The sequence below is a fragment of the Labilibaculum sp. genome (genome assembly GCF_041595635.1).
GTDB lineage: Bacteria > Bacteroidota > Bacteroidia > Bacteroidales > Marinifilaceae > Labilibaculum.
Genome location: NZ_JBFHJW010000006.1, coordinates 57,672 through 109,831, shown reverse-complemented (window position 1 = coordinate 109,831; position 52,160 = coordinate 57,672). Strand labels below are relative to the sequence as shown.

At 35.3% G+C, this 52,160-nt stretch carries 42 protein-coding genes (1 of these 42 only partly in view); 28 read left to right on the top strand and 14 right to left on the bottom strand.

The features are described 5' to 3' along the window. Positions 1–234: hypothetical protein (locus tag ABYT26_RS03465; RefSeq protein WP_372751503.1), on the top strand; the 234-nt coding region annotated here is incomplete at its 5' end. Here ABYT26_RS03465 and ABYT26_RS03460 read toward each other — a convergent pair. The 3 genes from ABYT26_RS03460 to ABYT26_RS03450 all read right to left on the bottom strand — a co-directional run bounded on the left by ABYT26_RS03460 (position 218) and on the right by ABYT26_RS03450 (position 3,560). Then, positions 218–538, bottom strand: coding sequence for a hypothetical protein (locus ABYT26_RS03460; RefSeq protein WP_372751502.1), 321 nt, complete (start codon positions 536–538; stop codon positions 218–220). The two genes, ABYT26_RS03465 and ABYT26_RS03460, sit on opposite strands and share 17 nt — an antisense overlap. 388 nt (positions 539–926) lie before the next feature. Further along, positions 927–3,077, bottom strand: a complete 2,151-nt coding sequence (gene ldhH, locus ABYT26_RS03455; protein WP_372751501.1) for an L-lactate dehydrogenase (quinone) large subunit LdhH — start codon at positions 3,075–3,077, stop codon at positions 927–929. 9 nt (positions 3,078–3,086) lie between these two features. Then, positions 3,087–3,560 carry a lactate utilization protein C gene (locus ABYT26_RS03450; protein ID WP_372751500.1) on the bottom strand — a complete coding sequence of 158 codons (474 nt, stop codon included), beginning with the start codon at positions 3,558–3,560 and terminating at the stop codon, positions 3,087–3,089. Between the two features lie 769 nt (positions 3,561–4,329). Here ABYT26_RS03450 and ABYT26_RS03445 point away from each other — a divergent pair. The 12 genes from ABYT26_RS03445 to ABYT26_RS03390 all read left to right on the top strand — a co-directional run bounded on the left by ABYT26_RS03445 (position 4,330) and on the right by ABYT26_RS03390 (position 25,425). After that, entirely contained in the window at positions 4,330–5,544 is a 1,215-nt protein-coding gene (locus ABYT26_RS03445; protein WP_372751499.1) for an aminopeptidase C, read from the top strand. Between the two features lie 188 nt (positions 5,545–5,732). Further along, positions 5,733–6,317: a porin family protein gene (locus ABYT26_RS03440; protein WP_372751498.1), complete on the top strand. Its 585-nt coding sequence runs from the start codon at positions 5,733–5,735 to the stop codon at positions 6,315–6,317. Between the two features lie 123 nt (positions 6,318–6,440). After that, positions 6,441–7,613 (top strand): ATP-binding protein, encoded by a 1,173-nt coding sequence (locus tag ABYT26_RS03435; protein WP_372751497.1) that lies wholly within the window; start codon positions 6,441–6,443, stop codon positions 7,611–7,613. A 101-nt stretch (positions 7,614–7,714) separates the two neighbouring features. Continuing rightward, complete coding sequence (locus ABYT26_RS03430) at positions 7,715–10,114, top strand: ABC transporter substrate binding protein (protein WP_372751496.1); 2,400 nt, start codon at positions 7,715–7,717, stop codon at positions 10,112–10,114. Positions 10,115–10,187: 73 nt separating this feature from the next. Then, entirely contained in the window at positions 10,188–11,633 is a 1,446-nt protein-coding gene (locus tag ABYT26_RS03425; protein WP_372751495.1) for a sigma-54-dependent transcriptional regulator, read from the top strand. Between the two features lie 294 nt (positions 11,634–11,927). Continuing rightward, on the top strand, positions 11,928–12,443 hold the full coding sequence (locus tag ABYT26_RS03420) for an LUD domain-containing protein (RefSeq protein ID WP_372751494.1): 516 nt from the start codon (positions 11,928–11,930) through the stop codon (positions 12,441–12,443). A gap of 282 nt (positions 12,444–12,725) precedes the next feature. Then, a complete protein-coding gene (locus ABYT26_RS03415; RefSeq protein WP_372751493.1) occupies positions 12,726–14,606 on the top strand; it encodes a helix-turn-helix domain-containing protein in 1,881 nt (626 codons plus the stop codon). 315 nt (positions 14,607–14,921) lie between these two features. Then, on the top strand, positions 14,922–15,623 hold the full coding sequence (locus tag ABYT26_RS03410) for a TonB family protein (protein ID WP_372751492.1): 702 nt from the start codon (positions 14,922–14,924) through the stop codon (positions 15,621–15,623). A gap of 765 nt (positions 15,624–16,388) precedes the next feature. Continuing rightward, entirely contained in the window at positions 16,389–18,047 is a 1,659-nt protein-coding gene (locus tag ABYT26_RS03405; RefSeq protein WP_372751491.1) for an L-lactate permease, read from the top strand. 150 nt (positions 18,048–18,197) lie between these two features. Beyond that, a complete protein-coding gene (locus tag ABYT26_RS03400; protein ID WP_372751490.1) occupies positions 18,198–21,083 on the top strand; it encodes an FAD-binding and (Fe-S)-binding domain-containing protein in 2,886 nt (961 codons plus the stop codon). Between the two features lie 155 nt (positions 21,084–21,238). Continuing rightward, positions 21,239–24,064 (top strand): FAD-binding and (Fe-S)-binding domain-containing protein, encoded by a 2,826-nt coding sequence (locus ABYT26_RS03395; RefSeq protein ID WP_372751489.1) that lies wholly within the window; start codon positions 21,239–21,241, stop codon positions 24,062–24,064. Between the two features lie 122 nt (positions 24,065–24,186). Next, positions 24,187–25,425 (top strand): hypothetical protein, encoded by a 1,239-nt coding sequence (locus ABYT26_RS03390; RefSeq protein WP_372751488.1) that lies wholly within the window; start codon positions 24,187–24,189, stop codon positions 25,423–25,425. 548 nt (positions 25,426–25,973) lie between these two features. Here the strand turns inward: ABYT26_RS03390 and ABYT26_RS03385 are convergent. Then, positions 25,974–29,465 (bottom strand): hypothetical protein, encoded by a 3,492-nt coding sequence (locus ABYT26_RS03385; protein WP_372751487.1) that lies wholly within the window; start codon positions 29,463–29,465, stop codon positions 25,974–25,976. 411 nt (positions 29,466–29,876) lie between these two features. Between ABYT26_RS03385 and ABYT26_RS03380 the strand changes: the two genes are divergently transcribed. Next, entirely contained in the window at positions 29,877–30,800 is a 924-nt protein-coding gene (locus tag ABYT26_RS03380; protein WP_372751486.1) for a PfkB family carbohydrate kinase, read from the top strand. 185 nt (positions 30,801–30,985) lie between these two features. On the opposite strand, the gene pdxH is transcribed toward ABYT26_RS03380, so the two are convergent. From pdxH to ABYT26_RS03365, 3 genes are all read right to left on the bottom strand, one after another. Further along, the gene (gene pdxH, locus ABYT26_RS03375; protein WP_372751485.1) at positions 30,986–31,624 is read right to left on the bottom strand and encodes a pyridoxamine 5'-phosphate oxidase; all 639 of its coding nucleotides are present in this window, start codon (positions 31,622–31,624) and stop codon (positions 30,986–30,988) included. Between the two features lie 32 nt (positions 31,625–31,656). Beyond that, the gene (locus tag ABYT26_RS03370) at positions 31,657–32,037 is read right to left on the bottom strand and encodes a hypothetical protein (protein WP_372751484.1); all 381 of its coding nucleotides are present in this window, start codon (positions 32,035–32,037) and stop codon (positions 31,657–31,659) included. A gap of 83 nt (positions 32,038–32,120) precedes the next feature. After that, positions 32,121–33,626, bottom strand: coding sequence for a NapC/NirT family cytochrome c (locus ABYT26_RS03365; protein WP_372751483.1), 1,506 nt, complete (start codon positions 33,624–33,626; stop codon positions 32,121–32,123). Positions 33,627–34,019: 393 nt separating this feature from the next. On the opposite strand from ABYT26_RS03365, the gene ABYT26_RS03360 reads away from it, so the two are divergent. Together ABYT26_RS03360 and ABYT26_RS03355 are read left to right on the top strand one after the other, a co-directional pair. Then, positions 34,020–35,180 (top strand): adenylate kinase, encoded by a 1,161-nt coding sequence (locus tag ABYT26_RS03360; RefSeq protein WP_372751482.1) that lies wholly within the window; start codon positions 34,020–34,022, stop codon positions 35,178–35,180. Positions 35,181–35,248: 68 nt separating this feature from the next. After that, positions 35,249–36,619 (top strand): PAS domain-containing sensor histidine kinase, encoded by a 1,371-nt coding sequence (locus ABYT26_RS03355; RefSeq protein ID WP_372751481.1) that lies wholly within the window; start codon positions 35,249–35,251, stop codon positions 36,617–36,619. Between the two features lie 50 nt (positions 36,620–36,669). Here the strand turns inward: ABYT26_RS03355 and ABYT26_RS03350 are convergent, their stop codons facing one another. The 4 genes from ABYT26_RS03350 to ABYT26_RS03335 form a co-directional block, all read right to left on the bottom strand. Then, complete coding sequence (locus ABYT26_RS03350; RefSeq protein ID WP_372751480.1) at positions 36,670–37,041, bottom strand: DUF3795 domain-containing protein; 372 nt, start codon at positions 37,039–37,041, stop codon at positions 36,670–36,672. A gap of 198 nt (positions 37,042–37,239) precedes the next feature. Then, on the bottom strand, positions 37,240–37,452 hold the full coding sequence (locus ABYT26_RS03345; RefSeq protein WP_372751479.1) for a DUF2892 domain-containing protein: 213 nt from the start codon (positions 37,450–37,452) through the stop codon (positions 37,240–37,242). 11 nt (positions 37,453–37,463) lie between these two features. After that, a complete protein-coding gene (locus ABYT26_RS03340) occupies positions 37,464–38,021 on the bottom strand; it encodes an SRPBCC family protein (RefSeq protein WP_372751478.1) in 558 nt (185 codons plus the stop codon). Between the two features lie 4 nt (positions 38,022–38,025). Continuing rightward, a complete protein-coding gene (locus ABYT26_RS03335; RefSeq protein WP_372751477.1) occupies positions 38,026–38,550 on the bottom strand; it encodes an SRPBCC family protein in 525 nt (174 codons plus the stop codon). Positions 38,551–38,893: 343 nt separating this feature from the next. On the opposite strand from ABYT26_RS03335, the gene ABYT26_RS03330 reads away from it, so the two are divergent. The 5 genes from ABYT26_RS03330 to menB all read left to right on the top strand — a co-directional run bounded on the left by ABYT26_RS03330 (position 38,894) and on the right by menB (position 43,411). Next, positions 38,894–39,085 (top strand): cold-shock protein, encoded by a 192-nt coding sequence (locus ABYT26_RS03330; protein WP_372751476.1) that lies wholly within the window; start codon positions 38,894–38,896, stop codon positions 39,083–39,085. A gap of 131 nt (positions 39,086–39,216) precedes the next feature. Further along, positions 39,217–39,633 carry a PaaI family thioesterase gene (locus tag ABYT26_RS03325; RefSeq protein WP_372751475.1) on the top strand — a complete coding sequence of 139 codons (417 nt, stop codon included), beginning with the start codon at positions 39,217–39,219 and terminating at the stop codon, positions 39,631–39,633. A gap of 1 nt (position 39,634) precedes the next feature. Next, positions 39,635–40,756, top strand: coding sequence for a chorismate-binding protein (locus ABYT26_RS03320; RefSeq protein WP_372751474.1), 1,122 nt, complete (start codon positions 39,635–39,637; stop codon positions 40,754–40,756). Between the two features lie 136 nt (positions 40,757–40,892). Continuing rightward, positions 40,893–42,590, top strand: coding sequence for a 2-succinyl-5-enolpyruvyl-6-hydroxy-3-cyclohexene-1-carboxylic-acid synthase (gene menD, locus ABYT26_RS03315; RefSeq protein ID WP_372751473.1), 1,698 nt, complete (start codon positions 40,893–40,895; stop codon positions 42,588–42,590). Continuing rightward, positions 42,587–43,411 (top strand): 1,4-dihydroxy-2-naphthoyl-CoA synthase, encoded by an 825-nt coding sequence (gene menB, locus ABYT26_RS03310; protein ID WP_372751472.1) that lies wholly within the window; start codon positions 42,587–42,589, stop codon positions 43,409–43,411. The genes menD and menB overlap by 4 nt, the downstream gene beginning before the upstream one ends. A gap of 184 nt (positions 43,412–43,595) precedes the next feature. Here menB and ABYT26_RS03305 read toward each other — a convergent pair whose 3' ends face one another. The 3 genes from ABYT26_RS03305 to ABYT26_RS03295 form a co-directional block, all read right to left on the bottom strand. Next, positions 43,596–44,135 (bottom strand): hypothetical protein, encoded by a 540-nt coding sequence (locus ABYT26_RS03305; RefSeq protein ID WP_372751471.1) that lies wholly within the window; start codon positions 44,133–44,135, stop codon positions 43,596–43,598. A gap of 249 nt (positions 44,136–44,384) precedes the next feature. Beyond that, positions 44,385–45,146 (bottom strand): helix-turn-helix domain-containing protein, encoded by a 762-nt coding sequence (locus ABYT26_RS03300; protein ID WP_372751470.1) that lies wholly within the window; start codon positions 45,144–45,146, stop codon positions 44,385–44,387. A gap of 34 nt (positions 45,147–45,180) precedes the next feature. After that, positions 45,181–46,332 carry an MFS transporter gene (locus ABYT26_RS03295; protein ID WP_372751469.1) on the bottom strand — a complete coding sequence of 384 codons (1,152 nt, stop codon included), beginning with the start codon at positions 46,330–46,332 and terminating at the stop codon, positions 45,181–45,183. Between the two features lie 332 nt (positions 46,333–46,664). Here ABYT26_RS03295 and ABYT26_RS03290 point away from each other — a divergent pair, with 332 nt between their 5' ends. The 7 genes from ABYT26_RS03290 to ABYT26_RS03260 form a co-directional block, all read left to right on the top strand. After that, positions 46,665–47,153, top strand: coding sequence for an HD domain-containing protein (locus ABYT26_RS03290; RefSeq protein WP_372751468.1), 489 nt, complete (start codon positions 46,665–46,667; stop codon positions 47,151–47,153). Between the two features lie 439 nt (positions 47,154–47,592). After that, positions 47,593–48,090 carry an N-acetyltransferase family protein gene (locus tag ABYT26_RS03285; protein WP_372751467.1) on the top strand — a complete coding sequence of 166 codons (498 nt, stop codon included), beginning with the start codon at positions 47,593–47,595 and terminating at the stop codon, positions 48,088–48,090. A 132-nt stretch (positions 48,091–48,222) separates the two neighbouring features. Continuing rightward, positions 48,223–48,765, top strand: a complete 543-nt coding sequence (locus tag ABYT26_RS03280; protein WP_372751466.1) for a DUF4269 domain-containing protein — start codon at positions 48,223–48,225, stop codon at positions 48,763–48,765. A gap of 136 nt (positions 48,766–48,901) precedes the next feature. Next, a complete protein-coding gene (locus ABYT26_RS03275; protein WP_372751465.1) occupies positions 48,902–49,444 on the top strand; it encodes a DUF4269 domain-containing protein in 543 nt (180 codons plus the stop codon). 56 nt (positions 49,445–49,500) lie between these two features. Then, positions 49,501–49,785, top strand: coding sequence for a hypothetical protein (locus tag ABYT26_RS03270; RefSeq protein WP_372751464.1), 285 nt, complete (start codon positions 49,501–49,503; stop codon positions 49,783–49,785). 24 nt (positions 49,786–49,809) lie between these two features. Beyond that, entirely contained in the window at positions 49,810–50,175 is a 366-nt protein-coding gene (locus ABYT26_RS03265; protein ID WP_372751463.1) for a DUF2200 domain-containing protein, read from the top strand. Positions 50,176–51,138: 963 nt separating this feature from the next. Then, positions 51,139–52,160: the 5' portion of a DUF819 domain-containing protein gene (locus tag ABYT26_RS03260; RefSeq protein WP_372751462.1), read on the top strand. 238 nt of this gene lie beyond the right edge of the window; 1,022 of the gene's 1,260 nt are visible here — the first part of the coding sequence; it begins with the start codon at positions 51,139–51,141; the stop codon falls past the right edge of the window.

Here is a 52,160-nt window from a genome sequence, read left to right as displayed (position 1 = left end):
TTAACAACATCACCCCAATTTAAAAACAGACCCAAAGGAATTAAATTTAAACCAGCATATATATTGGCGGATGGTGATTTTGTTTACATGCAAAATCGGAAAAAGTTGCCCGGTAAAAAGGTCCTGATTCAGCATACTTTCCGACTCAATGAGGATGGAAAAATTGATGAACATTGGTCAACAAGTACGGTTGTAGATCCTGAAAAGAGCAAGAATCCTAAAGCTTTGTATTAGCGAATAAAAAGTAAAAAAATATAGTATTATCATTCTTCGCATTCTTCGCATTCTTCGCATTCTTTATTTCGTATGATTCGTAGTCAACGATATGCTGTCCCAAACCTTCCTCTACAAATAAAATCTCATAATAATCATGTCGATGTGGAATTCCGGTTTGCGATTCATTATCCATGATGCCAAATCGAGTCATTGCAAAGGGGAAGTTCGGATCAAGAGAAAGAACGGGGTGACCGTCCATTATATTTACTTTCTTGTAGGTATCCGTATAATGGTGAAATGGGAGATCTTCTTTGTCGTTCATAGTTAAAAGATTTCTTTCTAATAATTCAAATCTAAAGGAAAAAGTCTAGTTTATAAAATTCATTAATTTATGAACCTTTAAATTTTTAATGGTATTTTGCAATTTTAAGAAAAACAAAATTAAGAGTCTTTCTATTTGTAACTACAATAAGTAATTGTGAAAAAAACACTATTACTGAGAAATAAAAGCTGCTTTGTGTTTTCGTTTTCTTGCTTGTAATGAGCGCTTTATAAAGTTCTATCTATAAAAAAAGCTGCCTTTATGCATATAAAGACAGCTCTCAATTATTTTAACTAAAACAGGATGAAATGTGAAGATCAATAAGCTTTTGTTTTAAATCTTCCAATTTCTTATTGTTATCATTATAAAAGTCCCTAATTTTCAGTTGTTATTTTTCAATTCGTTCTAAATAATTTTCAATGAATTCAGACAAGTGAAGTACTTTTACAGGTACATTTTTGTGCATCAATCCACCATTAATTTGCATCACACAACCTGGACAATCTGTAACCAATATCTCGGCCTTACTTGCCACTATATTTTCTATTTTTTTATCTAAAATTCCATTCGATATGGTTGCAAAGTCGAGAGAATAGGTTCCACCAAATCCACAACACACATTACTATCGGTTAATGGAATAAACTGTTTTCCAATTAATTTTGAAAGGAATGATTCTGCTGAATAACCTAATGATCTGGTATCATGACAAGGAGTATGATAGGTTACCTTCATATTCCCTTTTACCTTAAATTGGATGTTGTTATCTTCTAAAAATTTTCCAATGGGTGTTACCATATCTCCCAATTGAGTAGCCTTCTTATATCGGTTAGGATCTTCTTTGGTAAAATCTAAAAATTCGTGCTTAATGGCTCCTCCACAGGTAGGACACGATACCAATAAAGCCTCATAATTTTTTGGATCTTCTAAGTTGTCCAGCGTATTGTAAATCATGGTTTTGGCATTTTCTGGATCACCTGATGCTATTGCAGGAATACCACAACATGCCGCTTTTGTAGGAATATCAACCTGAAAACCAGACTTCTGAAGAAGTTTAACCATTGCTAATCCCATGTTTGGATAAAAATATTCAGTAGCACATCCAGGGTAAAAGAATACTTTTTTGTCAGAAGTAAACTCATCGTATCCCTCTTTATGGAAACGCTTGCTAAAAGTTTTGGAAGCCAAGGCTGGAAATTTTCTAAAATCCATCTCTTTAGGTAGCATTGGAACCTTTGAAATTATTTTTTCGTCATTTAATTTATTGGTTTTCGTCAGAGGAAATTGAAAGTTAGCTCCCAAATTCAAGACTGCTTTCATTCTGTCGGGCTTAGCAACCAAGCCTTTAAAAACTTTTTTCTTTATTGGATTGATTCCATATTTTTTGCCCACAACCAATTTCAATTCTGAAATTAAAGATTGTAAATCAATGCCTGCAGGGCAATTAAAAGAGCAGGCACGACAACCAATACACATTTTTAAAATGTCTTTGGCAGCTTCATCGCCTTGATAAAGTGCAGTTAGTATCAATCCTATAGAACCTATATAACGATCACCATAAACGTGACCTCCAACCATTTCGTAAGCAGGACAAATATTGGCACAACTACCACAACGAATACACTTTAATGCTTCCTTAAATTTGGGGTGTTCTAAAAAAGCTAAACGACCATTATCTAAAAATACATAATGAGTTTCTTTGATGCCGTCTTCACTTTTATGAGCGGGCACTCTACCTTTAATCCAGGTAGTATAGGAAGTAATAATTTGTCCAGTAGCACTTTTCGGCAACACTCGAACAATATCTAAAGCTTGATTAAAATTGTCACACAATTTCTCATATCCAACTAAAACAATATGCACAGGAGGTACTGTTGAGGTTAAACGAGCATTTCCTTCGTTCGTTACTAAGCCAATAGTACCAGTACTGGCTACAGCAACATTAGCTCCGGTCATTCCAACACCAGCTTTAAAATAAGATTCGCGAAGAAATCGACGAGCAATTTCAACCATTGCATTAATATTATCAGGGTCTACGGCTTCTCCGGTATAATCACTAAAGATTTTTGCAACCTGCTGTCTGGTTTTGTGAATGGCTGGCATTACCATGTGCGATGGATGCTCATTGGCCAATTGAAGAATCCATTCTCCCAAATCAGTTTCAATCGGGTGTAGGCCTTCTTTCTCTAAATAATGGTTCAGTAGAATCTCTTCAGAAGTCATCGATTTACTTTTTACCATGTATTTAACATTGTGCTTTTTCATTACACCAGCAATGTACTTGCATGCATCTTCACTCGTTTTTGCCTGAAAAACAGAGCAGCCGTGCTTTTCTACATTTGCTTTAAACAAGTGGAATTGTTCCATTATCTTGTTTAGGTCTCTGTCTTTTATATCATGAACCTTGGTTCGTAGGGCTTCAAAATCCAATCCTTTGTAGGCATTTTCTTTCGAAGCTTTATATGCTTTTGCAAAACTTTTTAAGTTGTTGTGCAAAACTTCATCGTTTATTTTTTCTTGTATTTTATCTTGAATTTCCATAGTTTCTTCTTATAAATCGTTCACAACAATAACTGTCATTTCTTTTGGTCCGTGTACTCCAACAGTTAAAACACGCTCAATATCTGCTGTTCTACTAGCACCGGTAATAAAAGCAACATAACCACCCATGTCTGAAGTTCTTTCTTCCAGAAAATCGGCTACATCATTTAAACGGGAAACCAGTTTACTTTGCGGCATCACAACAAATAACTTTTCTGCCAGGCAAGTTGCCAAACGTTTATTTTCATTCAAACTATCAATCACAACCGTTCCGGTCTCTGCAATGGCATAATCGAGTTCTACGAGCGCATTCTTAAAGCCTGCTTCTCCAGCTTGTATATCTTTTAATTGATTAAAACTTGGAACATTTACATATTCGAATTTCTCCTCTATTAAAAAGTTGGAGAATTCAGTAGAGGACAAAATCTGATTGTTGTTGCCAACCAGTTTCGATTTATCCAGAAAAAAATCTAGTTCACTCATATCTTATTGTGTTTTTGGGTTATTGCATAACGTTTATGTTATTCTGCATAAAATTCATTATTCAATAAAAATGCCAAAAATTGGCTCAAACTTCTATTTATAATCATTATAACAGCTTATTTGCATGTAGCCAGCAACTTACTTTTCGAAAAGGTTTTCGTAAACTATTTTTAAAATGGCTCCTTATCTGTTCATTAATGAACGATTGTGTTATTTGTATGTGCTTTTATGAACAAATGTGCAATATTGTGCAGTAAATACTCATTATGAAATGAGTAAAAACCGCCATTATTCCAAAACGAAAAAACTTGGTAAGCACTATTTTTCTCTTTTCTAAAGAAGGAAAACATTGAATTTAATCCACTTGTTATTTCTTCTGCGATTGTTTTTTTGATTCAAAACAGAACTTGAATTAAAAATAGAGTAAATGGTATTTGTAATCAGTGAAAATTCCACTCATAAAATCCAAACGCATAAGAAGTTTTGTTTAGCAGAATTGTATTGGATAATTAGTGGTTCTACAAAGAAAAATTGCAAGTTTCTAAAAGTAAGATGAAGTTGTTTCTATTGCCAAATGGAATTAAAGGAGGTTGTACTAATTGAGTACTATTCTCTTTTTTTCACTTTCTTTTTGTGATTTATTTGCATACAAGGACTCAGAAGTGGGTTTCATCGAAAAAATGAATGAAAATAGTCGCTTCACTCGATTCTAAAGCTGTTTTTAGTACATTTACAACCGTTTGAAATGAAAATCTTAAAGTAAAATTATATGAAAATTAAATTCCTTAGTGTAATGCTTTTGGCAATGGGGATACTAGTATCAACTTCAGTTAAAGCAGAAAAGAAAGATAAAAAAGACAAGAAAGAATCTTACGTTTTTACAGACATTAAAAGATTGCCAACCACATCAGTAAAAGATCAACACAGATCGGGTACATGCTGGTCTTTTTCGGGTCTTTCTTTTATCGAATCGGAAATGATGAGAATGGGAAAACCAGAAGTTGATTTGTCGGAAATGTTCGTGGTTTATAACTGTTATTCAGACAAATCGGTGATAGATGTGAGAATGCATGGTAAATTTAATTTTGGTGGCGGAGGAGCTTTTCACGATGTGACTTACGTGATGAAAAATTATGGAATAGTACCTGAGCAAGTTTATCAAGGTTTAAATTACGGTGAAGAAGGGCATACTCATGGAGAATTAGACGTTGTTTTGGATGACTATGTTGATGCAGTAATTAAAAATAAGAACAGAAAACTTACGCCAGTTTGGCACGATGGTTTCGATGGAATTTTAGATTCTTACCTTGGCGAGCTTCCTAAAACCTTCGATTATGAAGGAAAAGAATATACTCCCAAAACATTTGCTGAAGATTTTGTAGGGCTTAATCCTGATGATTACATTGAGATTTCTTCATATACTCATCATCCTTTTTACGAGAAATTTATTATTGAAGTACCTGATAACTGGTTGTGGGATCAGGTTTATAATGTTCCATTGAATGAAATGATGGACATTATGGAAGGTGCTATTAACAAGGGATACACAATCGGATGGGCTTCGGATGTGAGTGAAAAAGGCTTTGCCTACCGAAAAGGAGTTGCAATTGTACCTTCTAAGGATACGAAAAATATGAGTGATTCTGAGATTTCGAAATGGGAAAATCTTTCGGATACCGAGAAAAATGAAAAATTATTTTCTTTTGAAAAACCTGGTGATGAGAAAGTAATTACCCAGCAAATGCGTCAGGAAGCTTTCGATAATTACGAAACAACCGATGATCACGGAATGCATATTGTTGGAATTGCAAAAGATCAAAAAGATCACAAATATTTTATAGTGAAAAATTCTTGGGGAACAGACAATAATCCTTATGATGGTTATTTTTATGCTTCTTTTCCCTTTGTTGCCTATAAAACAATGTCTTTTATGATTCATAAAGACGCATTGTCGAAAGAAATGAAAGAAAAATTGGGTTTGTAAGCTCTTAAAAATAGATCAAAAAAACCCGGCCAATAGGTCGGGTTTTTTTGATCTATTTTATTTTAATGTGCAAATTGTTTTATCTGAATGGTAAGAATATATATATTAGTCTTCGTTTAACTAAGACAAAAGTAGTTTACTCCTACTTTTTTACGTTGATAATAATATGAATTAAAAAAATACTAACTATGAAAAAAATTATTTTAGTTGCAGTAATCTGCATGTTATCAAGTACCTTATTTGCACAATTGTCTTCTCCTATAAGCTTTGGATTACACACTGGTTTGGTAAGTACAAAAATGGATTACAAAGATGCTGATGCTAGTAGTATTAAAGAAGAAAGTAAAAATGGAATGATGCTTGGTGCTTTTCTTCGCGTAAATTTAAACAAATGGTACTTGCAACCAGAATTGAATTACGTTTCCCGAAAAAGTGAAGTTGTGGTAGATGGAAATAGCTACGATATAAAAACCAAGAGCCTTGATATTCCTATGTTATTAGGTTATAAGATTGTGAAGCTTCCCCTCTTTAAACTAAGAGCTTTTGCAGGTCCTGTGGCGTCTTTTAATATTGATGATAGTTTTAAGAGTACACTAGAAAGTGTAGATGAGGATTTTGAAGGTGCTGTTTGGAATGCAAAAGTAGGTGCAGGTGTTGACGTATGGAAATTAACTTTAGATGTTGATTATGAATTTGGTTTATCTGATGTGTCTTCTGAATTTTTGAAAAAGAATAAAATGTATAATGTTACATTAGGATTTAAATTCTTCTAAAAATTTTGATTGTAGAAGGTAGGACTGTTGATTTTGATCAGCAGTCTTTTTTTTGTTCTGAAAAGTTTTTGTAAATGATTATATTTGCAAATCTTCTAATTCTTTTGTAAATAAATTATAATCATGTCACTAAATCTTGATAAAAGATTAATGCTTCTGCAAACGCTCGATTTCCTTAAAGATCAGGATATTGCTGCCTGTGAATTTTTAAGTGAAATTGTGGAAGAAAAGGAGGTGGCAAAAGGAGAAGTAATATTTTCGAAAGGAGATTCCGGAGGTGCAGTCTATATTATTGAAAAAGGATGTGTTGAAATTCATGATGAAGATCATGTATTTATTGAGCTGAGTGATGGAAAAAGCTTTGGAGAATATGCCCTTATAAAAGCAGAGACTCGTTCTGCTTCGGCCAGAGCAAAAAGCAATAGCCTTCTTTTAAAGTGCACTGATGATCATATTCATAGTCTCGAAAAAAAATTTAACATTCGAATTATTGACACCGTTTTGAATCCATTACGAAAAATTCGAAAAAGAATGGTGATTAAAGATCTTTTAGAGGAAGAGCTAACTCAGCAAACCATTACCATCGAAAAGCAACGGAAAGAATTGGAAAGTGTGAATGCCACAAAAGACAAATTTTTTTCCATAATTGCTCACGATCTGAAAAACCCTTTTGCCTCCCTGATTGGAGCCTCCGACATATTGGTTGAGGGCAGTGAGGAATTGTCTAAGGAACAGGTCAAAACTTTTTCGGGAATTATTAATAAATCTGCACGACAGGCCTACAGATTACTCGAGAACCTCTTAACCTGGTCGCGGATGCAAACGGGCTCTATTGCCTGGCAACCCAAAGAAATTGATTTGTGGGATTTAGTGAATGAGGTAGTGATTTTGCACACTGGAAGTGCTGAGAGTAAAGAGATCGAAATAAAGGCAAATATTGATGAAGACCTCAAGATAATGGCCGATCCGAACATGATTAATACTGTTGTTCGTAATTTAGTTTCTAATGCTATAAAATTTACTCCTCGTGGTGGAGAGATAAGCGTTTCTTCGCATTTGAATGGAAAATATGTTGAAATTTGGGTTGTCGATTCGGGAATTGGAATTGATTCCGAAGATCAGAAAAAGTTATTTAGAATTGATGAACAAGTAACCAATAACGGAACTGAGAATGAAACTGGAACCGGATTGGGTCTACTTTTGTGTAAAGAATTTGTAGAAAGGCACAAGGGAAAAATTTGGGTAGAAAGTTGTCTGGGAAAAGGCAGCGCGTTTAAGTTTTCGCTTCCTTTATAGAAATCTTCTTAAACATTTCATGTAACATCTCATTATATGCTTAAATTGGGACGTATTATGCTATTTTAGTGCATTCTTATTTAATTATTAAAGATTCTTGTATGAGATATCTAAAATACATCATATTCGTATTTTTTGTATTCTGTTCTATTTATGTGTATTCGGCTGAAAGAAAGAAGGTTCTTGTTCTGCATTCTTATCATCAAGGTTTAAAATGGACAGATAATTTAAATCAAGGAATTCGAGAGGTGATGGATTCTTTAGGGAATAAGCTTGAATTGGATTACGAGTATTTAGATACCAAAAGAAATCCTTCCGTTGAGTATCTGAATAAAATCATTGAACTTTACGATTTAAAATTACAGGAAGAAAAGTACAATGCTATTATTGTGTGCGATAATAACGCTTTGTCTTTTGTGAAAAATCATGGACGAAAATACTTCCACAATACTCCTATTGTATTTTGCGGTATTAATCACTATAGTGATGATTTAATTGATGGACTTACTAATATTACTGGTATTTCGGAGGAAATAGACTGGGATGGTGCTATCGATTTGATTCTTCGTACTCAACCCAATACAAAGCACTTGGTGGTGATTAACGATAACAAAACAACAACTGCCAAGTTGAATAAAGTAATCATGCTTTCTTTGGAAGAGAAATACAAATCGAAACTGCAATTCTCTTATATCGAAGATCAGGATGTAGCCGATATCGTTACAAATCTTAAAGCCATAAAAGGTGATACTTGTGTTTTGCTACTCACTTTTAATAAGGATAAATCAGGCAAATTTGTGAGTTCGCAGGATAATCTCGATTTGTTTGTACCTGAATGTAAGGTTCCTGTTTTTACTACTTGGACTTTTTTGCTTAGCGATGGTGTTTTGGGGGGAAAAGCAGTAAGTGGTCGTTTGCATGGGAAAATGGTAGCTGAAATGGTTACTAAAATTATTTCTGGTATTCCTGCTGATTCTATTCCAATTTATTTCGAACCACTAGATAGTTATGTGGTGAATTATAATGAAGTAGTGCGATTTAATATCGATAAAAAAGTTCTACCAAAAGGCACTCTTTTATTGAATTCACCAAAATCTTACTACAGTGAAAACAAAGATTGGATTCATTTATTGGGTGGAACTCTACTTTTTTCGGGTATTATTATCATTGTTCTGTCAAGAGCAATTATTCGTCGAATTAGAGCAGAAAAAGCTTTGCTTGTGGAGCAGAATCGTTTGAAAATATCAGTAAGACATGAGCGATTACTGGGTTTGATAGGGCGATTGTTGAATGCATCGGAAGATTTTAAAAACGTTTTGGATGATGTGCTCAAGTTGATGACGGATGAGTTGAATGTGGCAAAAATTAGTTTGTATTCCTTAACAGATTCAACAAAAGAAGCGATTAGAATTAATAGCCGGGTTTCCTTGAAAGGGAAGAATATCGAAGATATTGATCAGGTTTATTTTTCACAAATCGATCAGATTATTTCGAGAGTAAAGATGAATAAAAGTATCGTTTCCCGAGATCTATCCAATTTAAGCTCTAAGGAGCAGGAATACTATCGAAAAAGAAATATTGGTGCGATTGTTGTCTTGCCAGTAATGGTAGAAAACGAGGTGGTTGGAATGATGGGCTTTTCTCAACAAAAAGCTCATTTCTGGACTCGTGATGAAATCAGTGTCTTTTTTTCAACAGTGAATATGATTGCCAACACTTGGGAGCGTAATTCCTTAATGATTGATCGAATTGAGGCCGAACAAAAAAATGTAGAGGCTTTGCGTATGTTAGAGGAGTCTTCTCGCTTGGCATCCATTGGTGTAATGGCAGCAGGAATTACTCATGAAATTAATCAGCCATTAAATTCTATCAAAATTACGGCCGATAGTGTATTATTTTGGCAGAAAAGAAATCCAGGACAACTTCCTGAAATGTTTACTCGTAAAATTCAAACCATATCCGAAGGAACGACCCGAATCGACTCTATTATTAAGCACATGAGAACTTTTTGGGAGAAACCTCATGTAACCGAAGAAGAGGTTGTTGATATGATAGAAGGCGTGACTCGATCTTTATCATTGGTAAAACGACAGGTTTATGATCATAGCATCGAAATAGTTGATAGTTTGCCAGATAAACCTGTAAATGTGCGTGCAAATTACATTCAATTCGAACAGATCGTAGTCAATTTAATCGTGAATGCTATCCATTCGCTGGATAAGGTGCACAAAGAGAATAAAAAGATTGAATTAAATGTTTATCAGGATTCCAAGCACGGGGTTTTGGAAATTCATGATAATGGAACGGGGATTGAAGATAATATCCGTGAAAAAATTTACGATCCCTTATTTACTACAAGAGCCCATGAGAGTGGCAGTGGACTGGGAATGGCGATAGTAAAAACATTTATTGATCGTTTTCAGGGCGAAATTTCGGATTATAATAACGATGAAGGAGGAGCAAGTTTTGTTTTGCGCTTTAAGTTGAGCGAAAATGAGTAAAAATACCTTGTGTCAAAAGAAATTGCTTGGCTCAAACAAAAAATAATATTGGGAATTAATACAGAAATTAAAAATGAAAATTCTTATTGTTGACGATGACATTTCGAGTGGAACTGCAGTTGCTGAGTTTATAGAAGAGCAATTGTCTTACTCCATTCATTTGTGTCATAATGGTGAAGAAGCATATAATGTGCTGAAAAATGAAGATTTTCAAATGGTAATTTCAGATATGAGAATGCCAGGAATTTCTGGTTTGGATCTGCTGAAGAAAATAAAACTTTTGCCCAATGGCAATCAGATAGAGGTGGTGATTATGACAGGCTTTGGCGATATGGAAAGTTCTATTGAAGCCTTGCGTGGAGGAGCCTATGACTACCTTCTAAAACCTGTTAATATTGAAGAATTAGCCATATTAATTGAGCGTGTGGCTGAAAAAATAAAAATAAAAGAAGAAAATAAAGACCTCAAAGAGAATTTTGCGCAAGCAATTTCTCATGCTAAAAAAGGAGAGGTAGAACGAATTCAATATTACGAAACAACCATACGCGAAATTACTAGCGTAGGCAAAATAGGAGTTTTCTCGGATGTGATGCGTGGAGTAGTACGAATGGCTGAGCAGTTTCACGAGGATCGTTCTGTTCCGGTTCTAATCGAAGGAGAAACGGGTACAGGAAAAGAAGTAATGGCACGCTTGGTGCATTTTGGCAAATCAAATGACATTACCAAACCATTTATTTCGATTAACTGTTCGGCAATTTCTCCCACTTTGTTTGAAAGTGAATTATTTGGTTACGATGAAGGAGCTTTTACAGGAGCTCGCAAGGATGGAAAACCTGGAAAGTTAGAGCTGGCGCAAGGTGGGACTTTATTTCTGGATGAGATTGGCGAGATGCCGCTGGATATGCAACCTAAATTGCTTCGGGTGTTGCAGCAGCGTGAAATGTATCGAGTAGGAGGAAGTAAACCCATCGATTTGGATGTGAGAGTGATTTTTGCAACCAATAGGAATTTGAAAGCCATGGTAGCCGAAAAAACATTTCGTAGCGATTTATATTATCGCTTGAATACAGGTCGTCTTTTTATTCCTCCTTTACGCGAGAGGAAAGAGGCAATTCTGTCTTTTTCTCAAATCTTCTTAGATCAATATTCGAAAAAACGAAATCGTAAATTTCGCTTTATTAGCAAGAACGCAAAAAAAATGCTGCAGGATTATTCCTGGCCAGGAAATATTCGGGAATTAAAAAATACCATTGAAAGGGCAACTTTACTTTTTAACGATTTAGAATTAAAAACAGAACATTTGAAGTTTCTACAAACTGATGATACAGAGATTGATGTCAGCGAAAAGGCAATTGTTTTAGGTCGTATTGTTTTGCCAGATAATGAATTGAATATTGAAAGTTTAGAGTTAGAAATCGTTCGCAAAGCTCTCAAAAAATTCCATGATAATAAATCGAAAACAGCTGAATATCTCGGTATTACTCGAAGTGCCCTTCGTAGCAGAATGAATAAACTGTAGAAGTTCTGTAAGTGCTTTATTATGTGTCTTTTTTCCCCAATTGGGGATTCATTTTCCACAATTTATATCGCTTTAAATGCTTGAAAATGAACAATTGTGCATTTTTGAAATCGTTTTCGAAGATTTTGTTCAGAATTGAACATTTATTCCATTTTTTCTTGATTTTTTAAATGTTGCATACTTGTCTGATAATTAGTTGTTTGTGGTGTATTTTAAGATGGCCACTTATTTTCTCTTTTTTTTGGCATTCCTTTTGTTTTTTAAGTACTAGTTTTTCATTTAAATCAATAGGGTATGGAGCTTACAACTTACACAAAAGAAAGAAATTTAGTAGTGACAGAGAATAAAAGTGAACTTTTAGATTCATTTTTAACAAATTCACATCGTTTAGGAAACGAAACTTTAAAAGTAGAGAAGGATCTATTTGTTGAAGCTGCGAACAATGAGAATATTCAGTTTGAATTGATTCGAATGAAAAATTGTCAGCTCAATAGAGTATCTAAGAATATTAGTAATGCTAAAAATGCTTTAATAGAAGCCGATTTTGCTATTGCTGATAGTGGATTCCTTGTTGTAGATACTCAAGATAAGGATGTATTACTTAGTATTTACATGGCAGAGATATTGCATTTGGTAGTTCCGGCAAGTAAAATTCTTCACTCTATGGACGATTTTGAACTGATAAAAGAAAAATCGGCTGTTGTTTTAGGTAGGGGCATAGCAAGTGATTCTGTTTCTTCTTTGAGCAAGGAACTATATTTTGCCAAAAATATAGTAAAAACCATGGTGTATGTGCTGGAGGATTTATAAAAATAACTTTACATAAATATACCTCTTTCTACTTGGAAAGAGGTTTTTTTTATTCAACAGTTTGGTTTTTAGGAAGTAAAATAGACCTTGTAGGTTGAATTGGTAAGGATTATAAATATTGGTGTTCTAGATATTTAAGTTTGTGTTTATTCTTTTTTGACAATTGATTTTTTTGTAACTTATAATTTAGCTGCGTGCTGTTGTCTAATTTGTTTTTATGAATTTGTATAGGCGAGCAAATTAAGAAATTTATGTTGGGGATTATTGTTGAAATATAAAGTTATGACTGAGGAAAAATCTATGGATGAGGTCTTTCTGAAGAGGTTGCATTTAATCGTAGAAAAGAACCTGAAAAATGAACAATTTGGGGTGCAAAAATTGGCTGAGGAGATGGGTATGAGTAGATCTCAAATACACAGAAAGCTGCAAAAACTCACGCACCAATCTATCAGTAGGTTCATACGCAAAATTCGATTGAAAAAGGCGATGCTACTCTTGCAAAAAAATGTGGCAACGGTTTCAGAAATTTCCTATGAGGTTGGTTTTCGAAGTCCTACCTATTTTAATAAATGCTTTCATGAGTTCTATGGTTTTCCTCCAGGAGAGGTAAAAAAAAGAGGTTTTGAGTCTTCACTGGAAGAAAAGCAGTCAAAAACAGTAAAAACTTCAATCGTAAGCAATAAAAGAACATTGCTTCTTTTTTCTGCTATCCTTATTTTGTTTGGTTTTTCTTATTTTTTTCTTTCCCAGATGAGCGATAGTGCAAGTTGGTTCAGAAAAGCTGAATTGGAAAAATCCATTGCCATTTTACCTTTTAAAAATTTAAGCGCCGATCAGTCTAATGTTTACTTTACGGATGGTATTATGGAAGATATTCTTAATCGTTTGTCTTTGGTAAATGATCTTAAGGTAATTTCTCGAGCGTCTTCGAATTATTACAGAGAAAGTACTAAAACCTTAGCCGAAATTGGAAAGGAATTAGGCGTTTCTTATCTTGTAACGGGGAGCATTCAAAAGAGTGATGAAAATGTGCGTATTTTTGTGAAGCTTATTGTTGCCAAAGAAGACAATCTTATATGGTCGGGAAAGTACGACGCGAACTTTAAAAATTTGTTTACTCTGCAAAGCGATCTGGCGAAACAAATTGCCTCTGAATTAAAAACGGTGCTTTCTCCAAAGGAAATACAACAAATAGAAATAAAACCACCCAAAAATCAGGAAGCCTATCATAATTACTTAAAAGGACGTTTTTTTTGGAACAAACGTACCGAAATAGATGTGGAAAAAAGTTTGAACTATTTTGAACGGTCCATTGAGCAGGATTCTACCTATGCACTGGCTTATGCTGGGGTGGCCGATGCGTATTTAGTTCTTGCATGGTGGAAATGGTATCCCAAGGAGGACGGATATGCAAAATCCAAAGAATTCGCATTAAAAGCTCTTGCCCTTGATCCAAGTCTCGCAGAGCCGCATGCTACTCTTGCCGTAATTGCTGAAAATAGTTGGAAATGGGCAGAAGCAGAGAGAGGATTTAAACGAGCTATCGAACTAAACAAAAATTACGCAACAGCCCATTATTATTATGCTGAGTTTTTGGGGGCAGTAGGGAAGATTAATCAGGCAGTTGAAGAAATTAATATAGCTATCGAACTGGATCCATTAATTGCAATCTTGTATAATTTTGGGGGCGTTTATCATTATCAGGCTGGATTGGATCATCAGGCTCTGAATTTGCATCAGACAGCTCTCGATTTAGGCCCTGAACTTAGATTTTCACACATTGATATTTTCTACATTTATTTACAGCAAGGAAAAAATGCGGAGGCTTGCGAAGAATTAAAAAAGTACTTGGCCAAAAATCCACAGGATAAATTAGAAATTCCATCCCTAGAGTCTGCTTTTAAAAGATTAGGTAGAAAGGGAATGCTTCAATGTTTAATTAATATACAAGAGAAGAAGAAAGTACCAGAGGCTTATTTTATTGCTGAACTATATGCAAAGTTAGACAATAAGGAAAAAGCCTTGGAATGGTTAGAAAAGGCTTTTGCCACGAAAGAAGGTATACTGTTTATTCGAATTAAAAACGATAGGAATCTTAAAAATCTTCACAATGAGCCTCGTTATCGTTCCATCTTGCAAAAAATTGGCTTGGATAAGGTATAGCTTTGCCAAAATAGTAAAATCAGGATTGCCCTTTTTTAGAAATATATTGGAGAGGAACAACAGTAATTTTTTATTTTCGGCTTTCACTATTTTTGTGCAAATAGCTTTATTTTTTTTCAGATTCATCATAGTGATAAGTTTTTGCAACAGAGGTTTAAGAATGCAACCAAATTGCTATTACATTGAGAAAAGATTTCAAATCTGATCAACATAGTCGTTATGTGCTTATTTCTATTCTGGTTTAACTTTGTGCATAGAGTAGATCATGATTTATTGGTCTTGTAAATTGAGAAGTTTTACTTAAAACATGAAGTTATGAAAGCGGTAGCGATAACAATTCTGTTCATGTTTATGGCATTTTTAGTAAGTGGACAAGAATTGGTGAAAAGTAAAATGTTAGGAGATGTAGAAGTTAAACCCCCATTTTTTATGGGAGTAGAGAAAGCAGAGGTGGATCTGGCGAAATCAACCTCTATTATTGATTATCTGGCACATGTGGTTGAATATCCCGACGAGGATGAGCAATGGTATCGAGAAGGTTGCGTAGTAGTTCAGTTTACAGTATTAACGAATGGAAATTTAGATAATTTCATAGTTATTAATAGTGTATCCAATAATATAGATGAAGAAGTACTTGAGGCCTTGAAAATGACTGATGGTATGTGGAAACCAGGGCAGAATAATGGGATTGCTGTTGGAATGGAAAAAGAGGTAGCTGTAACTTTTCAGATGGAAAATTCTAATCATAGGAAAATAGCACAGAGTTTTTTTATTAAAGGATGCAAGAAATTTTTGAAAGACAAACACAAAAGAGCATTGCAACTGTTCGATCATGCCCTTGTTTATCAGCCATACGATGAGTCAATTTTATTAAGACATGGATTAACACAATTAGCTATGGGAAATAAGGATGGAGCCTGTAAAGATTTGAACCGTATAAAATCATTAGGCGGTGATTTAGGCAGTGATTATTTGGAAAATTATTGTAATGCAAAAGAATATGCAATAAAGAAGTAGTGTGAATCAATAGAGCATACGACAATAAGCTTGTAATAAAATTTCACCCCAAAACTAATATTAGTTTTGGGGTGAAATTTTGCTGTAAAATGAGATGATTTGTAAAAATAGGTTTACATGTATTGTTATTTTTTAATGGATAATGTCAGAATTACCTTCCTTTTTTTTTCAAAAATAATGGCGGGAACTACTCATTTTTGAGTGGGTATTTACTGTTCGAATTTGCGCAATTGTTCAGGATTGCATACGGCAACTAATAGCATGTTCAAAAATGAACAGTGGCGGAAACGATATAAATTGTTCCTTGCGAAAACCTTTCCGTAAGCTAAAATACTGATGTCTAAAGCCTAAAATAGTAGAATAATTCTAAATAGCCTAAGGTGCGAATTTTTGGCATTGCTATTGGTTAGTCAGATATCGAAAATGCACACTTGCCAAGCAATTTTGTGGCTACAAATACGAAGAGTGTATGATAGGTGTAATTTTTCGAGAGCATAGATATGCTGGTCTGATAAGAGAATCAGTTTTTATTTTTTAAGAATTATAAAAGTGAGAATTATGAATTTTACCAATGACAAAATTGAGACGAAAAAGAACATGGAAGAATTAGGGCATAAATTGCGCGCTTTGAATGTACTGATGCAAACGAATGCATTACAGGGGTCATTTAAAAATTCAAACAATACAATTATCGAAAACTATTGTAGATCTAACCCATTTGCAAATGACAATAACAAATTTTAAACTAAACCTAAATTATTTTTTATGGACGCATTATTAGCTTTTTCACCTATTTTATTAACCATTGTATTGATGGTAGGCTTCAACTGGGGAGCAAAAAAGGCCTTGCCATTATCGTTATTACTATCGGTGATCGTTGCTTATGGAGTTTGGCAAATTGATTTATTCCACATCATGGGCTATTCAGTTTTTGGATTTTTAAAAGCATTGGATATACTAATTATCATTTTTGGGGCTATTCTTATTTTAAATACATTGAAGTTGTCGGGGGCTATGACAACCATAAACAATGGATTTAGTGGGATAACAACCGATCGACGGATTCAGGCAATTATCATTGGTTTCATGTTTGGAGCATTTATTGAAGGTGCTGCAGGTTTCGGAACTCCTGCCGCTTTGGCTGGACCACTTTTAGTGGGGCTTGGTTTTCCTCCTTTGGCTGCGGCTATGGTTGCTTTAATTTTTAACTCGGTACCTGTACCTTACGGAGCAGTAGGAACACCAATTAGTGGTGGTGCTATGGTTACTTTGGAGCAGAATCTTTCACAAATTGGGGCGAATCCCGAAGTTTTTAAAATGGCACTGACAAAATGGATTGCTATTCCAAATGCATTGGTAGGTATTTTTATTCCTTTATTGGGAATCATGATTATGACCAGATTCTTTGGAAAAGAAAAATCGATTAAACCTGCATTAGCGGCAGCACCATTTGCAATTTTTGCTGGTTTAGCCTTTGCAGTACCTTACGTTGTTATTGCTTCTACATTAGGCCCAGACCTTCCTTCTTTATTAGGTGCATTTATTGGCCTTGGAATTATTATTGTAGCTGCAAAGAATGGTTTTCTTATGCCTAAGAAATCATGGGATTTTCCTCCAAAATCAGAATGGGCCGCTAATTGGAAATCAAACGACTCTACTGGTGATACTGGAGAAGCTAAAATGGGCTTGGTTAAAGCTTGGATGCCATATGTACTAATTGCAATAATTCTTGTAGTTACTCGTATCCCTTCTTTAGGTTTAAAAGGATGGTTGGCTTCTCAAACAATAACTCTTCCTAATATTTTTGGTATTGATGGACTAACTTATGTGTTGAAATGGGCTTACTTACCAGGAACAATACCATTTATTTTGGTTGCAGTAATTACCAACTTTATGCATAAAATGAGTGGCAAGCAGGTAATTGCTTCCTGGAAAACAACTTTTAAACAAATTAGTGGAGCAGCTATTGCACTATTTGCAGGTGTTGCTATGGTTCAGTTGATGCTAAAATCAGGAACCAATGGTGCCGGTATGGATAGTATGCTTACTACTATGGCAACATCAATTGCTGACTTGTCTGGAAATGCTTATCCTATTATTGCACCAATTGTTGGTGTATTAGGCTCATTTATGTCGGGATCGGCGACCGTTTCTAATTTATTGTTTTCATCTTTACAGTTCGAAACAGCTACTATCTTGGGTATTCCTCAGGTATTGATTGTTGCGGTTCAAACTATTGGTGCTGCATTGGGAAATATGATTTGTGTTAATAATGTGGTTGCAGTTTGTGCCACAGTGGGTTGTATTGGTGCCGAAGGTACTATTATCCGACGAAATTCAATTCCAGCATTTATCTACTATTTAATGGTAATGGTAATTGTTGTGGTGTTAATTTCATCAGGTTTTAACCCTCTTCCTTTGTAAGAAATATTCGAGCCAAATATTTGGGTCAGCCGAATATTTGGTTCTTTTTAAAAACAGAAATATTTACTTGTTTTTACAGGTTACCAAACGATGCTTTTGATGCAAAAAGCATCTCAGTGATAACTTATAATGACTCAAAATTTTATTAAGATGCTAACAGGAAATTATAAGAAATTTTATGATGAAATTAAATCGACGATAGAGAAGTCTCGATTGTACACTGATGAAGTTAGAAACTTAGCTTACGGTACCGATGCTGGTTTTTATCGCTTAATCCCTCAAATTATCATCAGAGCAAATGATGAGAAGGAAGTTCAAAAAGCATTGCTTTTGGCCAATAAATACAATTTGCCAGTTACTTTTCGTGCTGCTGGTACTAGTTTGGCAGGTCAGGCAATTACCGATTCTATTCTAATTGTTGCAGGAAAACATTGGGAGGATTTCGATATTCTTAAAAACGGGGAAGCAATTCGCATGCAACCAGGTTTAATTGGAAGTCGAGTGAACGCAGTATTGGCTCCTTACGGTCGAAAGTTGGGACCAGATCCTGCATCGATTAATTCCGCAATGATTGGGGGAATTGTAATGAATAACGCCTCTGGGATGAATTGTGGAACTCATGAAAATTCTTATAAAACAATTCTGTCAGCTCGTTTGATTTTTGCCGATGGTACCATTGTTGATACTGGAGACGAAAAGAGTAGAGAAGAATTTAAAAAGACTCATGGCGATTTTATTCGTCAAATCGAGGAGATGCGCGATAAGGTGCGTTCTAACAAAAAATTGGCTGAGTTAATTCGTTATAAATACAGCATTAAGAATACAACCGGTTTAAGCATCAATCCTTTTATCGATTACGAAGATCCTTTTCAGATTATCGTAAACTTGATGGTTGGATCAGAGGGAACTCTAGCTTTTGTATCTGAGTTGACTATGAAAACGGTAGTAAATCACAAATTTAAGGCTAGTGCCATGATTTACTTTAACGATATTGTTACTGCTTGTCAATCGGTAGTAACCATGAAACCAGGACCGGTACATGGAGCAGAAATGCTCGATCGTGTAGCACTTCGTTCTGTTGAAAATGCCGATGGTATTCCACCATTTATTAAAGATTTTCCTGATGGAGTAACCGCTATCTTGGTAGAAACTTTGGCAAATAGTCAAGAAGAATTAGATAATAACATCAAAGAAATTAAATCTCTTTTATCGGCCTACGAAACCGTTCGACCTATCGAATTTACCGATAAAGCAGAGGAATATTCAAAATATTGGGACATCCGTAAAGGTGTTTTCCCAGCTGTAGGTGGATTACGTGAAACAGGTACAACTTGTATTATTGAAGATGTAGCTTTTCATATTGAAGATTTACCGAAGGCAACTTTAGATTTGCAGAATCTGATTGCTAAATATGAATACAAAGATGGTGTGATTTATGGTCATGCTTTGGAAGGAAATTTCCACTTTATCTTCAACCAAAATTTCGATAAGCCAGAAGAATTAGAGCAGTATAAAAGCTTTATGCATGAAGTGGATCAGTTGGTAGTAGATAAATACAATGGTTCGTTAAAAGCAGAGCACGGAACAGGAAGAAATATGGCTCCTTTTGTGAAGCATGAGTGGGGCGAAGAGGCTTACGAACTAATGAAAGAGGTAAAGCAACTTTTCGATCCTAAAACGCTGTTAAATCCTGGTGTAATTATTAATAATGACCCTGAGTGTTATACCAAAAACTTTAAAACACTTGCTCCTGTTCACGATTTGGTAGACAAATGTATCGAATGTGGTTTTTGTGAGGTGAATTGCTTAACAGCTGGATTTACTATTTCGGCTCGTCAGCGTACTGTTATTCAACGTGAAATTAAGCGTTTGGAAATGACTGGAGAAGATCCAGAACGATTGGAAGTGTTGAAAAAAGGATTTGTTTACCTAGGACAAGAAACTTGTGCAGGTGATGGTTTGTGTGCAACATCTTGTCCTGTAGGCATAGATACGGGTAAGTATATTAAGTATTTGAGATCACTAAATATGGCTAGTGATAAAGCTCAAAAATACAGTAAAATGGCTGCCGATAATTTATATAAAATCGGTCCTATGATTCGTGGAGGTCTTACCTTTGTGAATGGTGTTCATACTGTAATGGGTACAACCTTATTGGGAGCTATTGCTGGTGGATTTAGAACCTTGAGTGGTAATAACATTCCATTGTGGACTGCATCTATGCCTAAAGGAGCTAAAAAACCAGTTCAGCACCCTATTAACAAGGAAAATCCAATGAAAATGGTTTATTTCCCTTCTTGTATTGCCCAAACAATGGGACCTGCAAAAGGAGATCCTTACAAGAAACCTTTACATGTGGTTACTCAAGAATTATTGGAAAAAGCTGGTTACGAGGTGATTTTCCCAGATGGAATGAGCAATTTGTGCTGTGGAACTCCATGGGAGAGCAAGGGATTAGTCAAACATGCTAATCAAAAATCATCGGAGTTAGAGGCTGCTTTACTAAAAGCTTCTGAGAATGGGAAATACCCAGTTCTTTGTGATACATCTCCATGTTTGTACCGTATGCGTAATGTTATGGATAAGACATTGAAACTTTATGAGCCTGTTGAATTTATTCATGAATTTTTAATGGATAAACTAAACTTTAAAAAGGTAGACGAAGTAGTTGCTATTCATTCGACTTGTACGACAACAAAAATGGGATTAACTCCTGCATTGAAAGCGGTTGCTGAGGCTTGTGCTACACATGTTGTTTTACCTGCAGAAGTGGGTTGTTGTGGTTTTGCTGGTGATAGAGGTTTTAATTTTCCTGAAGTTAACAAATATGCTTTGCGTAAACTTCATCCTGTAATTTCGAAAGAAAAAGTGGTTGCGGGTTACTCTAACAGTAGAACTTGTGAAATTGGTTTAAGTCATAATGGTGGTGTTCCTTATCAGTCTATTATCTATTTGGTTGATAGAGTAACAACCAAAAAGGCAGCTCAGCCAAACTATAAGAAAAAGAAAGTAGAAAAAAAGGCAGTTGCTATTTAAGCAATCTGATTTTTTAAGAAATAGAGAGTGGTAAATTTCCTTACAGATTGGGGTATTCTGCTGACTAAAGCAGCTGTATTATTCTTCAGTTTGTAAGGAATTTATTAAGGGGAAATTGTTTTGCTTCCGAGTAAGAAACTTAAAACAAGGGAAAGATGCTGACAGGAGAATACAAAGTATTACACGAACGATTACTGAAAAAAATTGATAAGAATAGGATGTTTCACGATCCATTGCATACACTTGCATGGGGAACTGATGCCAGTTTTTATCGTTTGATACCTAAATTGGTCATCAAATCGAAAAGTGAAGTTGAGGTAAGTGAGATAATGCGCGAATGTGATGATTTAAATATTCCTGTTACCTATCGTGCGGCCGGAACTAGTTTGTCGGGTCAAGCACTTAGTGATTCTGTTTTGGTGATTGCTGGGGATTTTTGGAAGAAACACAGCATACTTGAAAAGGGTGCAAAAATTAGACTTCAGCCCGGAATAACTGGAGCTCGAGCAAATGCATTATTGGCTCCTTATGGGAAAAAAATTGGACCCGATCCTGCTTCTATCAATGCAGCTATGATTGGTGGTATTGCTGCCAACAATGCTTCGGGAATGTGTTGTGGAACCTCAGAGAACTCCTACAAAACAATTGATTCTATTCGTGTTATTTTACACGATGGAACCATTTTAGATACCTCGAGTAAGGAAAGTGTGGCTTCCTTTAAAAACACACATTTACAACTATTACAGGACATCAGTCAGTTGGCTAAAGATGTTCGCGAGAATAAAATTTTAGAGGCTCGTATTCGTGAGAAATTCAAGATGAAGAATACCACGGGTTATAGTTTGAATGCTCTTGTTGATTATAAAGATCCTATTGACATTTTAACTCATCTCATGATTGGTTCGGAAGGAACTCTTGGTTTTATTTCTGAACTGGTTTATAGAACAGTAGTAGAGCATAAATTTAAGGCTAGTTCCTTAATGATTTTTCCTGATATCGAAAAAGCTTGTCGAGCGGTTTCTCGTTTAAAATCGGAGCCTGTTGCTGCGGTTGAATTAATGGACAGAGCTGCTTTACGTTCTGTAGAAAATGATGTTGGAGTGCCTGCTTACCTAAAAACTCTCTCGGAAGGAGCATCTGCAATTTTGGTAGAAAGTCGTGCCGAGGATGCCAATCAGTTACAAGAACAAATTGCAATCATAACAAAGGCAATTAGCGAGATTCCAGTCGAAATTCCTGTTGAATTTACCAATGTGCCTGCCGAATTTGCTATGCTTTGGAAAATCCGAAAAGGTTTGCTTCCAACGGTTGGAGGGATGCGGAAAGTAGGAACAACAGTAATCATTGAAGATGTTTGTTTCCCTGTGCCTAAATTGGCCGAGGCAACTCTGGATCTTCAGAAACTATTTAAAAAATATCATTACTCCGAAGCGGTGATTTTTGGTCATGCATTGGAAGGAAACTTGCATTTTGTATTCACACAAGATTTTGGGAGTCAGTCGGAGATTGATCGCTACGCTAAATTCATGGATGAATTAGCCGAATTGGTTGTAGCGCGTTACGATGGTGCTCTAAAAGCTGAACATGGTACTGGACGAAATATGGCTCCTTATGTTGAAATGGAGTGGGGAACCGATGCCTACAATTTGATGAAACAAATTAAGGCTATTTTCGACCCACGCTTTCTCATTAATCCAGGAGTAATTTTGAATGCAGATAAGCAAGCACATTTAAAAGATCTGAAACCTCTTCCTGCTGCTCACGAGAAAATCGATCAGTGCATGGAATGTGGTTTTTGTGAACCTGCTTGTGTTTCTCATAATTTAACATTGAGTCCTCGCCAAAGAATTGCGACCTATCGTGAAATTACTCGTTTAAAAGCAAGTGGAGAGAAGCCTCATGAGTTGGCCAGCATGATTAAACAATTCGATTACGAGGCCTTGCAATTATGTGCTACAGATGGTTTATGTGCTCTTAGTTGTCCCGTGAAAATCGACACGGGAAAATTGGTAAAGGAGCTTCGCGCCGATGATGCTTCACCTAAGGCAAAAAAATATGCCATGTGGTGTGCCGATAATATGGATAAGGTTCAGTCCTATGCCAAAATGGGCTTGAATACGGTTAATTTCTTTCATTCCATTCTTGGATCAGGCCTTATGGGGGGTATTTCTGGAGGAATGAGAACCTTATCGGGAAATGCGATTCCTCGATGGACGAAAGCTTTTCCAAAAGGAGCACCTAAAATAGTGGCTCCTGCTGTGAACAAGAAGAATCCTAAGAAGGTAGTTTATTTTCCTTCTTGTATTAACAGAAGCATGGGAACTTCAAAAGATTACGACGAAAAAGTAGCTCTAACTCATAAAATGGAGCAACTGATAAAAAAAGCCGGATACGAAATTATCTATCCCGAGGATTTGAGCAATCAATGTTGCGGAATGGCTTTTTTAAGCAAAGGCTTTAAAGAAGCAGGGATGAAAAAATCAAATAATTTAGAAGCTGCATTAAGTAAGGCAAGTGAAAACGGGAAATACCCAATTTTATGCGATATGAGTCCTTGTTTGTATACCATGAAAGAGAATATGGAACCTCGTTTGAAATTATATGAACCCATTGAGTTCATTATGGAGTATTTAAAAGATAATCTACACTTTACGCCTGTTGACGAAACAGTTTCGGTATTTGCAGTATGCTCGGCAAAGAAAATGGGTGTTGAAGATCAACTCGTTGAGTTAGCTCAATTGTGTGCAAAAAAGGTGGTGAAACCAGATACAAATTGTTGTGGTTTTGCTGGGGATAGAGGATTCACGCATCCCGATTTAAACGATCATGGATTGCGAGACCTTAGAATTCAGCATCCTACAGAAGTAAAACATGGTTACTCAACAAGCAGAACCTGCGAAATAGGTTTAACATTAAACAGTGGGGTTTCTTATCAATCAATTGCATACTTGGTTGATCGGGCCACAACATCTAAAACTTAAAAATCCAATAACTAATTATTCTAATATTTACGGGTGGAGAACTAGTTGTGATTTTTATCTGATTTTGCATCTTGCTATAAAAATTATGACTTGTTCCTAACCTATAATAAACCCAAACTAAAATGAAGAAAGTATTTTTAATGTTCTTAGGACTTCTGCCTTTTGTGGGCATGGCGCAAAAAGCTGATGAAGTAAAAGTAAAATTAAGCGGTCTTGTAACTGGTGAAGCAATATACGATAGTCGTGTGTCGGTTACTGCTCGTGAAGGGGATGTTTTATTGTATCCTAAAAATGAAGATCTTGATATTTATGGTGATGATTTAAACGATCGTTCTGAATTGTATATGACTACTATACATTCTCGAATAAATATTGGGGTTTCGGGTTTTGAAGCTTTCGGGGCAAAAGGGACTGCTTGTGTTCAAGGAGATTTTGCTAGTACAGCAAATGACTATACTGGTTTATTCCGTTTAAGACACGCCTATGTTAAGCTAGATTGGGGGAAAGATGAACTGCTACTCGGTAAGTATTGGCATCCTATGTTTGTAACCTCATGTTATCCTGATGTATTGGCTTGGAATGCTGGAATTCCTTTCAACGTTTTGGCAAGAGCTCCCCAGATAAAATATACTCGCGATTTAGGCGATAAAGGTTATGTTTTTATTGCTGCATTATCCGAAATGGATGCTAAATCTACGGGGCCTAACGGTGCTAGTGTTGAGTATGTTCAGCAAGCAGGTATTCCTGAATTTTCGGGACAAATCAAATACGATTTTGCAAAAGGATTTACTTTAGGAGCAACTGCTGGCTATAAATTTTTAAAACCATTGACTGAAAACTCATTGGGTGCTAAAACAGATGAATTGCTTTCTTGTTATCAGATGAATGCTTGGATGACTTTAAAATCTGATAAAGTAGTATGGAACTTGCAGACAATTTACGGTCAGAACATGTATAATTTTGTAATGTTAGGTGGTTATGGTGTTAAAAATGTAAAAGGTAATGGCGATTATGAATATACCAATATCAAAACATCTTCAATTTGGTCGGATGTGCATACAACTACTGGTAATATTCATTATGGTCTATTTGCAGGTTATACAAAAAATTTAGGTGCTGATGATGATTTGGCAACTGATACAGATGGTGATTTTGTAGGTCTGTATAGTCGTGGTGGTGATATTGATTACGTTTATCAGTTTGGACCACGTATTGAGATCTATTCTGGTAAATGTATGGTTGGTGCTCAAGTATTATATACTGCTGCTGCTTATGGAGATACTAAAGTTGATGGTACAGTAGCTAATTCAGAAGAATTTTCAAGTACAAGAAGCTCAATTTATTTAAGATATTCTTTTTAATTTAAAGTGAAATATTTCTGTTTTCAATTTTAATACAATCAAGGAACTGAATTCTTAAGTGAATACATTCCTTACACTACAATGAGCTCCGATTATTATTGGAGCTCATTTTTTAACATGTCTCTTTTATAGTCATAATAAAATAAATTATGAATAATACGTGATTTTATATTTATACATTAAAGTAATTTTAGAAACCACGAACAAATGATTATGATTGATCAGAATGAATTAGATACATTCAGAATTTACTTGGAATGGGTATAAAAGATAGGGGGTGGTGTGATAAATTTCATTTTTTTTTCTATCTTAGTATCGAATTCTTACTCAAAGTAGGAAATCTATTAAAAAAATCAACCATTTGGTTGGTAGGTTAATTAACCCTTTAGAATTGTTGCCCGTGATTCCCCTATATCACGGGCATTCTTTATGTCTTTACTTTCCTATTGTTCAGACTGAATTTAAGCAAGTTTTGATAGTTTTCATTGTAAGCCAAAAAAAAGAGGAACTCATTGTGAGTTCCTCTTTTGATTTATATTTGTTAATCTTTAGTTTCTAAACAAAGGGTCGGCACCAATTGTACCTACTAAACTTTGAAGATATTCTTTCGATTTAACTCGGTCCAGATCTTTTTTTGCTTTCCAATAACGATCTTCCAAATTCAACTCAGCATTCCAGTCTGCATTAATCTTGTTTGCCATGAAAGACTCAAGATACGCAATTTGTTTTTCGTAGAACTTAATGTCGATATCTTGCTTGTTTTTTAAACGAGCCTGATACCACGAAGAGTTAATTACTACGTCACGATCGAATTGTTTACGTAATTCCGGATCACTAATATCTTTTCCTTGGTATTGTCCGTAAGCCATGATATGCAAAAGAATTTGCAAAGGTGGAATTGCAGCTTCAACACTATCATCTTTAAAATAGTTGATGGCCACTTTTTCCTGCGCTTCTACAATATTGTTAATTCCATCAGCAAAAGCTTCCAGATCTTGAATCTCAGGCTTTAACATTCTTTCGTTAAATACATTCTGAGGCTCATCAAAAATGCGGTTCATATAACGGAAAAGGAATTCTTCAGTAATACGATATCCAAGACGACTTGCTTTGATTTTTTCTCCTTCGAACTCAAAATCCTCAAGTTTTTCGAGAGAACCTTCTTTTATCATCAATTTAGGATCGCGACATTCTTCCTTCAGTCTACACCAAAGTTCAGGAATAAGCAAAGAAACATCATGATCGAATCGATTTTCAGTTCCTACATGGCCTGCAGCTGAAGAAAATCCCTGATATCCGGTAAGGATATAAGAAAGCAAAGCATTGTTTAAATCTGTAGTTGGAGACAGCATGTTAAATGGACCTTTTGTTAAGGCTCCTTCCGACCCAGCACCTGTAGTGGAAGGTGATTTCCCTGTTAAACTACAAATGAAATCCATAAATAATTCAGGCAATTCCTGAAAGTGGATTGGATTGTAAACACTTAACGCACGAATACCAGCTGCTTTATCGGCAGGATTATTTCTACGACCTGGTAATACTGCATTTACTGGATGATGTACGGGCTGATCCAAAGGAATTCTTCGGGCCAAGCGAATACCTATTTCCGCCAATCGATCGTCAACAGGATTTACCAAATCAGGTCGAATCTGCAGGTAACGTGGATTTTGTGACGGTTTACCATCTACAATTCGCGTATGAGAAGGAGAAATAAAGTAATTCGACTTTTTGCTTTCAGCTCCTTGACGAATGATTTCTTGAATTGGTTTTGTATACAAATCAAATCCAATAGCATCGGCTAATAATTCTTTACCGTCTTTTCGGCTAAGTGGCTCATAGTTCGATGTAAAGTTATTTCTCATGGATAGATCAGCTTCAGCTTCTTTATCGTAGCCTCTATTCACTGCTTCATCAGGACGCTGGAAAAAGCGTTCTTCACAATTGGCAGTCAGTTTGATACTTTTATTATCGTAAGAGGAATTTAAGTAGTTGAATTGATTAGCAGGAAGAACAATGGAAGCGGTAATATCATCTTCCATTTGAATTTTTGCTGCAGCAATAAAATCCTGACGCAATTTATTCAAATACCAGGATTTATCACCAGCAAATCCTACTCGCAAGTAACTAGCAACAATCTTACGATTATTAAACAACAATTCATGACCTTTTCTGCCATTGATCACATCAACCGAGAAATAGTCTCTCCAGTTGCTGTCTGTTCTTCCCGGACGATAGAATCTTTTTACAAAAAGAACCAATGCTTTCACATGATCAGGAATCGAATTTAAAAATTCATTGTATTCAGTTGTATAATATTTCGAAGGAGTTAACAACTTCACCACCGAACCTAAAGATCTGTCTGAACTTAAAAGAGCTCGTGCTGGAACAGTTCGGTTAGGAGCATCATTCCAACGATGAGTATAATTGTAATTAATGACTTGATCTGCCAAATTAAAGTCAGTATCCATATCTTGAATATAGAAAGAGCTGTAAATGATGGCGTTTAGTAACGATTTAGAAATTTCTGATTTTCCACCACCTGAAACAGTACAAGGCTTGTGGCAGAAAGTTCCTTCGGCAAATGTACTAACCAATCTCCATGATGGAGCTGTTGGATGCTTTTCCATATGTATCTTGAAACCAGATGGATGCACGTAGTAGTAATCAGGAAGTAAACGAATATGTTCTTTTTTACCATTATTCTCCCAGCTTATCTGGCTTTCGTAAAGGTCTATATTCGCATTTTCATTGATATAGTATATGTTTGGATATGTTGTATCAGTAGCAAAACCTTCAGGATGTACTTCCATGGTTTCGCCGAATTGTTTGATCATTTCATCGTAGCTGTACTGTTTTTTCAGTACATTTTTCATGAAAAGCGCTCCATTAAAACCGTCTCCTAAATTTTTACGAGGGAATGCAATTGCTCCTCCTGAGTGTTCCTCTTCTGCTAAACCATAAAGATTGGCCGAGAAACTAATTTGCGTTTTGATCTCTTTTTTAGAGTAACCAAAATAATTATCTGCAATTAAGGTAATTACAACCCCTTTTTCGCTACGACAGGTTAGTTTAAAAGCATTTCCATTGTTATAAAGTTCATTCTCATCCTTCCAGCAAACACCATCATTTCTCTGACGCTCAGTTGCATCGTCGTAGTGTGGTAATCCCAGATCTTTTTTCTTTAATGCTAACAATTGTGGAGCTAATACAATACAACCCGTATGTCCAGTCCAATGTTCTGGATCTAAACCTGCGTCGTTGGCTGGAATGTTAGGATCTCCTGCGTTGCCAAAAATAGACTCTACAAAATCAAGGTTACTTACTAAACTACCTGGAGCAAAGAAACGAACCTCCAGAGATTTTTGACTGATGATCCCTTTTACCTCCGGGCATACAATCGGACGTAATAAAAGGGAAACCATTAGTTCAGCTTTGTCATCTTGTGTCGCTGTAAATGGAAGTTGTTTTAATTTTGCATTGGGAGCAAAAGCTGCTTGCAAAAATTTTGCAAATGCTTTTTTGGGAACTTCAATTTTATCCAAAGGAACCGGTAAACTTCCATCAACAATATGAAAGGAACCGCTTGTTGTTCTTCTGTCGTGTTTTGGGTTGTGTAGAACTCCTTGTTTTATTCTATATGAGCTTAGTAAGTCTGTGATATGTTCATCCTTGTCTGGAGGAAGACTTAATTCTCTTGCTATTCCTGGTTGATCAAGAATGAATGTCGAATTTGGAATTTTAGCTACATTTTCATCAACATCTTTTAAATAATCATTTAAAAAATTTTGTATCCGCATATCCGCAGGACATAGGTGATCTGCCAATAATCGCGATTTTGCACGGTAATTTTTTATCAGGCTATCAGTAAGTTGAATGAATTTCGGATCGGATAGTTGATTTTGTTCTTCATCGGAACTTTCTGTAAAAATAGGCTGATCCATTGATGCCAGTTGCAGGTTAATATAGCGGATCAAATCTCTTTGATCTGTTTTAACCTCCTTAGATTTAATTTCACTTTTATTTTGTTTTTTACTTTGCATATGTTTCCAATTTATTTTTGCTTAGGGAATGACGGAACCAAATTTACTTTATTTTCGCTGATTCTAAAAGATACAATTTAACTTACATGGATTCACGCAATTTTATTTAACCGTACTAATTTTAGAAGGCACAATTTATAAGAGGCGAAAACGATTTAAATATGAAATTTTGACCCTTATTTATAAAGGTTACAAATTAATAAAATTTGTGAAAATTCCCAATTAATCGATGATCAATTGCATCCTATATTTATATTTTTTTAGAAGAATTTTAGGGTGTAATTTTAATGAATGATTCATGATTATCTTTTTTTATACTAATCTACTCGTAGCTTTTAGATCCTTTATTTGGAATTTGTATCTTGTTAGACCTTAAAAACGATAGTTGTAATTAATATCAAATAATTAGAAATGAGAAAAGTATATGCCATTGGTGATTGTGTTTTGGATGTTTTTTTTGAGAATAATATTCCGGTGGAAGCAAAGCCAGGGGGATCTTTTTTAAATTCGGCGGTAACGCTTGGCCGATTAGGGATTAATGTTTCTTTAATTAGTGAGCTAGGTATGGATCGGGTTGGAGATCAGATAAAAAGTTTTTTGGGCGAAAATGGAGTTGATACTCAACACATATCTTATTTTACCGATACAAATTCAAATTTGGCTTTGGCTTATCTCGATGAAAATAAAAATGCCGATTATTCTTTTTACAAAACACGTAAAGGACTGCCTCATACCGTTGTTTTTCCTACCGATGTTGCAAAAAATGATATTATTCTATTTGGATCTTTTTTGGCCATAAAAAAGGAATTTAGATTTGCCTTAAGTGCCTTCCTTCTAGATTGTAAAAAGAAGGGAGCTTTAATCATTTACGATCCAAATTTTCGTTCTCAACATTTACAAATGTTGCCAGAGGTTCTTCCCTACATAAAAGAGAATATGGCTCTGGCTAATGTTGTGAAGGCATCAAATGAAGATTTTCAATTTATTTGCAACAGTACAAATGCTGAACAGGCATATCAATGGATGAGTGAATTCTCGGATGCTTTACTCATTTATACAGCAAATAAGGATGGTTTATTCATTCACAACAAGCAGGAGTATTATTATACAGTTCCTTCCATTAAGCCTGTTAGTACTGTGGGTGCTGGCGATACGGTAAATGCAGCTATTGCATTTGTTTGTGTTCGAAATGGAATTAAAGTGTCTGATTTGGTTGTGCTATCGGAAAAGAACAGAGATGATTTGGCACGTTTTGCAACCTTTTTTTCACAGCAGGTTTGTATGATTTACGATAATTTTTTACCCATTGAAACAGCTAGTGAGTACCGCTTATAAAAAAAACACCCCCTTTACAACAAAAAGGGGGCGTTCTGTAACTACACACATTAAAATTGAATAGGAACTTTTGGACATCGTTCCTACTACTTAGTACGGCAATTTGGTAAAAGGTAACCTAAGAAAAGAGGTTATTTATAGCTTTTTATATGAATGTGTCTTTTTTGTTGATAAAGCTGGTGTTTTTATGGAGCAAGTCTTCTGTGTTTCCACTTTTTATTTTCTAAAGTATATTCAATTCTGTCATTTAATCGATTTTCTCGTCCTTGCCAAAATTCAAAAAGATCAGGTTGTAGTTGATAGCCTCCCCAGAAATCAGGTCGATTGAATATTGTCCCGTGTTCATTTTCAAATTGATTCATCATTTCAATTAGGCTTTCTCGGTTTTCAATTTCAGTACTTTGAGGCGATACTGAAGCTGCCATTCGACTTCCTATTGGGCGTTCAAAAAAATATTGATTAGAATCTTCTGCTTTTAGTTTGGTAATTTTTCCTTCAATGCGTATTTGTCGTTCCAGCTCGGGCCAAAAAAAAACCAAGGCTCCATATGCGTTTTTGTCAATGTCCTTTCCTTTTCGGCTTTGATAGTTGGTAAAAAAACAGAAACCTTTCTCACTAAAATCTTTTAAAAGAAGAATTCTTGCCGAGGGTCTATTATCGGGCGAAACAGTGGCGAGAGTCATGGCGTTGGCATCGGGAAGTTGCATTTTTACGGCTTCTTCAAACCATATACGGAACTGAGTAAATGGATTCGAATTGATTTCCGATCGAGTTAGGGAACGTTGGCCATATTCATGCCGGAGTTTCTTAATATCCTTATTCATTCTTTTTTATTTTGCCTGTAAATATTTTGATTTTATAAAATGTTAGGCTGAATGCTTAAGCCTGTATAGTTGATGTAATAATGACCTCCTTTTTTAGGATGTTGCATTTCTTTTTCATCCTTGGTGTCGGCATTAGCAACTCCAACATGAGCAAATAAAATTTTTGCCTTGTGCTTGTCGGCATGCTTAATAATTTCTTCTGCTGCCGAAGGCGATAGCGAACCTAAGTCGGGATAAGTGCTGGTTTTTACTACGATAAAATGCAATTGATCATTTTTTCGAGCTAAAATTTGCGGGTTTTTTTCGAATTCTATGTTTATCGAAAGTACTTCAAATTCGTCTTTTATGTGTTTGTAAACCCATTTAACTCCTAATTCATGAAGTTCCGATCCACTCAATCTATTTTGTTTCATTCTTTTGTTTTATTCTATTTCCGATACGAATATCTTCTTTAATTAAAACAATTCCAAATAGAATGATTCTCATGAGGCTCTTTCTATGGATAAAGATAGGCATGGCAGTCTACGCAGGAGTAATCTTTCCAATCTGTTCCGATGTAAACAGGATGAATAAATTCCATATTTTCAGATGAAAAGGCCATGTTTAGGGAATCTGGTTTTCCTTGTGCAATAATGGAATGGCATAGGTTGCAATCTTTAGAAATGATCTTGCCTTCTTTGCTAACATGATTATCATCGTGGCAACGGAAACAGCCCTGTGTTTCTATATGGCTTTTATGATCGGGGTATACATCCCAGCGTACCTTCATTTCGGGAAAGGTATTTTCATGATAAGCAGATTTAATTGCATTGATAGCCTGTGAGATTTTGGGTTCATGTTTAGTTAGGATATCGGGATAGTTCTCTTGGTAAAAATTCAGAATGCTATTTGTAATTCCTAGATTAGCACTATCCTTACTCACATAAATTTCTTTTAATGCTTCCATGGCTGCAAGCTTAATAAAAGGTATATTTTTATCGATGTCATTTTTCGACAAGGAAGCATCAATATAATCAGGAGGTGATAAGTAAATATGAGATGGGCGATTGTGGCAATCCATACAATCCATTTCGTGCAGTTGTCCATCCGCAAAAAAGCTGCTATCTGGAGGCATCATATTGTCTTCAAAAATTTGGATTTCTCCCGTTGCCAGATTTGTGTATCTGATCCATTGAATAAATTCTGATTTGTTATCGGTCGACATGAATTCAATTTTCACATCAGGGTTAATGTGCCAATGAATCCCTTCGGATAGTTTTTCGGTGTGGTGATTGGCACCTGTTTTCATACTTAATTGAATGTTCCACTCGCTGTTATTTTCATCAGTTAAATAATGGCGTTCTTTTTTGATCCGATTTGAGTAAAATTTTTCGGGCCAATGACAATGCTCACAAGTTTCCTGGGCAGGGCGAAGGTCGGCAAGTGGTGTAGGAATGGGTCGAGGGTAATTATTTACAGCAACGGCATAAACTTGATACAAACCACTTAATTTGGAGCGCACATACCAATCGGCTCCAGAACCAACATGACATTCTACGCATGCTACTTTTGCATGAGCCGATTTTTGATAGGTGACATATTCAGGTTCCATAACCGAATGACAAAGAGTGCCACAAAAAGGAACCGATTCGCTATATTGAAAAGCTTCGTAGCTTCCTATTGAGGAAAGAAAAAGAAAGAGAAAACTGATTACAACAAATAAGGTGAAGGCATTTCTGTGTTTAGAATCATTTAAATCGACTCGAGGCCATTTCATACCTTCTGCTATAAATATTTGGTTCTTTTTTCGACGAATCTGAATCAGCATTCCGATAGGGATAAGCAGCATTCCAATTACCATAAAAGTCGGTAATATTAGGTAAATAATTAAGCCCATGTAGGAGCTCCCCTGATCGAAAAGAACCGAAATTACAAAGAAAAAAACGATGAGAAAAAAAGCTATGATTGCTATGCTCGCACCTAAAATAGAGAGCCAATTGTAGGTTGATTTGGGTAGTTTCATAACAGTCGATTTTACATGATAGTAATAATTTATGGAAAAGTCTGATAATTACCTATTTGTAATGCTAATTTAAAGTCTTTCTTTCTTATCGAGAAAAAATCATTCGCTATAAGATTCTATCATTCTTTTATCATGCATGAGCTGTTTAAATTGGTCTTTTGTGAATTGTAGATTCCTTTTATTAGTTGTGAGGAGCAATTATATCGATAATTGTCGATTAAAATACGATGAGTTTCTTTAAAAAGATTGAAATTGTATGCCACAAATAAGACAAAAACACCTTCTGTATGGTTCATGATTATGACTGATCTTCTTGGTCTTAATTACGATAAATAGTACATTGTGTGTAAATTCTATTATTTTCATATGAGTATTAAACAAACTAAAATTTATATGTTGAACATTGCACTATTTGGTCCTCCAGGTGCTGGAAAAGGAACTCAATCGGAGTTTTTACTTGAACAGTACAATCTTTTTTACATTTCTACTGGTGATTTGCTACGAAAAGAGATGTCTGAAAAAAGTAAATTAGGACTCGAAGCACAAAGTACAATTGCTTCTGGTGGTTTGGTTTCTGATGAAGTGATTGTACAGATAATTGAGAAAACAATCACTGAAAATCCCGATTCGAATGGATTTCTTTTCGATGGATTTCCCAGAACATACATTCAGGCCTATATTTTGGAAGGATTAATGATAAAGTTGAACACCTCCTTGAATTGTTTAATTAGCTTAGAGGTGGACGAGGAAGTTTCTGTTTCTCGTTTATTAAATAGAGGGAAGACTTCGGGTCGAACCGATGATAATGAACTTGTGATTCGGAATCGATTAAAGGAATACAAGGATAAAACACTTCCAGTGTTGAAGTTTTACAAAGACAGAGGGATTTTTTTTGAGGTAAAGGGTGATCAGCCAATTGAAGAAGTAAATCGGGATATACAAAAAGTGATAAAGGAAGAATTAAACAAGAGTTTATACAATATAGTCTTGTTTGGCTATCCAGGTTCGGGAAGGGGATCGCAGGGACTTGCATTGGCCAAAAAATATGAATTAGAATATGTTTCAACAGGTCAAATGCTTGATTATGAGATTAAAACTAAATCAAAAATTGGTAAGCGCATTTTTGACTTGTATGAAAATGGAGAATTGGTTCCCGATGAAATTGTAGTTCAGCTTATCGAAAAGAAAATTGAGAATTCGAAAGGAGTGAAAGGATTTATTTTTAAAGGCTTTCCCCGAACTTTGGTGCAGTCATATATTTTGGATGGTTTACTGAAAAAGCATGGTTCATCTATTTCTCGGGTTATCGAAATTGAAGTGCCAACTCTAGAGCTAATCAATCGTTTAGATGCTAGAAGTAAAACAGATCGATGTATGCCTTACGATACTAGCATCTCGAAAATAGTAAAACGTTTACAGGAGCATGAAAAAAAAACAGTTCCTGTAATTGAAAAATACATGCAAATGCATGGACTTACAAAAGTAGATGGAGTAGGATGCTTCGAAGAGGTATTTCAACGCCTTTCTGATGAAATAGTTAAAGATATCAAGTGATTTTTTATAAGCATTGTATGACATTTATAACAATATGATTATTCTAACAATAGAAACACGGATCTGCAGTGAGCAGAAAAGAAGGAAGCATGATCGATAAAAATTTTTATCTCTTAATGGTATTGCAAGTTTTGTTTGTAGCCTTAACGTCTTTTATATTTTGCTTTCTAATTGTAAAAGGACAAGCGTTTGCAATTGCTATTGCTTTATTTGTCTTGTGGCTTTTGCAAATTGGATATCTAATTTATTACATCAATAATGTAAATCGTAATTTATCTCGTTTTTTTAATGCATTAGAGTATCAGTATGATACTTTACAACCTAATGAATTGGAAAAACACAAAAGGTTTCAAAGTTTAGATCAAAATTTTAACCGCATTTTAAATGCGAGGGCTAAAGTGAAGATTGAAAAGGAACAGGATTTTATTTTCTTCAAGAATGCGTGTTATCTAATGGGTGTGGCTTTGCTTGCTTTTGATCATAAGGGTAATGTTCGTTTTTGTAATGAGGCATTTAATGAGCTTTTTTTAGTGAAAGATGTCGGGAATATTAGCGAACTAAATAAGATTGATAAAGATTTTCCTGATTTTTTGTTTCGTGTTAAAACGGGAAAACAAAAGTTGAGAAAATATCTGGTGAAACATCGGATCTTACAATTGGCGATTTCGGCAGTTGATTTTAGAATGGAAGAGAATTGTTTCAAACTAATTGCTTTTCAAGATATTAAAAATGCCATGGATCGAGTGGAGATGGAAACGATGGATCAATTGCTTCATGTTTTTAGCGGAAAAGTGATGAATTCACTTAATCCAATTCGTCAGTTATCCGATCGTCTTATTGAATTTTATGAAAAGAAAGGAGGTCAACCTTGTCAGGAAATATTGAGCCAGGGAGCCATGTCGAACACCTTGATGGGACTAAAAACCATTAGAAGAAGAAGTAATGCTTTAGTTGAGATGTTTGATCAGTATAAGAATTTAAAACAACAAGAAAGGCCTCATTTTGAATTGATTATGCTTGAAAAATTATTTTCTGGTATTAATAATTTACTGAATGAGGAATTCAAGTCTGAAAAGATTGAGTTTACTTATTACCTTAAGGAAACTGGTCAGGAAGTAATAGCAGATGAAAAATTGCTCACTCGACTTTTAGTGCTTCTAATTCGAAATTCAATAGAAGCCTTACAAAATACCGAATCAAAATCGATTTCAATTTCGACAGGTCCTGGAAACCCAATTAGCTTAATTATTGTAAGAGATAACGGAGTGGGCATAACACAGGATAATATTAATCATATTTTCACTCCTTTTTTTACGTCTAAAGAAAAACATACAGGTATGGGGTTAAATTTCGCCAGACAAATTATGAGCTTGCACGGAGGTGCAATTTCGGTACGTTCAAAAGCCCACCACTTAACCGAATTTTCTCTTCAATTTTAGATAGGTAAAACATAATATTATCATAGTTTAATGAAGTAATAAAGATGAAATTAGTCTGTTTTGTGCTTACATTTTAGTTCATCTAAATTGATTCGAACAATTTTCTCGTCCAGACTTTGTAAAAGATCATTTAGTTTAGTACAAGGATATTGGGGACAATCGGCACAGCTTGTGTAAAGTTTTTTACGGGCACATTCACGAACCTCACAATTGGCACAATGTCTAAATTTTTTTCCCCAAGGTTCACGGCAGCCTTTGCAGCTTATTTCGCACGATTCATAATGATTTTCCCGATCAGACCAAAGCTTTGCAATTTTTATACGCACATTTTTCTGTTCTTTTTCTGTGGCTACATAGGCCGGACATTTAGAACAGTCTATTCCACAGTAAGCTATTCTATTTTTCTTTTTAATTTTTTTCATCTTACTCTATAAGATAATTTAGCTTAACTACAGTTTAGAACTAATTCTTCATTACAGAATTACACACTTAAATATACACAATAAATTCGTGATATTTAGTGTGTTATGTATATTATTATGTGGATAGACTACTGCGCTACACGAAAAAAATCCTCGAAGTTTTTTCTTCGAGGATTCACTTTATGAATATGAATTCGTTTATTTTTGTTTTTTACCTTTGCAGGTATTAATTCCCAAAAATCCATAAGGAGGACAACTTCCGGTGATACTAGTTAAAAGCATGACACATGCAAATATGAAAACTGCAATACCAATGGTTCCAGTGATGATATTCAGAAAATAAAGTGAAGCCAGAATAATAGCTGCAATTACTCTTAACACGCGATCAAGATTACCCATATTTTTTTTCATTCTGTATTAATTTAATTAACAACTTCAAGTTCATTGGTTGGTTCGCTATAAATAGCTTGTTTTTCGGCGAATACTTTAAATCTTTCCAGATTGGTAGCATCAATTTTCTGAAAGCTTTTTGTGAAAAGTAAGAACAGGGATTTTGCCAATGGGTTGGTACCTTCTATGGTATATCGAGCAACTATTTTAGTTCCTTTTTCGGATTCTGAAAAGCTATAATGATTGTATTTGTGCATCCATCCAGATTTATATTCTATTTCTATAAGCTTATTCTCTTTGTAGTTGCTAAGTTTTTCGATTAATTCAACCATGTTTCCATCATTATCCACCATTAATTTGTATTCGCTTCCAATTTTTTCGGGTGTTTCTATTATAACTTCGAAACTTTTCACTTCACTTAGCCATTCCGAAAGGCGATCGTGATTAGTAAAGAGCTGAAAAACTTTTTTTACTGGGCGATCAACTTTGTTTTCAATTAGGTATTGTTGTTTGCCTAAAAATAGTCCTAGAACAGTAGTGGCCAATAGGAGGATTGCTAATAAAATCCCTGTTTTTTTTAAGATTTTCATGAATTTATTTTTCGATAAATAATTTAAAATCAGACAAACCTTTTTCAAAATCAGGACCAATTGCTTTTTCCATGTTCATAAATACCATCATTATGGTAATTGGAAAAGTATTATGTCCTTTAAAACCCCAGCTAACTTCGGTACCTTCACTTACTTGTTTGAGGCTAAAAAAGCCAGTACTGGTCGATTTAAAAGGTTTTAGAAAGCGAAGTTCTGTTTCAATATAAGAGCTAGGTTCTATTTTGGTAATTTCTTGTTCTCCTTCTCCTACTTCTTTGTTTCCTATCCAATGAGTAACCGATCCAAGCTGTCCATCAACACCATTGTATTCTACAACCATATTAGGATCTTTAGAAGCCCAGGGCGACCACTCTTGTTGAGCTTTTAAGGAGCACAGGCTTTTAAAAACAGAATCAATATTTACCGAAACTATAATTTTTCTTTCTACTTGATAGGTTTTGGGCGCTATGGTATGAAGAATAACAAGGAGTAAACCGATTCCTAAAAGGATGTAAAGGAAAATCTTCATTTGATTTCTGTTTAGTTAGTACCGAATTATTTTATTGAAACTATTTAAAGATAGAGAAAATTCACTGTAAAAATGTAATTGAAAAAATGTAAGAAAGTAAAAATTAGTCAATTTTTAATGCATTTTTTTGCCTAAAATGCTTTTATCCATTTATTTTTATATTGTTTTTTAGTTCTGACAACAAAAATGAGCAATTCCTTTTGGTACTAGTGTTTTAGCTAGAGAAATGCGATTATTTTAATAATTTGTTTTAAGATCTTAAAAAAATAGTATTGGATTTATTTTCATATTAAATCAATTTATGTACATTTATCCCTTATAATAATTTAAAATTTTTTAAGTAATGCCTACAGGTACAGTAAAATTTTTTAACGAATCTAAGGGATTTGGATTCATTAAAAACGACGAAACAGGAGAAGATATCTTTGTTCATGTAACAGGATTAATTGACAAAATTGATCAAAACGACGAAGTAACTTTTGATGTTGTTGAAGGAAAAAAAGGAATGAATGCAGTTAATGTGAAAATTAATTAAATCAGCATAAAATATTTTTCCTTGGTAAAGCTCAATGTAATGTTGAGCTTTTTTTGTGCATTATTCTGTGCAATCAAATTTACCCAAGGAAGCAGTTTTTTCTAAATAGAAGAATGTATTATTTTTGTAGCATGAGCAATGAAATAGATGCACTTGATGCATTGAACAAAATGTGTTCCGACACATTAATGGAACACTTGGGAATTATCTATACAGAAGTAGGCCAAAATTACCTTGTTGCAGAAATGCCTGTGACCTCGAAGCATTGGCAACCCATGCGAATTTTACACGGCGGAGCAACACTTGCTTTGGCTGAATCGGTAGGGAGTGCCTTATCAGTAATTAAGACCGATATGGAACAATACGATGTGAAAGGGATGGAGATCAATGCCAATCACATTAGAAGTATTAAAACTGGAACGATTACCGCAAAAGCACATTTTATCCACAAAGGAAGTTTGACCCATATTGTTGAAGTTAATATACTTAATGAGCAAGGAAAATTGATTTCGGTTTGTAGAATTACCAACGTTATTTTAAAAAAGTAGAATGGTGGAAAATAGAAATGAATTAGCTGCCTTTTTTACCTACTGCTTGCAGAATAGTTTTCCCTTTTTTGCTTACCAATTACCTAATTCTGGAATTATTCAAATTGGGGTTCAAACCGATTCGAATTTGAAAGCATATGGATGTTTGTCTGAATTAGAGGGTGAAAATGGTTTCGTATTTTCTCCTTTCGATACAGAAAGTAGACATCATTCGTGGTTTGTGCGAGGTGATTTGCAATGGGAAGCCAGCGAAATAGATTCCCAAGCCATTAAGGCATTAGAATTACATACAAATAAGGCAGATTTAGAATTGACAGACCAAAACTTACTCGAGAGTTCGTACAATTTGTATTTCAATCAGGTAACTGCAATGATTTCTGATTTAAAACAAGAAAAGCTAGACAAGACCGTTTTGTCGAGAATTCAGATTTTAGAGGGGATGGGAAAAAATCAAGCGGCCGAATCATTCTTAAAATTATCCGAAGCTTATCAATCAGCATTTGTATCGTTCGTATCCATACCCAGCGTGGGAAATTGGATAGGAGCAAGTCCTGAAACCTTACTTTCTTCGAATGAAAATTGCATTGAAACAGTTGCTTTGGCGGGAACTCAGAAGCTCGGAGATAGAGCTCTTGATCAGATAAGTTGGGAGAAAAAAGAACGGGAAGAGCAAGCTTTTGTGAGCTCATATATTGATGGAGTATTGGCTAGTCATCATCTGAGTGGATACAAGCGGACAGGACCAGTAACTGCTCAGGCAGGAAATGTGGTTCATCTTAGAACCAGCTATCAGTTGCCTGCAGATTTAAATTTTTCTCAATTGTCGGCCTTGGTTCAGGATCTTCATCCTACGCCAGCTGTTTGCGGATTACCCAAACAGAAGGCTGTGCAACTTATCCGAGAAATCGAAAAACACGATAGAGAATATTATGCTGGTTATTTAGGGCCAATTGAAGCCAGTGGGATTTTTTCTTTGTTTGTGAATTTAAGAAGTATGAAAGTGCTTGAAAATCAGATGGCTCTTTTTGTTGGTGGGGGAATTACTGCCGATTCAATCCCCGAGAATGAATGGGAGGAAACCTGTTTAAAAGCTCAAACCCTACTGAATGTCATTCGTTCGTAAGGGAAGCCCAATAAATTATTCTAAATTTGGGCTAAATTTATCGATAGTAATTGTGGAATGTAATCATCTCAATTAGCTGAAAGGCTTTTATTGGATCAGATGTGACTTCAATATTCGAAAAAATAAACTAAAAAATATGGAGCGAAATTATTCAGATATCAAAGGAGTGAAAGAGTTAATTGATATCTGTTGGGCAAAAGGAATGGAATATGTTATTGTTTCGCCTGGTTCTCGCAACGCACCATTAAGTATTTCTTTTGCCAAAGATCAGCGAATAAAAAGTTTGGTGATTGTGGATGAAAGAAGTGCTGGATATTTTGCGCTAGGAATTGCTCAACAAACCAGGAAACCAGTTGGTTTGGTTTGTACCTCGGGCACTGCTTTGTTAAATTATGGTCCGGCCGTAGCCGAAGCTTTTTACCAACGATTGCCTTTGGTTGTGATTTCGGCCGATCGGCCTGTGGAATGGATAGGACAAGACGATTCGCAGGCTTTGCCGCAAGTTGAAGTATTTGGACGTTTTGTAAAAGGAAGTTATCAGCTGCCTCTGGATGCCAATAACCCTGATGATTGCTGGTATTTAAATCGCGTGGTGAATGAAGCAGTAAGCAAAGCTCAAAGCGGAAGACTAGGACCTGTGCATATTAATTTCCCCTTGCGGGAACCTCTTTATGGGGTGAAAAAATACGCCAATACCAACGAAAGGGTCATTTCTAAAATTGCATCGGTTGACGAGTTAAGTGAGGAAAGTATTTCAAAGCTTGCTTCAGTTTTTAACTCTCAGCAGAAAATTTTAATTATCGCAGGATTGCTGCATCCTCAGCCCGACTTGAATGCGCTCCTGGCTGACCTGGCAAAACTCAAAAATGTAGTTGTGTTAACCGAATCGGTGGCGAATCTTCATGATGAGGCGTTTTTGCCTTGCATCGATCGGGTTCTTTGCTCTTTGAAGCAAGAGGAATTGGAAGATTTTGCACCTGATTTGCTGATTAACTTTGGCGGTCCTTTGGTTTCTAAAATGATTAAATCATTCTTACGAAATAACAGTCCGAAAGAGCATTGGTTCATCGGAAAAGAGGATCACTTTATTGATACATTTGAACATCTAACTACTCATATTGATGTTTCGCCTTTGGCATTTTTTAGGCAGCTGTTGCCACAGATAAAAGCATTGGAAAGTAGCTATTCTGCTCACTGGAAAAATCGCGATGCTGTTGTTTCAAGCATTCATGAGGAATATCTGAAAAGTATAGAGTGGAGTGACTTGAAGGCTTTCGAGCAGGTTTTGCAAACCATTCCCGAGGGAGGAAACTTGCAGTTGGCGAACAGTTCTGTAGTTCGTTATGCGCAATTATTTAAAACATCCAATCGCTTAGCATACAATGCAAATAGGGGGACCAGTGGCATTGATGGTTGCACTTCAACAGCTGTTGGTGCTGCCATGGTAAATGGTAAAACAACCACTCTGATTACAGGTGATATTAGTTTTTTCTATGATTCCAATGCGTTGTGGAATAAATATTTACAGCCAAATTTAAAAATCATTCTCATCAACAACGGAGGAGGAGGAATATTCCGTTTTATATCGGGACCCTCGGGCGTGGAAGAACTCGAAGAATATTTTGAGGCGGTTCAGAATTATAGCGCCGATAAATTGGCAGAGACTTACGGTTTGGACTATTTCCATGCCGAAAATGAAGAGGAAGTGAATCAAATTCTTCCCGATTTCTATGCAGCGAATTCACAAGCTGCTATTTTAGAGATTAAAACACCTAGAAAGGTGAACGATCAAGTATTAATAAATTATTTTAACACTATAAAAATTAAGGTATGACAACGAGAGCATGGACTACCATTAAAGAATACGAAGATATTAAATTCGATTTTTTCGAAGGGATTGCCAAGATAACAATCAACAGACCTGAGGTCTATAATGCATTTCGTCCGCAAACCAATTTCGATATGTTGGATGCGATGGATATTTGTCGCGAACGCAGTGATATTGGGGTAATTGTGTTTACCGGAACAGGCGATAAGGCTTTTTGTTCGGGTGGCGATCAGAATGTAAAAGGAGTGGGTGGTTATATCGATGATCATGGTGTTCCTCGTTTAAATGTATTGGATTTGCACAAAGCAATTCGTTCCATGCCTAAGCCGGTTATTGCCATGGTGAATGGATATGCCATTGGTGGTGGACATGTATTGCACATTGTTTGCGATTTAACCATTGCTTCGGAGAATGCGAAATTCGGTCAAACTGGCCCTAAAGTAGGCAGCTTCGATGCTGGTTTTGGTTCTTCCTATCTGGCTCGCCACGTAGGTCAGAAAAAAGCGCGTGAAATTTGGTTCCTTTGCAAGCAATATACTGCCAAAGAAGCTGAAGAAATGGGCATGGTAAACAAGGTAGTTCCTTTGGAACAATTGGAAGACGAAACCGTGGAATGGTGCACAATCATGTTGCAGCGTAGTCCGATGGCATTACGTATGATTAAGCGTGGATTGAATGCTGAACTAGACGGACAACGTGGATTAATGGAGTTTGCAGGTGATGCTACTATGATGTATTACCTTATGGAAGAAGCTCAGGAAGGGAAGCATGCATTCCTAGAAAAGCGAGATCCTGATTTTCAGAAATTCCCTAAGTTTCCAGGCTAGTTTACTGGATTCAAGATATTAAAGTGGTCATCGGATTGATTCGATGACCACTTTTTATTGGATTGAATTTGTAGATAGTGGGTGATAGTTTTAGGTCCTCTTCAGGGGATTTTAGTGGGTGTAGAATCTCCATTTAGAAATATAGGGGTAGAAAGGACATAAGAAATAAGAATAGAACCTATTTTTATAATGAAATTGCCAAACCTAAAGCCGAATTTCTGCTTCCAATCTCTGCAAACAGTAACCATTTGTAGTTTAGTTTGTATCGAAGGCCTGTGTGAATTTCTGTAAACCATTGAGTTTGAGAGATTTTTTTGTTTCCTCCTTCTAGATCAGCTCCTAAGTTGCCACCAATGTACCAATCCCAGTCATTTGATTCAAAGCGTTTTTCTTTTATCAAATGATAATTGATTCTAAGGCTGGCACTTAATTGACGAGTCGAAGACAAATCAGATTCTAAAAAGTATAGGTTGCCTTGCAAGCCCATTGAAACACGATTCATAAAGCGATGGTCTAACATTCCTTGTAATCCGAAACCACTATCGTATTGCACCCCGTTAGTTAGAGCACCAGACAAAATTGTTTTTCCAAACAGATTGTCGTTCATTATGTAACGTGATTTTATGACTGATTGAGGTACTTCACCAACTATTGTTTTTGCATTAGCTGTGTATGAAAAAAGAAATCCAATCAATGCGATAGAGAGGAAAATTTTTTGAATCATTTGTATTAAGATCTTATTCATTTATCGCTTAAGTTACAAAATATTTTAATTATGACTTTATTTAGTTTTAGACTAAACTTGGCAGTCATCTATTTTGTGATTTTTCTTTTACTCTTCGAGCAATATGGACTTGGTCATTGAATTTAATAATTAAAAATTTTGTAGAAATCGTATTGTGGCTAATTGTATGGATTCAAAAGAATAGAAGAGCGATTCCAGCTAATTTATAAACTAAGCTCAATTGTAAAATTAGTTTCGAGATCGAAAAGCGGAAGGACTTAGGCCTACATTTTTTTTGAAAAATCTTGAAAAACTACTTATGGAATCAAAACCCAATTTGAACGCCAGTTCTTTGGTTGTGATCTCTCTTTTTAGCAGTTGGCGTTTGGCTTCGGTAATTTGTCTTTGCTGAATAATTTGCTTGGCAGTAAGGTGTAGCTTTTCCTTTAAAATTTGGTTCAATCGTTTTGTACTGATGCCAATTTCTCGGGCATAGTAATCGGGTTTTGTTTCTTGTAAAAAAGTAGTTTCCATTAACTCTAAAAACTGAAAAACCTTTTTTTGATGCAAGTCCTGCTGTAAAAAGCCATTGTTTTGAAAGCGAATTAAATGCAGGAGCAAAGCCTTAAGTAATGTTTTAAGTAGGATGAAAGAGGCTGACTCATCATGGTACTCCTCTGTAAGAAAATCAATTAAATGCCGCAATCGCTTAACTTGCTGATTGTCATCAATAATAAATTGAGGATATTTATTGAAAAGTGACATTACATCCAAAGCATATTCAATGTCGTCTTTATCAATAAAATCTCGGTCAAAATTTATTAAAATGCCTTTATCTTTTGTAAATAGGTCGGAATTAAATGCTTCATTTAGAGCTTTGAAATGGACAATTAGTGCGTTTTTTGTCTTACATTCAAAATAGATTCCCATGGAATTATTTGAAAGGATATCGCTTTTAGGTTCAAATTCTTGAATAATTTGAAATTTACTGCACCAATCTTCTTTGCTCATTTGATCTTAAAATATTCTCAAAAGTAGCAAGAATTTATTCAAGTTGAACTTTTAGAGAATTTTGGAAGTTGTAAAAAATTACGCCACCAACTACAAATGCCAATACAGCGGAAAAACTATAAACCGCTATGTAATTACCAGAAATAGATTGAACGAAAGTAGATAAAAATTGACCTCCAAAAATACCCATAGAATACAAACCTAAGTTTTTTCCTTGATTTTCCGAGTTGCTGGCTTCTATCATCATGTGGTTTAGTAGCGGAATACTAAGGCCAAAACCAATGCCCAAAAATAGAGCCGATAGCAGTAAAAAAGGAATGCTTGCTGTACTCGACAAAACCAGATAGGCCAACATATAAAATGCAAAACCCAAGCTAAGTGTTTTTCCATCTCCCAAAAATCTAATCATTTTTGGCATTTGGCTGGCAGTAAGAATAGCAGTAAGCGAAATAAAAGCCAATAGATAGCCTGTTTCCGATTCGTTAAAAGTAAAGCAATCTGGCAAATAGAGGGGTAAAGTAACAATGCCAACAAAGAACAACATCATGGCCAATAGCGAAGCGCAAAAAATTATTCTAATTCTGGAATGATTTTTCGGATTTGATGTCGAAAGCACTTTTTGCTCCTGTTTTTTAGCTTGCGATTTCGGTAAGGTATTAAAAACTAAGAACACACAAATAATCGCACTCAAATAAATATAAAAAGGGTATTGCCAATGCATTTGACCTAAAATACCACCCATTGCCAGAAAAATTACACCACCCATTTCAATGGCCATTCCTTGCCAGGCAATCATTTTTAAGCGGGTTTCGTTGGTGAAAATTTCAACTATATAAGTGGTTACCGATACCTGAATTGTAACCGTTGCGGCTCCAAGCAGAAAACGGTCTAAAATTAATAGGTAGTCGTTGGAAATAAATGCACCCAATAAGCCTAAAATTCCATAGGAAACAAGACCGAAACACAACAATTTAATGCTTCCTAATTTGTTTAGCAGGCGACCAATTAAAGGGGCAAATAACACAACACCCAAGGCTGGTACAGTAATTAGCCAACTGGGCGAAAAGCCAAAATTTATTGTTTTTACAATTCCGGATAGCGATGGTGCAATTACTGTGCCCACCATAATGGTTAAACTGCTAACAAATAGCAGTGTGAAAATTCCAAAGTTTGAGATTTTATTCATCTGACAAAATTCCGATTTATCTTTTAGAAGCGCTTTACCACTTTTCTAAATTAGTTGGCAAAAATGGAAATTGCTTGTGGAATAGGCAGAATTTCATGATAAACTTAGTGTTCGCGTCAAATAAATAGTATGAATTTTTAGTAAAAAATTAAAATCAGATCCCTCATTACAAAATATTCATGCTGTTGAATTATATCTGAATAATGAAATATCGAGCTTTGTAACCCATTTGAATCTTTCCATAACCAAACAAGAAATCACCACAAAATCGGCTACTATTCTTTATATTTGCCATTGTCCATAAGTAAAAAAACCAATATCCGTAAAGTAGAATGACAGATAGAATAATACAGAAGATGATTGAGTACTTCGGAAAAGATGTTCGGAGAATAAACCATGCGCTAAAAGTTTATGGGTTTGCAAGTTGTATTGCACGCAGAGAGAATTTATCGGATAATGAATTATTAGTCCTTGACATGGCTGCGATTCTTCATGATATTGGCATTAAGAATGCCGAAGAAAAATACGATAACACAAGTGGACCTTATCAGGAAAAAGAGGGTCCTGCTGTTGCAATAGATTTACTATCCGATATTAATCTTACAAGGGAAAATCTTCATAGAATCTGTTATTTAATCGGGCATCATCATTCCTATCAGAAAATAGATGGACTGGATTTTCAGATATTGGTGGAAGCAGATTTCTTAGTTAATATTGATGAAGATAAAATGCCAGATCGCTCGATTGAGAGCATCCAAAAGAAATATTTTAAGACTCAAACAGGTATTTCATTAATTCAGGCAATGTACCGCAAAGGCTAAGTTTACTATTTTAGCTACTGGAAAATGGTTTGCTAAAAGTAAAAGATTGATCAAGATCAGCAGCGTTTTTTAATTTTAAACTTATTAATAGCTCAAATCAAGCTTTACAACTACAAGATCGCAATTTTTCGAGACCTACAATTATCTCCTAATCCGAATTCTACCCAAGTTTAATAATTCTAATTTTACACTCTATCAAGTCATAAACAGCTTTTTATGCAAGAAACATTGTAAAAATAGGGGGTGTTTCTTTAAATATGGTTTTTTAGAAAATAGGGTGCCAATTTTTTTGTTTAAGTTTTGTCGTTTTGTAGATTCACATAATTAAAGAAATAGGCTGTTTGTGCTTTGCCAAAGGGAAGAAACAAGCCATGTTGGTTTTTCCCAAATGCTGACAAGTGTACAAATGGTATTGCGAACTTTAAACTGATAGAAAATTATGGATCTTAGCATTCAACCAATGACCAAAGAGAGTTGGGCAGATGTTGCACGAATTTACGAAATGGGTATTGCCACTAAAAATGCAACCTTTCAAAACGAGATTCCCGACTGGGATTCCTGGAATAAGGCACACAGTAAGCATTGTAGATTAGTGGGCTTAGTTAATGGTAAAATAGTTGTATGGGCGGCTTTATCGCCAATTTCTAGCAGACCGGTTTATGCGGGTGTTGCCGAGTTGAGTGTTTACGTTGATTCTGCTTATAGAGGAAAAGGGCTTGGCCATAAAATGATGGATGCCATAATTAAAGAATCGGAGGAGAAAGGGATTTGGACCTTACAATCGGGAGTTTTTCCAGAGAATACGGGAAGTATTAACTTGCACCACAAACATGGATTTAGCACAATCGGAATTAAGAAGCGCATTGGCAAAATGGAAGGCAAATGGCGTGATGTAGCTTTGTTGGAACGCCGCAGTACTGTTGTAGGCATCGATTAGTAGAATGTCTCATCGTTCATCCTTACTAAGCCAAGATACCTGTAAATTCAAGGCAGGTCGTTGCAATTTTTTTTGCATTTTGAAGGCTGCAAATCAGGCAAGCTGAAACTTAACTAGAATAATGGGAGATGCATGGAATTAGAGCATAACTTTGACAATATAGACTACCTAAAAGATGGGAATGAAAAGCAAAAGCGAGTTTACAACCTGCTTACCAAGTGCCGGATACTCGAAACACTCTGGGAATTCGACCCAATTCTTGTGGGCACCATTCCAATTAATATTGATATAGAGAGTAGCGATCTCGATATTATCTGTTATTGCAAGGACAAGGCTTATTTTAAAAAATTCCTTGAGGAAAAATTTGCCGGTGTAGAAGGCTTTAAAATGTGGGAAAATACAGAGTTATCAACTCAGGATACGGTTGCTAATTTTGTAATCGATGGATTTGAAATTGAGATTTTTGGACAGAACATTCCCAGTAAGCAACAAAATGCCTATCGACACATGATTATAGAAAATAAACTGATTAAGGAAGAAGGCGAAGGTTTTCGACAGCGAATTATCGCTTTGAAGCAGAAAGGTTACAAAACAGAACCTGCTTTTGGTATTGAGTTGGGTTTAGTGGGAGATTCATACAAAGCCCTTTTAGAACTTGGAACGAAAATAGATTAGTTGATTCACAAACTATGATAATAATTAAATCAATAATTGTAGGTTTAACCTACGTAATCGTTTGAATTTTTTTGTAAATTGACGGGTAAAAAACTGATAGGCTGCTACTGTATTGTATCGCAATAATGGAAAAATCATGGAAACAGACACTTGCTTTGAAAATATTGATTACTTAAAAAATGGAAGTGAAAAGCAAAAACGAGCTTATATGCTTCTTACCAAGTACAGGATTCTCGAAAAACTTAGCCAGTTTACCCCAATTCTTGTGGGTACAATTCCAATTAATATCGATATAGAAAATAGCGACCTTGATATAATATGCTATTGTGAGAACAAGTCTCATTTCAAAAAACTCCTTACAGAAGAATTTGGTGATGCCATAGGATTTAAAATTTGGGAAATTGCAGAACTACCAACTCAGGATACGCTTGCGTATTTCATGATTGATGGATTTGAAATTGAAATTTTTGGGCAGAACATTCCTACCAAACAACAAAGTGCCTATCGATACATGATCATAGAAAATAAATTAATTAACGAAAAAGGGGAGGCTTTTCGGCAACGAATTATTGAATTGGAGCAGAAAGGCTACAATACAGAACCTGCATTTGGTATTGAGTTGGGTTTAAAGGGAAATTCGTACAAAGCACTTTTAGAACTTGAATCGAAAATAGATTAGCACAAATTCAAAAATTGAGTTATAGACAATTGTTTAGTAAAAGCCAATGTAAGACTATGAAAAACAAAAGACTCATTATCATTGTTTTAATATCTTTATTTGTATTGCTAATTCCATTGATAGCCATGCATTTTAGCAATGAAGTGAATTGGGAGCTAGCCGATTTTGTAATTGCAGGAGCACTTCTTTTGGGAACAGGCTTGATATGTGAAGCTGTTATAAGAAAAATAGAGAATAGGAAGTATAAAATGATTATGTTGTCCGTTATTTTAATCATCGTACTTCTTATTTGGATGGAATTGGCAGTGGGAATATTCGGAACTCCATTTGGCGGGAATTAATAAATAACTTATCAGAAAAAGAATATGAGTAATACAAGCCATCACGATGCACGCATTGCAAAAATGACGTTTGCTTCGGTTTATCCTCATTACCTTACAAAAATTGAGAAGAAAGGAAGAACGAAGGAAGAACTGAATCGAGTAATTGAATGGTTAACAGGTTATGATGAAAATAACTTGAAAGAAATTATTGATAAAGAAGTAACATTTGAATCCTTTTTTAAGGATGCCAAATTGAATCCCAATGCAAAATTCATTAAAGGTATAATTTGTGGATACAGGGTAGAGGAAATTGAAAATCCTTTAACTCAACAAGTGCGATATTTGGATAAATTAGTGGATGAGTTAGCGAAGGGACGCAAGATGGAGAAGATTTTACTTATTGCCTAGTTTGGAAGCACATTAGTACAAAATAAAGCAGATGCTTGTTAGTAAATCAACTGAAAGTTTTCCTCTTAATATAAGGGAATTTTTGAGGGAAAGATGTACCAATAGGTGGAATTGTTTTATCAAACAAAATTTGAGCAAATACGTGGATAAAATGCTATAAAAAGTATGTGTCAGTATTATACAAGCAAAATACATTTCAAAAAACAATTCAACTAACTACATTTTGATTTTTTTATTTGCATATTATTATGAGCAAAAAAATGGATTTTGTTGATAAAATTAGTCTGTTTGATGGTAATATCAACAAGTTCATTGATTCTGTTTTTTTATAATTAGTTGACAAGTTAAATTTAAAGAAATCGGAAAAGGTAAACTAATGTTACTTACGCATGGAACGTACTTAATAAAAGTATGTGCGTTTGGTAGGTGATTCCGATTAGTTTGCTTACTAGACCAGTTATTTAGGTTTAGTTCATTAAATAATACTAGCATTCAATATTTTGGAAAGGTTGGCGGAGTAGGTGTTTTTTTAATAGCGCATGCTCCGCTTATACTTTGTTTCAATCTTACTAAGCAGTATTTCTAAATCAGGCATTGATTATATAATAACTGTTGGGGTGAGCAATTTAAAATCTTGCCAAGTTGTTTTTTAATAATGAACCATTCTTCGAATTTTCTACTACATCACACACACATTGTATTTTGTATTTCGGAACGGCTCCATAATAGTATGTTTATAATAAATTCTTATTTTTTGCAATAGACTAGCGTAAATTGAGGGTTTGTGTTGTCATAAGTCGCAAATTTGTAAAAATATTTACGAAAAATAAGGGTAGATAAATGGGGTTCAGTAAAACTTCAAGTATATTAGCGATTTATTTTAATTAGATAGGAATACACCCTTTGTGGAATTGATTAAATAAATGGTGTGATTATCCTTATGGACTCAAATTTTATTTTTTTATGGCCGGAACAGAACACGTAGATGCTTTAATTACTAATGATGCCGTTGTATTTGGAATTTTAATGGCCATGTTGGCACTTATATTTTACACCAGTAATTTAGATAAACCTTTTTTTAAGAAATTTTATACAGCAGTGCCCATGTTATTGCTGTGCTACTTTTTACCCAGTTTATTGACTACTTTTGGTATTGTAGATGGAGAACATTCCAATTTATACTTTGTTGCCTCACGTTATTTATTGCCTGCTAGTTTGGTGCTATTAACATTAAGTATCGATCTAAGAGAAGTTTTTAAATTAGGTAATAAAGCTTTAATCATGTTTTTAACTGGAACCTTTGGTGTTGTTATCGGTGGTCCGTTAGCCATATTAATTACCTCTTCTTTTAACCCCGATCTTGTTGGTGGAGCAGGTCCTGAAGCAGTGTGGCGTGGCATGACTACCATTGCCGGAAGTTGGATTGGTGGAGGGGCAAATCAAGCCTCTATGTACGAAATATTTAAACCTTCGGATAGGCTTTACTCCATAATGATAACAGTTGATGTTTTGGTTGCTGAAGTTTGGATGGCCCTTTTACTGATTGGTGTGGGAAAATCGAAACAGATTGATAAATACTTTAAAGCAGATGCAAGCAGCGTGGAAACCTTAAAAGATAAAATGCACGATTTTACTCAACGTATGTCGAGAGTTGCTTCCACTACCGATTTAATGGTAATACTGGCGTTGGGACTTGGAGTTACTGGCTTGGCGCACTTTTTGGCTGATAATATTGCTCCCTTTATTGCGGAAAATGCTCCGTACTTGAATAAATTAAGCCTAACCTCTAACTTCTTTTGGTTGATTATTTTGTCAACTACTATGGGAATTGGAATGTCCTTTACCAAATTAAGGAATTATGAGGGAGCGGGAGCTTCTAAAATAGGGACTGTTTTTATTTATATTTTGGTAGCTACCATTGGAATGAAAATGAATGTAACCAAGATTTTTGAGCATCCAGGACTTTTTATGGTCGGAGCTATTTG

Excerpts from the sequence above, each read along its gene's own strand:
- ABYT26_RS03460 (WP_372751502.1), bottom strand. The coding sequence starts at position 538 with ATGAACGACAAAGAAGATCTCCCATTTCACCATTATACGGATACCTAC.
- ldhH (WP_372751501.1), bottom strand. The coding sequence starts at position 3,077 with ATGGAAATTCAAGATAAAATACAAGAAAAAATAAACGATGAAGTTTTG.
- ABYT26_RS03450 (WP_372751500.1), bottom strand. The coding sequence starts at position 3,560 with ATGAGTGAACTAGATTTTTTTCTGGATAAATCGAAACTGGTTGGCAAC.
- ABYT26_RS03445 (WP_372751499.1), top strand. The coding sequence starts at position 4,330 with ATGAAAATTAAATTCCTTAGTGTAATGCTTTTGGCAATGGGGATACTA.
- ABYT26_RS03440 (WP_372751498.1), top strand. The coding sequence starts at position 5,733 with ATGAAAAAAATTATTTTAGTTGCAGTAATCTGCATGTTATCAAGTACC.
- ABYT26_RS03435 (WP_372751497.1), top strand. The coding sequence starts at position 6,441 with ATGTCACTAAATCTTGATAAAAGATTAATGCTTCTGCAAACGCTCGAT.
- ABYT26_RS03430 (WP_372751496.1), top strand. The coding sequence starts at position 7,715 with ATGAGATATCTAAAATACATCATATTCGTATTTTTTGTATTCTGTTCT.
- ABYT26_RS03425 (WP_372751495.1), top strand. The coding sequence starts at position 10,188 with ATGAAAATTCTTATTGTTGACGATGACATTTCGAGTGGAACTGCAGTT.
- ABYT26_RS03420 (WP_372751494.1), top strand. The coding sequence starts at position 11,928 with ATGGAGCTTACAACTTACACAAAAGAAAGAAATTTAGTAGTGACAGAG.
- ABYT26_RS03415 (WP_372751493.1), top strand. The coding sequence starts at position 12,726 with ATGACTGAGGAAAAATCTATGGATGAGGTCTTTCTGAAGAGGTTGCAT.
- ABYT26_RS03410 (WP_372751492.1), top strand. The coding sequence starts at position 14,922 with ATGAAAGCGGTAGCGATAACAATTCTGTTCATGTTTATGGCATTTTTA.
- ABYT26_RS03405 (WP_372751491.1), top strand. The coding sequence starts at position 16,389 with ATGGACGCATTATTAGCTTTTTCACCTATTTTATTAACCATTGTATTG.
- ABYT26_RS03400 (WP_372751490.1), top strand. The coding sequence starts at position 18,198 with ATGCTAACAGGAAATTATAAGAAATTTTATGATGAAATTAAATCGACG.
- ABYT26_RS03395 (WP_372751489.1), top strand. The coding sequence starts at position 21,239 with ATGCTGACAGGAGAATACAAAGTATTACACGAACGATTACTGAAAAAA.
- ABYT26_RS03390 (WP_372751488.1), top strand. The coding sequence starts at position 24,187 with ATGAAGAAAGTATTTTTAATGTTCTTAGGACTTCTGCCTTTTGTGGGC.
- ABYT26_RS03385 (WP_372751487.1), bottom strand. The coding sequence starts at position 29,465 with ATGCAAAGTAAAAAACAAAATAAAAGTGAAATTAAATCTAAGGAGGTT.
- ABYT26_RS03380 (WP_372751486.1), top strand. The coding sequence starts at position 29,877 with ATGAGAAAAGTATATGCCATTGGTGATTGTGTTTTGGATGTTTTTTTT.
- pdxH (WP_372751485.1), bottom strand. The coding sequence starts at position 31,624 with ATGAATAAGGATATTAAGAAACTCCGGCATGAATATGGCCAACGTTCC.
- ABYT26_RS03370 (WP_372751484.1), bottom strand. The coding sequence starts at position 32,037 with ATGAAACAAAATAGATTGAGTGGATCGGAACTTCATGAATTAGGAGTT.
- ABYT26_RS03365 (WP_372751483.1), bottom strand. The coding sequence starts at position 33,626 with ATGAAACTACCCAAATCAACCTACAATTGGCTCTCTATTTTAGGTGCG.
- ABYT26_RS03360 (WP_372751482.1), top strand. The coding sequence starts at position 34,020 with ATGTTGAACATTGCACTATTTGGTCCTCCAGGTGCTGGAAAAGGAACT.
- ABYT26_RS03350 (WP_372751480.1), bottom strand. The coding sequence starts at position 37,041 with ATGAAAAAAATTAAAAAGAAAAATAGAATAGCTTACTGTGGAATAGAC.
- ABYT26_RS03345 (WP_372751479.1), bottom strand. The coding sequence starts at position 37,452 with ATGAAAAAAAATATGGGTAATCTTGATCGCGTGTTAAGAGTAATTGCA.
- ABYT26_RS03340 (WP_372751478.1), bottom strand. The coding sequence starts at position 38,021 with ATGAAAATCTTAAAAAAAACAGGGATTTTATTAGCAATCCTCCTATTG.
- ABYT26_RS03335 (WP_372751477.1), bottom strand. The coding sequence starts at position 38,550 with ATGAAGATTTTCCTTTACATCCTTTTAGGAATCGGTTTACTCCTTGTT.
- ABYT26_RS03330 (WP_372751476.1), top strand. The coding sequence starts at position 38,894 with ATGCCTACAGGTACAGTAAAATTTTTTAACGAATCTAAGGGATTTGGA.
- ABYT26_RS03325 (WP_372751475.1), top strand. The coding sequence starts at position 39,217 with ATGAGCAATGAAATAGATGCACTTGATGCATTGAACAAAATGTGTTCC.
- ABYT26_RS03320 (WP_372751474.1), top strand. The coding sequence starts at position 39,635 with ATGGTGGAAAATAGAAATGAATTAGCTGCCTTTTTTACCTACTGCTTG.
- menD (WP_372751473.1), top strand. The coding sequence starts at position 40,893 with ATGGAGCGAAATTATTCAGATATCAAAGGAGTGAAAGAGTTAATTGAT.
- menB (WP_372751472.1), top strand. The coding sequence starts at position 42,587 with ATGACAACGAGAGCATGGACTACCATTAAAGAATACGAAGATATTAAA.
- ABYT26_RS03305 (WP_372751471.1), bottom strand. The coding sequence starts at position 44,135 with ATGATTCAAAAAATTTTCCTCTCTATCGCATTGATTGGATTTCTTTTT.
- ABYT26_RS03300 (WP_372751470.1), bottom strand. The coding sequence starts at position 45,146 with ATGAGCAAAGAAGATTGGTGCAGTAAATTTCAAATTATTCAAGAATTT.
- ABYT26_RS03295 (WP_372751469.1), bottom strand. The coding sequence starts at position 46,332 with ATGAATAAAATCTCAAACTTTGGAATTTTCACACTGCTATTTGTTAGC.
- ABYT26_RS03290 (WP_372751468.1), top strand. The coding sequence starts at position 46,665 with ATGACAGATAGAATAATACAGAAGATGATTGAGTACTTCGGAAAAGAT.
- ABYT26_RS03285 (WP_372751467.1), top strand. The coding sequence starts at position 47,593 with ATGGATCTTAGCATTCAACCAATGACCAAAGAGAGTTGGGCAGATGTT.
- ABYT26_RS03280 (WP_372751466.1), top strand. The coding sequence starts at position 48,223 with ATGGAATTAGAGCATAACTTTGACAATATAGACTACCTAAAAGATGGG.
- ABYT26_RS03275 (WP_372751465.1), top strand. The coding sequence starts at position 48,902 with ATGGAAACAGACACTTGCTTTGAAAATATTGATTACTTAAAAAATGGA.
- ABYT26_RS03270 (WP_372751464.1), top strand. The coding sequence starts at position 49,501 with ATGAAAAACAAAAGACTCATTATCATTGTTTTAATATCTTTATTTGTA.
- ABYT26_RS03265 (WP_372751463.1), top strand. The coding sequence starts at position 49,810 with ATGAGTAATACAAGCCATCACGATGCACGCATTGCAAAAATGACGTTT.